General features: G+C 38.9%; 47 protein-coding genes and 2 riboswitches. Of the genes, 28 read left to right on the top strand and 19 right to left on the bottom strand.

From position 1 onward, the window contains the following. Positions 1 to 38 precede the first annotated feature (38 nt). The 3 genes from ACN0TV_RS14245 to hemN all read left to right on the top strand — a co-directional run bounded on the left by ACN0TV_RS14245 (position 39) and on the right by hemN (position 6,367). Positions 39 to 3,173 (top strand): SusC/RagA family TonB-linked outer membrane protein, encoded by a 3,135-nt coding sequence (locus tag ACN0TV_RS14245; RefSeq protein WP_417363585.1) that lies wholly within the window; start codon positions 39 to 41, stop codon positions 3,171 to 3,173. 10 nt (positions 3,174 to 3,183) lie between these two features. Continuing rightward, a complete protein-coding gene (locus ACN0TV_RS14240) occupies positions 3,184 to 4,875 on the top strand; it encodes a SusD/RagB family nutrient-binding outer membrane lipoprotein (protein ID WP_417363583.1) in 1,692 nt (563 codons plus the stop codon). Between the two features lie 133 nt (positions 4,876 to 5,008). Beyond that, positions 5,009 to 6,367, top strand: a complete 1,359-nt coding sequence (hemN, locus tag ACN0TV_RS14235; protein WP_417363581.1) for an oxygen-independent coproporphyrinogen III oxidase — start codon at positions 5,009 to 5,011, stop codon at positions 6,365 to 6,367. 40 nt (positions 6,368 to 6,407) lie between these two features. Here hemN and ACN0TV_RS14230 read toward each other — a convergent pair whose 3' ends face one another. The 8 genes from ACN0TV_RS14230 to ACN0TV_RS14195 all read right to left on the bottom strand — a co-directional run bounded on the left by ACN0TV_RS14230 (position 6,408) and on the right by ACN0TV_RS14195 (position 14,896). Further along, the gene (locus ACN0TV_RS14230) at positions 6,408 to 7,115 is read right to left on the bottom strand and encodes a sulfite exporter TauE/SafE family protein (RefSeq protein WP_417363580.1); all 708 of its coding nucleotides are present in this window, start codon (positions 7,113 to 7,115) and stop codon (positions 6,408 to 6,410) included. Continuing rightward, positions 7,112 to 7,561 (bottom strand): FixH family protein, encoded by a 450-nt coding sequence (locus ACN0TV_RS14225; protein ID WP_417363579.1) that lies wholly within the window; start codon positions 7,559 to 7,561, stop codon positions 7,112 to 7,114. The genes ACN0TV_RS14230 and ACN0TV_RS14225 overlap by 4 nt, the downstream gene beginning before the upstream one ends. 11 nt (positions 7,562 to 7,572) lie before the next feature. Then, entirely contained in the window at positions 7,573 to 8,994 is a 1,422-nt protein-coding gene (gene ccoG / locus ACN0TV_RS14220; protein WP_417363578.1) for a cytochrome c oxidase accessory protein CcoG, read from the bottom strand. A 7-nt stretch (positions 8,995 to 9,001) separates the two neighbouring features. Further along, complete coding sequence (locus ACN0TV_RS14215) at positions 9,002 to 9,874, bottom strand: cbb3-type cytochrome c oxidase N-terminal domain-containing protein (RefSeq protein WP_417363577.1); 873 nt, start codon at positions 9,872 to 9,874, stop codon at positions 9,002 to 9,004. Beyond that, the gene (locus ACN0TV_RS14210; protein WP_417363576.1) at positions 9,871 to 10,059 is read right to left on the bottom strand and encodes a CcoQ/FixQ family Cbb3-type cytochrome c oxidase assembly chaperone; all 189 of its coding nucleotides are present in this window, start codon (positions 10,057 to 10,059) and stop codon (positions 9,871 to 9,873) included. Before ACN0TV_RS14210 ends, ACN0TV_RS14215 begins: the two co-directional genes overlap by 4 nt. 20 nt (positions 10,060 to 10,079) lie before the next feature. After that, complete coding sequence (gene ccoN / locus ACN0TV_RS14205; RefSeq protein ID WP_417363575.1) at positions 10,080 to 12,266, bottom strand: cytochrome-c oxidase, cbb3-type subunit I; 2,187 nt, start codon at positions 12,264 to 12,266, stop codon at positions 10,080 to 10,082. 12 nt (positions 12,267 to 12,278) lie between these two features. Then, a complete protein-coding gene (gene ccoS / locus ACN0TV_RS14200) occupies positions 12,279 to 12,464 on the bottom strand; it encodes a cbb3-type cytochrome oxidase assembly protein CcoS (protein ID WP_417363574.1) in 186 nt (61 codons plus the stop codon). 62 nt (positions 12,465 to 12,526) lie between these two features. Further along, positions 12,527 to 14,896, bottom strand: coding sequence for a heavy metal translocating P-type ATPase (locus tag ACN0TV_RS14195; RefSeq protein ID WP_417363645.1), 2,370 nt, complete (start codon positions 14,894 to 14,896; stop codon positions 12,527 to 12,529). Positions 14,897 to 14,989: 93 nt separating this feature from the next. On the opposite strand from ACN0TV_RS14195, the gene ACN0TV_RS14190 reads away from it, so the two are divergent. Beyond that, the gene (locus ACN0TV_RS14190) at positions 14,990 to 15,673 is read left to right on the top strand and encodes a Crp/Fnr family transcriptional regulator (protein WP_417363573.1); all 684 of its coding nucleotides are present in this window, start codon (positions 14,990 to 14,992) and stop codon (positions 15,671 to 15,673) included. 37 nt (positions 15,674 to 15,710) lie between these two features. On the opposite strand, the gene ACN0TV_RS14185 is transcribed toward ACN0TV_RS14190, so the two are convergent. Continuing rightward, positions 15,711 to 16,190 (bottom strand): ankyrin repeat domain-containing protein, encoded by a 480-nt coding sequence (locus tag ACN0TV_RS14185; RefSeq protein ID WP_417363572.1) that lies wholly within the window; start codon positions 16,188 to 16,190, stop codon positions 15,711 to 15,713. A 374-nt stretch (positions 16,191 to 16,564) separates the two neighbouring features. Between ACN0TV_RS14185 and ACN0TV_RS14180 the strand changes: the two genes are divergently transcribed. Together ACN0TV_RS14180 and rpsU are read left to right on the top strand one after the other, a co-directional pair. Next, positions 16,565 to 16,759 (top strand): cold-shock protein, encoded by a 195-nt coding sequence (locus tag ACN0TV_RS14180; RefSeq protein ID WP_417363571.1) that lies wholly within the window; start codon positions 16,565 to 16,567, stop codon positions 16,757 to 16,759. Between the two features lie 60 nt (positions 16,760 to 16,819). After that, complete coding sequence (gene rpsU, locus ACN0TV_RS14175; RefSeq protein WP_417363570.1) at positions 16,820 to 17,014, top strand: 30S ribosomal protein S21; 195 nt, start codon at positions 16,820 to 16,822, stop codon at positions 17,012 to 17,014. Positions 17,015 to 17,053: 39 nt separating this feature from the next. Here the strand turns inward: rpsU and ACN0TV_RS14170 are convergent, their stop codons facing one another. Further along, entirely contained in the window at positions 17,054 to 17,854 is an 801-nt protein-coding gene (locus ACN0TV_RS14170) for a DUF2797 domain-containing protein (protein ID WP_417363643.1), read from the bottom strand. Positions 17,855 to 17,892: 38 nt separating this feature from the next. Between ACN0TV_RS14170 and ACN0TV_RS14165 the strand changes: the two genes are divergently transcribed. Beyond that, complete coding sequence (locus ACN0TV_RS14165) at positions 17,893 to 19,410, top strand: GH3 auxin-responsive promoter family protein (protein WP_417363569.1); 1,518 nt, start codon at positions 17,893 to 17,895, stop codon at positions 19,408 to 19,410. Position 19,411: 1 nt separating this feature from the next. On the opposite strand, the gene ACN0TV_RS14160 is transcribed toward ACN0TV_RS14165, so the two are convergent. Then, positions 19,412 to 20,128 carry a M15 family metallopeptidase gene (locus tag ACN0TV_RS14160; RefSeq protein WP_417363568.1) on the bottom strand — a complete coding sequence of 239 codons (717 nt, stop codon included), beginning with the start codon at positions 20,126 to 20,128 and terminating at the stop codon, positions 19,412 to 19,414. 227 nt (positions 20,129 to 20,355) lie between these two features. Between ACN0TV_RS14160 and kynU the strand changes: the two genes are divergently transcribed. Next, complete coding sequence (kynU, locus tag ACN0TV_RS14155) at positions 20,356 to 21,621, top strand: kynureninase (RefSeq protein ID WP_417363567.1); 1,266 nt, start codon at positions 20,356 to 20,358, stop codon at positions 21,619 to 21,621. Positions 21,622 to 21,719: 98 nt separating this feature from the next. On the opposite strand, the gene ACN0TV_RS14150 is transcribed toward kynU, so the two are convergent. From ACN0TV_RS14150 to ACN0TV_RS14140, 3 genes are all read right to left on the bottom strand, one after another. Continuing rightward, on the bottom strand, positions 21,720 to 22,433 hold the full coding sequence (locus ACN0TV_RS14150; protein WP_417363566.1) for a pirin family protein: 714 nt from the start codon (positions 22,431 to 22,433) through the stop codon (positions 21,720 to 21,722). Positions 22,434 to 22,523: 90 nt separating this feature from the next. After that, the gene (locus tag ACN0TV_RS14145) at positions 22,524 to 23,183 is read right to left on the bottom strand and encodes a hypothetical protein (protein WP_417363565.1); all 660 of its coding nucleotides are present in this window, start codon (positions 23,181 to 23,183) and stop codon (positions 22,524 to 22,526) included. A gap of 468 nt (positions 23,184 to 23,651) precedes the next feature. Beyond that, positions 23,652 to 24,266 carry a deoxynucleoside kinase gene (locus ACN0TV_RS14140; RefSeq protein WP_417363564.1) on the bottom strand — a complete coding sequence of 205 codons (615 nt, stop codon included), beginning with the start codon at positions 24,264 to 24,266 and terminating at the stop codon, positions 23,652 to 23,654. A 446-nt stretch (positions 24,267 to 24,712) separates the two neighbouring features. Here ACN0TV_RS14140 and metK point away from each other — a divergent pair, with 446 nt between their 5' ends. The 12 genes from metK to ACN0TV_RS14080 all read left to right on the top strand — a co-directional run bounded on the left by metK (position 24,713) and on the right by ACN0TV_RS14080 (position 43,103). Then, positions 24,713 to 25,987 (top strand): methionine adenosyltransferase, encoded by a 1,275-nt coding sequence (gene metK / locus ACN0TV_RS14135; protein WP_417363563.1) that lies wholly within the window; start codon positions 24,713 to 24,715, stop codon positions 25,985 to 25,987. Positions 25,988 to 26,104: 117 nt separating this feature from the next. After that, positions 26,105 to 26,230, top strand: a riboswitch (SAM riboswitch). Between the two features lie 139 nt (positions 26,231 to 26,369). Next, positions 26,370 to 29,765, top strand: coding sequence for a bifunctional aspartate kinase/homoserine dehydrogenase I (thrA, locus tag ACN0TV_RS14130; protein WP_417363562.1), 3,396 nt, complete (start codon positions 26,370 to 26,372; stop codon positions 29,763 to 29,765). Between the two features lie 98 nt (positions 29,766 to 29,863). Beyond that, the gene (locus tag ACN0TV_RS14125; RefSeq protein WP_417363561.1) at positions 29,864 to 31,033 is read left to right on the top strand and encodes a trans-sulfuration enzyme family protein; all 1,170 of its coding nucleotides are present in this window, start codon (positions 29,864 to 29,866) and stop codon (positions 31,031 to 31,033) included. A 421-nt stretch (positions 31,034 to 31,454) separates the two neighbouring features. Next, entirely contained in the window at positions 31,455 to 33,563 is a 2,109-nt protein-coding gene (locus ACN0TV_RS14120; RefSeq protein WP_417363560.1) for a nitrite reductase, read from the top strand. After that, positions 33,550 to 34,311 carry a uroporphyrinogen-III C-methyltransferase gene (cobA, locus tag ACN0TV_RS14115; RefSeq protein WP_417363559.1) on the top strand — a complete coding sequence of 254 codons (762 nt, stop codon included), beginning with the start codon at positions 33,550 to 33,552 and terminating at the stop codon, positions 34,309 to 34,311. Before ACN0TV_RS14120 ends, cobA begins: the two co-directional genes overlap by 14 nt. An 18-nt stretch (positions 34,312 to 34,329) precedes the next feature. Beyond that, entirely contained in the window at positions 34,330 to 34,938 is a 609-nt protein-coding gene (locus tag ACN0TV_RS14110; RefSeq protein ID WP_417363558.1) for a precorrin-2 dehydrogenase/sirohydrochlorin ferrochelatase family protein, read from the top strand. A 29-nt stretch (positions 34,939 to 34,967) separates the two neighbouring features. Beyond that, on the top strand, positions 34,968 to 36,023 hold the full coding sequence (locus ACN0TV_RS14105; RefSeq protein ID WP_417363557.1) for an NAD(P)/FAD-dependent oxidoreductase: 1,056 nt from the start codon (positions 34,968 to 34,970) through the stop codon (positions 36,021 to 36,023). 166 nt (positions 36,024 to 36,189) lie between these two features. Continuing rightward, positions 36,190 to 36,306, top strand: a riboswitch (SAM riboswitch). A 101-nt stretch (positions 36,307 to 36,407) separates the two neighbouring features. Then, entirely contained in the window at positions 36,408 to 37,418 is a 1,011-nt protein-coding gene (locus ACN0TV_RS14100) for a homocysteine S-methyltransferase family protein (protein ID WP_417363556.1), read from the top strand. A gap of 52 nt (positions 37,419 to 37,470) precedes the next feature. Continuing rightward, entirely contained in the window at positions 37,471 to 40,173 is a 2,703-nt protein-coding gene (gene metH / locus ACN0TV_RS14095; RefSeq protein ID WP_417363555.1) for a methionine synthase, read from the top strand. 41 nt (positions 40,174 to 40,214) lie between these two features. Then, positions 40,215 to 41,168 (top strand): methylenetetrahydrofolate reductase [NAD(P)H], encoded by a 954-nt coding sequence (metF, locus tag ACN0TV_RS14090; protein WP_417363554.1) that lies wholly within the window; start codon positions 40,215 to 40,217, stop codon positions 41,166 to 41,168. A gap of 35 nt (positions 41,169 to 41,203) precedes the next feature. After that, entirely contained in the window at positions 41,204 to 42,310 is a 1,107-nt protein-coding gene (locus tag ACN0TV_RS14085) for an acyloxyacyl hydrolase (RefSeq protein ID WP_417363553.1), read from the top strand. A gap of 1 nt (position 42,311) precedes the next feature. Further along, complete coding sequence (locus ACN0TV_RS14080) at positions 42,312 to 43,103, top strand: head GIN domain-containing protein (protein WP_417363552.1); 792 nt, start codon at positions 42,312 to 42,314, stop codon at positions 43,101 to 43,103. 44 nt (positions 43,104 to 43,147) lie between these two features. On the opposite strand, the gene ACN0TV_RS14075 is transcribed toward ACN0TV_RS14080, so the two are convergent. The 5 genes from ACN0TV_RS14075 to ACN0TV_RS14055 form a co-directional block, all read right to left on the bottom strand. Further along, positions 43,148 to 45,217, bottom strand: a complete 2,070-nt coding sequence (locus tag ACN0TV_RS14075) for an amino acid carrier protein (protein ID WP_417363551.1) — start codon at positions 45,215 to 45,217, stop codon at positions 43,148 to 43,150. A gap of 349 nt (positions 45,218 to 45,566) precedes the next feature. Further along, a complete protein-coding gene (locus ACN0TV_RS14070) occupies positions 45,567 to 46,007 on the bottom strand; it encodes a universal stress protein (RefSeq protein ID WP_417363550.1) in 441 nt (146 codons plus the stop codon). A 182-nt stretch (positions 46,008 to 46,189) separates the two neighbouring features. After that, positions 46,190 to 47,086 carry a gliding motility-associated ABC transporter ATP-binding subunit GldA gene (gene gldA / locus ACN0TV_RS14065; RefSeq protein WP_417363549.1) on the bottom strand — a complete coding sequence of 299 codons (897 nt, stop codon included), beginning with the start codon at positions 47,084 to 47,086 and terminating at the stop codon, positions 46,190 to 46,192. A 219-nt stretch (positions 47,087 to 47,305) separates the two neighbouring features. Continuing rightward, positions 47,306 to 48,493: a nicotinate phosphoribosyltransferase gene (pncB, locus tag ACN0TV_RS14060; RefSeq protein ID WP_417363548.1), complete on the bottom strand. Its 1,188-nt coding sequence runs from the start codon at positions 48,491 to 48,493 to the stop codon at positions 47,306 to 47,308. Positions 48,494 to 48,766: 273 nt separating this feature from the next. Further along, on the bottom strand, positions 48,767 to 49,636 hold the full coding sequence (locus ACN0TV_RS14055; RefSeq protein ID WP_417363547.1) for a DUF4412 domain-containing protein: 870 nt from the start codon (positions 49,634 to 49,636) through the stop codon (positions 48,767 to 48,769). A gap of 592 nt (positions 49,637 to 50,228) precedes the next feature. Between ACN0TV_RS14055 and ACN0TV_RS14050 the strand changes: the two genes are divergently transcribed. From ACN0TV_RS14050 to ACN0TV_RS14015, 8 genes are all read left to right on the top strand, one after another. Continuing rightward, the gene (locus ACN0TV_RS14050) at positions 50,229 to 51,056 is read left to right on the top strand and encodes a prephenate dehydratase (protein WP_417363546.1); all 828 of its coding nucleotides are present in this window, start codon (positions 50,229 to 50,231) and stop codon (positions 51,054 to 51,056) included. Continuing rightward, positions 51,053 to 52,204, top strand: coding sequence for a pyridoxal phosphate-dependent aminotransferase (locus ACN0TV_RS14045; protein WP_417363545.1), 1,152 nt, complete (start codon positions 51,053 to 51,055; stop codon positions 52,202 to 52,204). The genes ACN0TV_RS14050 and ACN0TV_RS14045 overlap by 4 nt, the downstream gene beginning before the upstream one ends. A gap of 34 nt (positions 52,205 to 52,238) precedes the next feature. Beyond that, positions 52,239 to 53,099: a prephenate dehydrogenase gene (locus ACN0TV_RS14040; protein ID WP_417363544.1), complete on the top strand. Its 861-nt coding sequence runs from the start codon at positions 52,239 to 52,241 to the stop codon at positions 53,097 to 53,099. Between the two features lie 10 nt (positions 53,100 to 53,109). Continuing rightward, positions 53,110 to 54,192 carry a chorismate mutase gene (locus ACN0TV_RS14035; RefSeq protein WP_417363543.1) on the top strand — a complete coding sequence of 361 codons (1,083 nt, stop codon included), beginning with the start codon at positions 53,110 to 53,112 and terminating at the stop codon, positions 54,190 to 54,192. A 78-nt stretch (positions 54,193 to 54,270) separates the two neighbouring features. After that, a complete protein-coding gene (rsgA, locus tag ACN0TV_RS14030) occupies positions 54,271 to 55,218 on the top strand; it encodes a ribosome small subunit-dependent GTPase A (RefSeq protein WP_417363542.1) in 948 nt (315 codons plus the stop codon). 31 nt (positions 55,219 to 55,249) lie between these two features. Next, positions 55,250 to 55,702, top strand: coding sequence for a D-aminoacyl-tRNA deacylase (gene dtd, locus ACN0TV_RS14025; protein ID WP_417363541.1), 453 nt, complete (start codon positions 55,250 to 55,252; stop codon positions 55,700 to 55,702). Positions 55,703 to 55,788: 86 nt separating this feature from the next. Continuing rightward, complete coding sequence (locus tag ACN0TV_RS14020; RefSeq protein WP_417363540.1) at positions 55,789 to 56,118, top strand: nucleotide pyrophosphohydrolase; 330 nt, start codon at positions 55,789 to 55,791, stop codon at positions 56,116 to 56,118. A gap of 25 nt (positions 56,119 to 56,143) precedes the next feature. Continuing rightward, positions 56,144 to 57,373: a 3-phosphoshikimate 1-carboxyvinyltransferase gene (locus ACN0TV_RS14015; RefSeq protein WP_417363539.1), complete on the top strand. Its 1,230-nt coding sequence runs from the start codon at positions 56,144 to 56,146 to the stop codon at positions 57,371 to 57,373. Positions 57,374 to 57,671 lie beyond the last annotated feature (298 nt).

Below are 57,671 nucleotides of genomic sequence, written 5' to 3'. Positions count from 1 at the left end.
GCTACAGCATATTATAAACTAACTTAAACTTCAATTTTATGCGTAAGAGACTTTTATTTTTTACGATGCTTTCTTGGCTTTTGTGTAGTGTACAGCTAAATGCACAGGATAAAGCCATTACAGGGACTGTTAGCAGTCTTTCGGATGGATTGCCATTACCAGGAGCCACTATTGCAATCAAAGGCACTAATTTAGGTACTTCCTCAGATTTTGATGGAAACTTCGCCTTAGATGCCGTTTCAGAACAAGCTGTTTTGGTCATCTCCATGATTGGATTTACAACACAGGAAGTAGCTGTGGAAGGAAGAAATTCATTTAGCATTGAGCTAAGTGCAGACACACAGCAACTTGATGAGGTTGTGGTTACATCACTAGGACTCACCAGAAAGCGTAAATCCTTGGGTTATTCAGTAACAGAACTTGATGGTGAAAGTGTTTCCTTGGTTAAGGAATCCAATGTTGCGAGTTCACTAGCCGGTAAAGTTGCCGGGGTAGTTGTTTCTAAATCTACCTCTGGTGTGGGTGGTGGAACCAGGGTAGTTATTCGGGGGAACAACTCCATTACAGGGAACAACCAACCACTTTATGTAATTGATGGTGTTCCTATTGACAATACCGCCCTACAATCCTCAAATGGTTCGGAGTATTCTGTACCTGATATGGGGAACGGGATTTCTGATATTAACCCTGATGATATTGCAAGCATGTCCATATTAAAAGGACCAAATGCTGCGGCACTTTATGGGTCCAGAGCCAGTAATGGTGTAATTATTATTACGACCAAACGCGGTCGAAATACCAAAGGTTTAGGGATTTCTTATACCTCAAGTGTGACCTTTGATTCTCCTTTGGTATTACCGAAATATCAAAATCAATACGGTAGAGGAACTGATGGTAATTTTCCTTTAATTGATACTTCGGCGGATTTAAACACTCAGGTCAGTACCGTGAAAGGCAGGAGTTCATGGGGGCCTCGTTTTGATGGATCCATGCGCCTAGGATACAATGGAGAGATGAGACCTTACGTTGCTCAGCCGAATAATGTGAAAGATTTTTTTGAGACTGGTTCCAGTTATGTCAATAACATATCGTTGACGGCCGGTTCAGATAAGGCTACGGTGTTTTTCTCCTACACAAATTCAGATTTGGAATCCATTCTACCGAACTCGTCGGTTAAAAGAAACAACTTCAATTTAAGAGGAACTGCTAATCTTTCCGATAAATTATCTTTAGACGCCAAGGTTACGTATTTCAAACAAGAGGCTAACAATAGACCTGCTCAGGGAACTGAAGGTGTCGTGGCCTATGTATGGCCATTGGTAAGAAATGTGTCAATTAACGATTTGAAGACCTATCAAAATCTGGATAATCCTTTGGATCCAACCAGCCCTTATGCGGTTATTGCACCTACATCCAATGGGGGTAATCCATACTGGATGTTGCACAATGATCATAATGCGGATTTTAGAACCAGAATTACCGGATTTGCCAAATTAAATTACCAATTTACCGATTGGCTTTCTGCTTTTGCCAGAGTAGGAACAGACGCAGTAATGGTGGAAACAGAAGGTTATGAAGCGACAGGGCATCACTTTTTTTACGATGGTAGAATTCGCTTTGGTCAAAATGATATCACGGAGACCAATTATGATTTCTTGTTGATGTTTAATAAGGATATTGGATCTAAATTTAATATTTCAGCCAACGCAGGTGGTAATATGAGACATTCTACCTATAAAGAATCGGGTACGAACGGTTTTGATTTTAAAATACCCGGAAGGTATTTTCTAGATAATACTGACGGCTCCCAACTTACCGCTTCCCAAAGTGCTAAAACAGAGAAGCGCGTAAATTCGCTATATGGATCTGCTTCGTTTTCGTATAACGATATGGTGTATTTGGATGTGACAGCAAGAAATGATTGGTCATCAACATTACCTGTTGAAAATCAATCTTATTTTTATTCCTCTGCAAGTCTAAGTGTGCTATTAAATGAGATATTTAATCTGGATGAAGCCAACATCGATCTTTTGAAATTAAAAGCAAGTACTGCAAGTGTAGGTAATGACACAAAGCCTCAGCAGATTATCAATGTATTTAAAGTTGCAGCAAACGGTTATTTGGAAAATACTCAAATTACCCGTCAAAACATTAAATTCAGTGAAAGTCTTCGTCCGGAAGACGTCACTTCACATGAAGTTGGTTTGGAGTTGCAAGCGTTTCGGAATCGTTTGTATGCTGATTTCGCGTATTACGAAATTAGCAGTAAGGATTTAATCTTTGATGTTCCGGTGGATCCGGGAACGGGTTATGGCTACTTTAGAGAAAATGTAGGTGAAATCACCAACAAGGGTTTTGAACTTTTAGTTGGAGGAACTCCGGTGGATTCTGAAAATTTCTCATGGGATGTTTCGATTAATATAGCAAAAAATGAGAACAAATTGGTCAGTCTGATTGATGGACAAGATAATTATTTCTTTAGCTCCAGTAATTCTGGAATTGTAGATGTTAGAGCAGAAGTCGGTGGTGGTTATGGAGATATATATGTTAGGGATTGGCTTCGAAATGAGGCTGGTCAGCTTATTCTGACTTCAGAAGGCCGTCCTCAAGCAACTGCTGAGCGTGTTAAAGTCGGTAATTATCAGCCCGATATGACCGGAGGATTCACCAATACTTTTAGGTATAAGGATTTTACGCTGAATGCTTTAGTGGATTTTAGGATAGGAGGAGAGGTGTTCTCGGCAACTGATGCTGGTCTTGATGCAAGCGGGGTGTCTGAAAATTCACTTCGTTATAGAGAAGATGGTGTCCTAGTTGAGGGAGTTATAGATGATGGGGAGGGTAATTTCACACCTAATACCACACAAATTTCAGCTCAAGATTATTGGGGGGCTGTAAGTGGAATAGGTTCAGAGTATGTTTTTTCTCAAACCAATTTTCGCTTGAGAGAGTTGAGTTTGACCTATAACCTACCCAAAAGGTTCTTGGATAGGAGTTTCTTTACAGATCTGTCTCTTAGTGCAGTGGGTCGTAATCTTTTCTTTTTTTATAAGAAGGCGGATAATTTTGACCCGGAATCTACCTATTCTACCTCGACCAGAGGACAGGGAGTTTTGTACTATGCACTTCCAACTACCAAAAGTATTGGACTTAGTTTAAACGTTAAATTCTAAAATGTACACCATGAAAAAAATAGTATATATAACAAGTCTTCTATGCCTCATTATCGCAGTGGGTTGTACGAAAGACTTTGAAGAAATTAATAGGGATAATCAAGGGTTTGATTCTGATGATGTCAGTGCCAAATACTTTTTAACCAGTTCCCAAGTCGGTATGTATGCGCCCGGGCGATTTGAGTATTGGAGGGCACATCTGATTAATGCAGATCGATTTGCAGGTCATTTTACCTTTGGTTTTAACCAATGCTGGTGGGCGGATGAATTATCTTATAGTTACAATCCGGGGTATACGGATGCGGCTTATGGCTGGCTAGCGGGTTATTTTGGAAATATCAAATCCTTCTCTGACTTTACCAAAGAGGGTGGAGAATTTGAAAATCAATACATGTATGCCATGTCGCTTATCATGAAGAGTTTGTATTTTCAAATGTATTCGGATACATTCGGGATGGTTCCCTTCTCTGAGGCTGGTGTCGACGGTATTCTAACTCCAAAATACGATGCTCAAATCGATATCTATAAAGGCATTATTGCAGATTTGGACCAGGCTATGACCATAATTGGAAATGAAGAAAGAACTGGACTTGGAGTCGATGATGTGGGGCAAAATGATGTGTATTGCGCTGGTGATCTACAACTTTGGAAAAAGATGGCCAATAGCTTAAAACTCCGTTTAGGGATGAGAGCCTTAGGAGCAGCTGGAGCTGATTTCGCCGAGGGCACTATTACTGAAGCCTTAGCGCAACCTCTTTTGGATGAAACTACCGGAAGCGTTACCATGGCAAAAGATTTTGTAATCAGCGAATGGACCTCTTCTTCTTATGGGGATGTTTGGCATGATTTCGCGGGGCTAGGGTCAAAATGGACCGTTTCTCAACCACTTATAAATTTGTTGGACGATAACAACGATCCACGACTTGCCATATATGCTAGTCCTGCAGCTGGGGGTAGCTTTGTGTTTACCAACCAGAAAGAAGGTGGAGAATATACAGATCCTAACTTTCAAGAACGCGTAGATTTTATTGAATCCTCACTAATTTCTGCCGAGGCAGATTATACCTTAAGTGTCTCAGGAGATGTAACTACTATTGATGTTCCAGCTGGTCAATATATTGGCCAACCTGTGCGCTTTAATGGGGATATTATGCCTTATGTTCGTTACGAGATGTTTAGTGCTCCTGGAGATGCCATCATTCAACCTCGAGGTGAGAAGGCAACGGGTTATCCCGAAATTATCTTGAGTAGTGCAGAATCTTACTTTTTGCGTGCAGAAGCTGCCATACGCGGAATAGGAGCTGGAGATGCACAAGAGTTGTTGGAAAAGGGTATAATAGAGGCTATGAAATTATGGGATATATCTGAAGGCGACGCCAGTAACTATATTACCAGTAGTGCTATTGCAGATATTACCACCGGTACTATGGAAGAAAAATTAGAAAAAATTGCCTTACAACGATGGCTTGCAAGCTATACCGATGGCTTTGAGGCCTGGGCTGTTGTGCGTGATACTGGATACCCATCAAGCTTAGCTGCTGGAGTTTCCAATCCTGTGATTTTCGGATTAGGAACTTTAAATGGTAAATATCCACAGCGTCTCCGTTATGGATCCGGTGCACAGGCAAATCCAAATTATGCCCAGGCGGTCAGTCAACAAGGTGCAGACAACCAAGGAACCAAATTGTGGTGGGCTAAATAATAGATTGTTTGAATTTTTAAATTGCTTGAAGGGACTACTCAAATCGGTAGTCCTTTTTTGTGCGATTTGCTGATATTTATCATCTTTTTATACGGTGTAAATCAATACGTTTACAGTATTAAATGTTAGCATTATGAGTCGTAGTTTAATTCAAAAATATAATGTTCCGGGGCCACGCTACACAAGCTATCCGACAGTTCCATATTGGAATTCATCAACTTTCAGTAGCGATAAATGGAAAAAATCGGTAGTTAATTCTTTTACTGAAAATCAAAAAGAGTTAAGCCTGTATATTCACCTGCCATTTTGTGAAAGCCTCTGCACCTTTTGCGGATGTCATAAACGAATTACCAAAAGGCATGAGGTGGAAACACCCTATATAGAATCTCTGCTTAAAGAATGGCAGTTGTATGTTAACCTTTTCGCAGACACACCCATTGTTAAGGAGATACACCTGGGTGGTGGAACACCTACATTTTTCTCTCCGGAAAACCTAAAAGAGCTCATCGATGGGATATTTAGTATTGCCGAGCGCAGTGAGGATGTAGAGTTCAGTTTTGAAGGCCATCCAAACAACACTAATAGAGCCCATCTGGAGGTGCTGTATGCTCTTGGATTTAGAAGAGTGAGTTACGGAGTCCAAGATTATAATCCACGTGTTCAAAAGGCTATTCATAGAATACAACCTTTTGAAAATGTTGAAAGAGTTACCAAAGCGTCAAGAGAAATAGGATACACCTCGGTGAGTCATGATCTTATTTTCGGTCTTCCTTTTCAGACTAAAGGGCACATCTTAGATAACATTATTAAGACCGCTATATTACTCCCGGATAGAATTGCTTTTTATAGCTACGCTCATGTACCTTGGATAAAAGGAAACGGACAAAGAGGTTTTGATGAGAAAGATATTCCAAATGGCGATGAGAAACGTGAACTCTACGAATTAGGAAAAAAACTATTGTCCGATGCCGGGTATATAGAAATCGGTATGGATCACTTTGCACTTAAAACAGATCAGATGTACCGCGCTATGAAGGAAGGAAGTTTACACCGAAACTTTATGGGCTATACCCTACAAAAAACCAGTCTTATGATTGGCCTTGGAGTTTCAAGTATTAGCGATAGTTGGACTTCCTTTGCACAAAATGAAAAAGACATCAATACCTATAAAGAATTGGTCAATCAAGGAATAATCCCGGTGTTTAAAGGCCATGTCTTATCGGAGCATGATCTGAAAATCCGCAAGCATATTCTAAATTTAATGTGTCAGTTTCAAACCAGCTGGGAGGATGAGGCTATGCAATTTGATGAGTTGGATGCGGTAATAGCTTCATTACAAGAACTAAAAGATGATGGATTACTAATCTTTACCGATCACGGTATAAAAGTTACCGATTTAGGGAAGGCATTTGTTCGCAATATCTGTATGGCCTTTGATGTATACCTGCGTAGAAATCAACCAAAGGGGCAATTGTTCTCCTTGACGGTATAATAACCCCACAAACCCGCACGGCAATTCCAATAGCATCAGATTAAGGCACAATGCAGTTAGGGTCAGCTTTGATAAAGAGTTGTAAATTGGAGGGCGAAAGATAGGGTATTCCTAGCCCCATTCCTCGCAGTATAAAGAGTACACCTATAATAATTACAGCTATTGGAATGGCTTTGGTTATTTTTTGTCTCACAGAAACAGATAGGAAATTACCCAAATAAACTGCTGTTGTCATCAGTGGAACTGTACCCATTCCGAAAAGGATCATATACAAGGCGCTTTCCAACGGATTCGCAAAAGCCAAAGCTCCAAAGAGTCCCATATATACCATTCCGCAGGGGAGTAAGCCATTTAAGAGCCCAATAGAGAAAAGTGCAGAGGATCTATTTTTCTTCAGTTGTTTTCCAAGAGCTGTTTTGGCTTTAGACATCCAATTGAAACTCAAATGTGAGAATTTAGATTTGCGCAGAAGCTTCATAGGAACCAGCACCGCGAGGATCATAAAAACTCCGATGGCCACAGAAAGACGTTGCTGGATGGCGCCTACAAAAAGGCCTTTTCCAATCCAGCCAAACATAAAACCGAGTAACCCGTAAGTAAGTAATCTTCCAGAGTGATACAAGAAAATCTGCCCCACCTTTTTGGCTGGTTTATGATGATCCAAAGGAAGTAAAAATGCAATTGGACCGCACATCCCTACACAGTGTAAACTGCCTAATAATCCCAATATAAAGCCTGTAAAAATCACTGCAACATCAATTTAGTTTTATAATAATACGGTAGGTTTTTAGAATTCCAGTTGATCTCTACATCCCAGCGTCCTTGCACTAAAAACTTCGAAGGAATAAGCATTTGAGACTGATTCAGTCGAATCGGAGTCGTAAAATCCAGTTTTTTATTCGCAGGGTTGTACATGTAAACAGAGCCTTTGACTTGACTGTCTTTCAGGGACTCAGGGAAACTGATCAATAGACCTTCTGCTTGCTGTTTCACTACAATGCTATAATCCATCGCAACTGCTGCAGCGGCATTGTCGATTTTCTGTTGAAACTCTAATTCTTTTTTATAATAATCTTCGGTTACCAAATCGTGTTGATAGATTTGGTTGGTGTTCATCTTAATCACCAAGAAACCAATAAAGCTTATAAATAAAACAAAGGCTATAACGATTCCTGTTCCCCAATTAAATTTCATATCTTTTTGATTTAATTACTAAAACTTCTAGGGCCTAAAAATGTCGTGGTGGTTGTTTCTATTAAGGTGTCACCACTATAGACTCCTAATTTCACTTTGTTTTTATCCTTGTCCAGAAGCGCCTTGTCGATATTAATAAAAAGGGTTCCCTCTGCAAGACCTTCTTTATCGATTCTAAAACTGCTATTTCCTACGGTGGATATCTTTCCTTTCGGTTCAATGAGTTCGAAGCGAACACTGTCGATGGCATTCACAGTTTTATTAATGACTTTGTAGGTGTAGACATTACTGATCATAAACTCTCCTTTTTCTTGGTACAATTGACCTGGAAGTCTAAGCACTGAAGCCTCAACATCATTTCTTAAGAACAACATGCCGATAAGTAAACCGGTTAAAATGATAAGAACAGCAGAGTACCCTTTAAGCCTTGGTGTGAATTTAAATGGTAGTTTTTTCTCAATATTCTCCTCACTGGCATAGCGAATTAGTCCTTTGGGATAGTTCACTTTATCCATGATATCATCGCAGGCATCAATACATGCCGTACAGTTCACACATTCTAGTTGCGTACCGTTTCTAATATCGATTCCCGTAGGACATACATTTACGCATTGTCTACAATCAATACAATCTCCATAGCCTTGAGTAGAGCGATCCTCATCTTTTTTGTATTTCTTTCTTCCTTTGGTGCTTTCTCCTCTTTTGTGGTCATATGCCACAACGATGGACTTGTTGTCAAGTAAAACCCCCTGTAGTCGCCCATAAGGACAAGCGATAATACATACCTGTTCACGGAACCAGGCGAAAATAAAATAGAATACTGCGGTAAAGATCAATAGTGATACAAAGGTGGATAATTGATCCAATGGATTGCTTTGTATATACAAAAGCAGCTTATCACTTGAGATTAAATATGCCAAAAAGACATTGGCAATCAAAAATGAAATAATAAAGAATACGATCCATTTCAAGACTCGCTTTCTGATTTTTTCAGCATCCCATTTTTGTCTGGCTAATCTAATTTGAGCGCCGCGGTCACCTTCAATCCAATATTCCACTCTTCGAAAGACCATTTCCATAAAGATGGTTTGTGGACAAATCCAACCGCAAAAAATCCTTCCAAAGGCTGCGGTGAAAAATCCGACAAAGACGACCCCAATAATCATAGATAATACAAAGAGGTAGAAATCTTGAGGCCAGAATGGAAAACCAAACACATTAAATCGACGCTCTACGATATTAAAAAGTAAGAATTGATTCCCGTTGATTTTTATAAACGGAGCGCTGATTAAAAATATAAGAAGTGCATAACTGACGTACTTCCTGTAGGTATAGAATTTTCCAGAAGGTTTTTTCGGGAATACCCAAGCTCTTTTCCCTTCTTCATTGATGGTTCCGATGGTGTCCCTAAAACTTTCTTTCTCTGTGCTCATAATGGTATTATTCTAAAGCTGTGTTATCGTCTGACCAGATATCTCCTTCTGGAGCTTTACCATCCGCTGGATTGGTTCCGGATAGGCTCATCACATAGCTGGCTACCTGCTGAATCTCCGAGGGTTTTAACGATTGTTTCCAGGCGACCATCCCTTTTCCGCTTCGTCCTCCTTCAGAGATGGTATTAAATATGTTTTTAATGCCACCGCCTAGAATCCAATGATCATCCGCTAAGTTGGGGCCTATGCCGCCGCCGCCGTCTATACGGTGACATGCGACACAGGTAGTATTGTATATATTTTCTCCTGCCTCTAAATCTGCGACTTCGGTTAATTGAACAACAGAATTTGCATCGATAAGATCCTTTGCAGTTTTCTTGTATTCTTCAATCGCTATTGTAGCCGCAGCAACCTCTTTTTCGAGTTCTACGATTTGGTTGTCTGCGCCTAGTATTTCAAAACGAACCATATAAATAATAGCAAAAAGGATGGAGGCATAAAAACCGTATTTCCACCACGGTGGAAGGGTGTTGTCTAACTCCTGAATACCATCGTAATTGTGGTCCATAATGATTTCGGCCTCTTTCTCCATTGGAGCTGTATCCCATAGCTTGGCCATGATATTTTTAAACCAAGCAAAATCATTTTCTTTTTTCTGCTCCATTGCTCTCTCGGCTGACAAAGCATTGGTGAGGGAATTCATCGCCCCAATCATGACTTCCAAACCGATGAGTAAAACAGCAAATAAAGCTAAGAAAAGTGAAACCTGTGGATATTTGATAAATGCTGGAACATCACCAGAATCAATAAAGAATTCTGCCATGACAAAAACGATTGTTAGTATAAATAATACTCTGAGATATGATGTGAATGTTCTCATTCTATGTCGTTTTTATCGTTGGACTCTAAAGGTAAATGACTCATTTTTTCTAAATACTCTGTTTTTGAAGTGGCAACCCACCAAAAAAGGAGGACAAAAAATATAAAGAATACTAACAGAGATATGATCGGAAATATGGCGACTCCATCTATGGAATCCATATAATTTTTGACAAACTTCATCATAATACTACGTTTTTACTGCTTTAATTACCTTGTTCGAAATCGATTTTAATATCCGTACCTAGACGTTGTAAGTACGCGATAAGCGCCACGATTTCTCGATTTTTCATTTCAACAAAATCCTCTCCTCTTACCGAAGCAGCTCTTTTATCTTCTTCATAGGATTCTTTAAAGCTAGGATCTTGGTATAGATTCTGTTCAATTTTCGAAGCCTGAGCATCCATATGCTGTTGTGCATTAGCAATCTCTTCTTCGGTATAAGGCACTCCCAATGTGACCATGGCTTTCATTTTGGTCTCTGTGAGAGAACGATCCAACTGGTCTGTAATCATCCATTGGTAAGCCGGCATGATACTTCCAGGAGAGGTACTCTGCGGATCATACATATGGTTGAAGTGCCAAGAATCACTGTATTTTCCACCGATACGGTGTAGATCAGGTCCGGTTCTTTTACTTCCCCATAGAAACGGGTGATCATAGACATATTCTCCAGCTTTTGAATATTCCCCATAACGCTCAACCTCACTTCTAAATGGACGTATCATTTGAGAGTGACAGGATACACAACCTTCACGGATGTAAAGATCTCGTCCTTCCAATTCTAATGGGGTATAAGGTTTGACACTTGCAATGGTTGGGATGTTTGATTTTACCATAAGTGTTGGTACAATTTGAACAATTCCTCCAATTAAAATAGCGATAGTAGCTAGTATGGTCAATTGAACAGGTTTTCTTTCTAACCAACCGTGGAAGGTCTCTCCGGAAAGCTTTCTTTTTGATACCCGTACTAATGGTGGGGCTTCAACAAGTTCATCTTCCAATTTAACCCCTTTACGGATGGTCATAATTGCGTTATAGATTCCAATAATAGCTCCTAGGATGTAAAGAGATCCACCTGCGGCTCTCATGGCATACATAGGTATGATCTGAGTTACAGTCTCAAGGAAGTTTCCGTAAACTAGTGTTCCGTCAGGGTTGAATTGGTTCCACATGGAAGCCTGAGTAAACCCGGCCACATAAAGAGGAAGTGCATATAGGATAATACCAAGGGTTCCTAACCAGAAATGAGTGTTAGCAAGCTTGATAGAGAATAGCTTCGTTTTAAATAATTTTGGAACTAGGTAATAGATCATACCAAAGGTTAAAAAGCCATTCCATGCTAAGGCACCTACGTGAACGTGAGCGATTATCCAGTCGGTATAGTGACCGATGGCATTAACGGTTTTTAAGGATAATAAGGGGCCTTCAAAAGTCGCCATTCCATAGCCTGTGATAGCTACCACAAAGAATTTCAAAACAGGGTCAACTCTAACTTTATCCCATGCACCACGAAGTGTTAATAATCCGTTGATCATCCCTCCCCACGATGGTGCAAGAAGCATCACTGAAAATGCTACCCCGAGGTTTTGAGCCCATTCAGGTAAAGCGGTATAGAGTAAATGGTGTGGTCCAGCCCAGATATATATAAAGATCAGTGACCAGAAGTGAACAATAGATAGGCGATAAGAGTATACTGGTCTATTGGCTGCCTTAGGGACATAATAATACATCAAACCTAAGAAAGGCGTGGTTAGGAAGAATGCTACCGCATTATGCCCATACCACCATTGCACCAGTGCATCTTGAACTCCAGCGTATACAGAGTAACTCTTCATGAAACTTACCGGAAGTTCTAAATTATTAAAAATATGTAATACAGTAACAGTTACAAAAGTTCCTAGGTAGAACCAAATTGCTACATAGAGGTGTCTTACTCTTCGTTTTAGAATAGTGGCAATCATGTTTGCGCCAAAAGCAAGCCATACTAAGGCTAAAAGAATGTCAATAGGCCATTCGAGCTCTGCATATTCTTTGGTAGAGGTATACCCAAGAGGTAATGTAATGGCAGCAGACAAAATTACAAGTTGCCATCCCCAGAAGTTGAAGTTACTTAAAAAGTCATTTGCCATACGGGCTTTTAATAAACGTTGTAAAGAATGATAAACTCCCGCAAAAATGGCATTTCCAACAAATGCAAAAACCACTACATTGGTATGCAATGGACGAAGTCTTCCGAAACTCAACCAGGAGATCCCATCAGTGAGTTGTGGAAAAACGAATAGAAAGGCTAGGAGCAATCCGACACCCATTCCGACAAGACCCCAAAACATGGTAGCGTAAAGGAATTTTTTGACAATTTTATTGTCGTAGTAAAACTGTTCTATTTCCATAGTTCAAGACTGTTATTTATTCAGTGAGTTATTGTGTTTATTTGTTTCTTTTTTCTTGGATTCACCATCAAATAAAATTCTGATAGCGGGGGTATGACTATCGTCAAATTGCCCATTCTTGACCGCCAAAATAAATGCCGCGAAAAAAACTATTGCAATCAGGATACTCAGAGAAATTAGGATGTAAATGACACTCATTTTAAAAGCTTTATCAACGTTGCAAAATTATGATGACATAAATATTTAAATTATGATAAATGTCATGTTAGATTTCTACTGACAAAATAGGTGCTCAGGGTGGTAAATGCTACAATGCTAATGGAGCTTAACGGCATTAAAATAGCGGCCACCACGGGGGATAAATTTCCAGTGACTGCGAATGAAAGTCCTATGACGTTGTACAAAAAGGAAATCACGAAGCTCAAATGAATAATTTGCACCCCTTTTTTGCTCAAGCGAAGGTATTGATCAATGTCTTTAAGCCTAGAGGCATCTAAAATGGAATCACAAGCAGGAGAAAACACATTCACGTTTTCTGAAACTGCAATACCGACGTGACTTTCCTTTAGTGCTCCTGCATCATTAAGTCCATCTCCAATCATGAGAATTTTAGAACCCCCTTGTTGGTGTTGTTTGATATAATGGTGTTTGTCCTCCGGTTTTTGGTTGAAAAACATTTTGGTTTCGGAAGGTGTACGCTTGCTCAAGTTATTCGCTTCTTGAGCATTATCTCCAGAGAGTATGGCTATTTCATAGTGTTTGCTGAGGTTTTTAAACAACTCAAAAACACCTTCTCTATATTTATTAAACACTACAAACTTACCTTTGTAGTTGTTATTTGTACTGATGTGAACACTAGTGTTTTCAACTCCTGAAGAACTTTGCTGATTTAAAAATGATGCCGATCCAATCTTAACGGTATCGTTTGCAAATGTGGCTTCGATTCCCTTACCTGCAGTTTCTTTAAAATCATCCATAGTGAGGATGTTTTGAGAGCGCAGCATGTGGTATAGCTGTCTACTAAGGGGGTGATTGGAACCGCGAAGGGTGCTTTTCAGCAAGGCCTTTTCATGAGTATTGAGTTCCATTCCGTGGTAGTGAATCTTACTTTGATCATTGGCGGTAATGGTCCCTGTTTTATCAAAAATGATGCTGTTGATCTCAGCCATGCGATTGATGACCTGTCCGTCCTTTAAATAAAACCCTCGTTTGCCATAGATACGAAGTAAGTTGCCAAGAGTGAAAGGTTCGGCAAGGGCTAGAGCACAAGGACAAGCAATGATTAGTACCGCGGAGAATACATAAGCGGCATAACCAGGGTCCCACCATAACCAGAAGCCTAAAGTGGAGAGGGCCACCAAAAGTATTACCATAGTAAAATACTTACTGATTTTATTGGTCAGTGCAAAATTTTGAGACTTTTCTTGGTGTTTCATGGAGTCTTTGCTCCAAAGCTGGGTCAAATAACTCTGAGAAACGCTCCGAAGTGCTTCAATCTCTATAGGCTGATCTTTTTGTTTACCGCCTGCATATATTTTATCTCCTGATGTTTTGTGAATAGGATTGGATTCACCCGTGACAAAACTATAGTCAATTTCAGCATTACCCTTGATTAAGATGCTGTCCACCGGAATGATTTCTTCGTTTCTAATAAGAATGCGATCCCCTTGTTTTACGTCTTTAACTTGGATGTTTTCTTCAATACCGCCCTTAATTACCGTAACACCTATAGGGAAATAACTTTTATAACTGCGTTCAAAGGATAAAAAGGCATAGGTTTTCTGTTGGAAATACCTCCCGACAAGCAGGAAGAAGAGCAATCCGGTAAGGCTGTCAAAGAAACCTTGGCCGGTATTTGCTACAATTTCATAGGTACTCCTGGTGAACAACACAAAAACGCCCAATGCGATAGGGAGGTCAATATTAAGGATACCTTTTCTTAAGCTCTTATAGGCGGAGACAAAATAATCTGATGCCGCGTAAAAAACCACAGGAAGGGAAAAGGCAAACATCAACCAACGAAACACGGGTTTGTATTGATCTAGCCAAAACTCATTCACTTCAAAATATTCAGGGAAGGAGAGTAGCATGACATTTCCAAAGGAAAACCCGGCTACTCCGATTTTGTATAGTAAGCTTCGGTTAGTAATCTGCTTTTCAGTGTTTTTGTTCTCAAGGTTAATTTTAGGAGGATAACCGATAGAGGCCAAGAGGACAACCAGCTCTTTTAGTGTTAGGGAGTTTGAGTGGAAAATAACACGTAGTGTCTTCTTTGGGAAGTTAACTTGAGCGTCTTTTATATGAGGGTTGAGTTTGTTTAATTGTTCGAGTACCCATATGCACGAACTACAGTGAATGTTTGGGATAAAAAGGTTTACGATTTGAATGCCTTCATCATCAAATTCCAACAACTCCTCCACAATGGCTTTGTTGTCCAGATAATCGAATTTACCTACAAATTGCGAAGGAGAAATTCCAGGATTTTTCTCAATATCGTAATAGGAGTGGAGGTCGTGTTCACCTAAGATTTCAAAGACGGTTTTACAGCCGTTACAACAAAAATCCTTACCCTCAATAACAAAAGAATCATTCTCGAATTCAATACCACAATGAAAACAAAATTTGCCCATATTTCCCCTAAAAAGAACTGCAAATTTCAACATAATTGTAAGGAAAATTTATGATATTTGTCATAAAATAGGGATCCCATAAAGGAGTTGGATATGAGTAGTTGCAGTCAGTGTATCGTTCGGAAATTTAGCGCTTTAAAGAGCCTTGATAAGTCAGAGTTAATTTATATATCTGAATGTAAAACTGGACAAATAATTAAGAAAGGATCGTATATTTTCAATGAAGGTGAGCACCTCAAAGGGGTATACTGTGTCAAGTCAGGTGTTTGTAAATTAGTCAAGCTATCTTCAAACGGTAAAACCCAAATTGTAAAGTTTATAAAAAAAGGGGATCTTCTTGGTCAGCGTAGTATTGTCAGTGATGATGCCGTTAGTCTTAGTGCTATTGCTGTAGAAGATATGCAGGTCTGTTTTATCCCAAAAAGTGATGTTCTTTCTGTTTTTAAACAGAATGCGAATTTCTCTAGTGAAATCATTAATGATATTTGCTTTGATCTTAAACTGGCCAACAATCAAATTGTAAGAATGGCTCATAAAACCGTACGTTCTAGATTCGCAACCATTTTATTGGAATTGGAAAATGAATTTGGGCTGGATGTTGAACAAAATATACGTCTTAAACTCTCTAGAGAAGAGTACGCCAATATTGTAGGTACTGCGACAGAATCTATGATTAGAATGTTTGCCAATTTTTCAAAGGAAAATCTTATTGCACTAAAAGGTAAAGTAGTCAAAATATTAGACGCAAATAGACTCCGACAAATTGCTGAAGAGTAATATGTCCTTCGAAATTAACAAGTTCTTGGAAGTTGTTTTATGAGTTGTGCTTTTCTAAGATCTCAACAACATCTTTGATTTTTTGCATTCTTGCATGATCTAGAGCGGTAAGACCATTGGCATCCTTAAGGTTTGGATCCGCATTGTTGGATAGTAGTAACTCTACAATATCTGCCTTTCCGAAAGTAGCCGCATAGATAAGAGCAGTGCCTTTATTTCCGTTGGAGAGATTAACCTCGGCACCATTTTCAATTAATAATCTTGCGATATCGGTATAGCCCTTAAAACATACTCCCATTAAGGCAGTGTTTCCAGAAGCATCCTTGATGTTGACATCGGGATTAAAACCTAGGATAACCTCAGTTACATCCTTATGGCCATAATAGCTAGCTAGGAGTAAAGGGGTCGACCCTTTGGAGTCTTTAAGGTTGGTCAGTGTTGGTATATCCTGCAAGAAATCAGAAACTCTAGCGGAGTTTCCAGCTCGAATGGCTTCAAAAAATTCTTCTGTTTTCATAGATGTGGACAATAGTGTTTATCTAATTTTTTCTTTCCTCTCAAAAATACAACTTTTAGGTAAATCTTTGGCAGTTTGTTATCGCAGTTGGTTTAAACTTAACATAATATGCTAGGATTTGACCTTGTTCGAACCTCTAATCTATTGTGTATACGGTCAATGCTAAAAATAAAATGAAAATAAATAGTTAGATTTAAAATAAAGCCGTTTCTTTGCACCAGTGTTATGAAGCCTTATAAAATTTGGTGTTATTTATCCTTCCGATATTTTTATATTCATCTTTTTTGACTTTATTCCATAGGTACCATGGGCAACTCCGTTTTGGCTGTTGTTTGTTGCTATCGAATTATATACATTTTTTTAAATATTTTAATATGAAAGAAGGAACAGTTAAGTTCTTCAACAGAACAAAAGGATTTGGATTTATCACAGCAGAAGATACTAAAGAGGATATCTTCGTACACGAAAGTGGTTTGATAGACAACATTAACGAAAACGACCGCGTTAAATTTGATACCGAAAGAGGTAGAAAAGGAATGAATGCAGTTAACGTTGAAGTAATAGACTAAGACTAAAACAAATGAAAACCATCTATTTTAATAGGTGGTTTTTTAATTCAAATAAATAATATGCTGATAATACCAATTAAAGAAGGCGAAAATATAGATCGTGCCTTAAAACGTTACAAACAAAAATATCGTAAAACGCAACAACTTAGAAATTTACGTGATAATCAACACTTCACTAAGAGGTCGCAAGAGCGTAGAGTTCAAGTTGCTAAAGCAATTTACAAACAAGAATACCAAAGAAAGTTAGAGGAATAATCACTCTAGCTTTTTTTTTTGAAGGTTTATTAATCTCACTCAGATAGGCATCACCTCGATTGCAACTACCAAACCTTCATTAGATCTGACATTAAATACAGTTTGATCCTCGAAGATTAAATATTGTCCCTTTATTCCCTTTAAGACCCCTTGATATTCCGGAGTTTTTAGAAGATTTAAACTCTTTGGTTTAAGTGGGTATGTCTCAACAGGGAATTCGATGTTGGTTTCAGAATTATCCTCAATAAAATAAGGTTTCACCTCCTCTGGTAAGTAGTTCTTCAATTCAACACTATAGGCTTTTAGATCTTCATCTATAATATCGTTTTGAAGCATTTTTCGCCAGTTCGTTTTATCTGCTACGTGGTCTTTAAGTGCGACCTCTGCAATACCAGCAAGATACCTGTTTGGTGTTTCTAAGATCTCTAATGCCTCATGGGCGCCTTGATCAATCCATCTGGTAGGTACTTGATTCTTTCTTGTTACTCCAACCTTGATGCTGCTAGAATTTGCTAGATACACAATGTGAGGTTGTAATTGCATTTCCTTTTCGTAGGCCAAATCACGGTCCTCTATATCCAAATGTGCCTGGCTTAATTCTGGACGTATGATCCAATCAGCGGCCTTAGGAGTTTCGAAAAAACAACTTTTACAAAATCCTTGTCGGTATATTGGTTTGTCCAAATGACAGTTTAAACATTCGAATTTCAAAAATTTTAAACCAATGGATTTATTGATCAGTTGATTGAAATTAATGTAGTTGGCGCCCAATACCAAGTAGTAATTGACGGGTTTGGAATTTTCTGTTTGCATTTTGGTTAGTACACCTTCGAACATCATAAAAGTTTTTCCTATTTTTAGCAAATATAATTCAAAATATGTCATTTCCACTAATTAACTCTATAGCTTCCTGGTTTCTTAAGAAGCGGTTCCATCAGATGGAATTGTTCCTAAAATACCCTGCTGAGGTTCAGACTGAGGTGTTGAACCATTTATTGAGTCGTTCCAGTGCAACTGAGCTTGGAAAGCGCTATGGTTTCTCGGAAATTAACTCCTATGAGAAGTTTGCGGATCGTGTTCCTATCGTGCGTTACGAGGATATTGAACCCATGATTGAGCGATCTAGGCAGGGAGAGTCTAATATCTTTTGGCCGACACCCATTAAATGGTTTGCTAAAAGTAGTGGAACTACCAATGCTAAGAGTAAATTTATTCCCGTGAGTACAGAATCTCTTGAGGATTGTCACTTCAAGGCGGGTAAGGATATGTTGTCTCTATATTTTAATAATAATGAGGAGTCTAAACTCTTTGATGGGAAGAGCTTACGCCTGGGTGGAAGTAAAGAATTGTATCAAAGCAACCAAACTTTTTTTGGTGACCTTTCCGCAATTATCATTGATAATATGCCGTTCTGGGCTGAGATGAGCAGTACTCCAAGTAACAAGGTTTCCCTGATGAGTGAATGGGAGCGTAAACTCTCGGCTATAGTCCAAGAAACAGTGAATGAAAATGTGACCAGTTTAGCTGGGGTTCCTTCGTGGATGTTAGTGCTTCTGAACAGGGTGCTAGAGGATACGGGTAAAACTAATTTATTCGAAATCTGGGACAACCTTGAGGTATATTTTCACGGAGGGGTCAGTTTCAATCCTTATAAAGAACAATACCAGCGTTTACTACCACGACAAAGTTTTCGGTACTACGAAATATACAATGCCTCCGAAGGATTCTTTGCTATTCAGGATCGTAATGATTCCGATGAGCTCTTATTGATGCTGGACTACGGTATCTTCTATGAGTTTATTCCCATGGATACCTATGGCAGTCCAAATGAAAAAGTATTGCCGGTTTGGGAGGTAGAGTTGGATAAGAACTATGCCATGGTCATTACAACAAATGCCGGTTTGTGGCGCTATTTAATTGGAGATACGGTTCGATTTACCTCTAAGGCCCCCTACCGAATTAAGGTCACAGGTAGGACAAAACACCATATCAATGTTTTCGGAGAAGAATTAATTATTGAAAATGCTGAAGAGGCACTTAAGAGAGCTTGTCAGGCCACAGGAGCTGAAATAGTTGATTACACAGCTGGTCCAGTTTTTATGGAAGGTAAAAACAAAGGAGGACATGAGTGGATCATAGAGTTTAGAAAGATGCCTGAGTCCTTGGATACATTTTGCCATGAAATGGACTTGGCCTTGCAGTCGGTGAATTCTGACTATGAAGCAAAACGCTATAATAATATGACGCTGAATCGCCCTATACTACACCTTGGAAGAAAGAATTTGTTTTACGATTGGCTTAAGAAATACGACAAGTTAGGCGGGCAACATAAAATTCCCAGACTCTCCAGTAACAGGCATTATCTGGAAGAGTTATTAAAGATGAACGACCAATAATTTATTTTAAGTCAGGGTTGATACCTAAAACATTTTCCTCGACATAACGGTTGATGAAATCTTCGGTCATATGATCATGACCCAGTAGATTCTCAGATTTAATAATTTTTGCAATATCGAGCATTTTGTAGGCGTCCAACATAGGTTTGGAAATTGGTCTATAGCTGTAATGCCATGGCTCATAGTTAAAACCTTTTCTATTTGGGTTGTTGGTGTAGACAAGATAAAACCCATAGGTGTTTGCATTGTTATCCATCCATATTTTAAGTTTGCGAAATGGACCATCTCCTTCAAATTTATCAGGATCCAATACACTTCCGCTATAGGTTGCTGCGGCATCAATGATGTCGATGTCTGTTCCCCAATGATGTCTTGAAGTTCCGGGATAGGTGGAGTAAGCGATGATTTTTTCCATGGCATCCAACGGGCTCATACCTTGGTCTGTATAACTTTTATATTTGCGATTCCAAATCGATTTTTGTCTAGAAAAGTTGCGATAGCCAGAGGCAACTTGAATTTCAATCCCCTGTTTTTTCGCATCTGCCTTCATTTTTAAAAATGAGTCATAGGCTTCTTTTTGTAGGCCAATGCCATCTCCAAGGAGTTCTGGTGATGATTTTCCGGTGAGTGTTTCAATGGTGTAATTGTCTTGGGCAGTACAAGTTTGAGTGCTTAGGATAATGGCTGATAGCGCACAAAAAAGATAGGATATTTTCAAAATAATATGGATGTTGATTTGGATAAAGATACGATTTCTGAGTAGAAATTGAATTGTATTCTATCATTAGAAACACCTCTAGCCAAAAAAGAATAACTAAATTTGTTAGCATTATCAAAATTTCAATATCGCCGCTTAATGGATAGTAGTGGAATGGTTGTCCTGCAACTCAAGTCGCTATAAAATGAATTAGTTCACAGCCATAGGTGTTAAATCAATTAAAGAATATGGAATTTAAAAATACTAGGGAGTTTGCCCAAATGCTCGATGCCAAGGACATCTTAAAGCCATATAAGGATGAGTTTATATTCCCGCAGCACAACAATAAGAATGTACTGTATTTTACTGGAAACTCCCTAGGGCTTCAGCCAAAACGCACACGTAGTTTTCTTGATGAGATATTGAATGACTGGGGTGCATTAGGAGTAGAAGGACATTTTTATGCAGACAAACCATGGTGGGATTATCACGAGCAGTTAGCAGCGCCTGTGGCTAAAGTAGTGGGTGCAAAAACTAGTGAGGTCACCGTGATGAATACCTTGACGGTTAACTTACATTTGTTGATGGTCAGTTTTTATAGGCCAACCAAAAAACGTTTTAAAATTCTATGTGAGGAAAAAGCGTTCCCATCAGACCAGTATGCTATTTTAAGTCAACTTAGAACTCACGGTCTTGATCCTAATGATGCCCTTGTCGAAGTAAAAAAGAGACCTGGGGAGCATCATTGGAGAACTGCGGATGTTTTGGAAATGATTGCATTGTATAAGGATGAATTAGCGCTAGTACTTATAGGTGGTGTTAATTATTACAATGGTCAAGTGTTCGATATCAAAACGATCACCAAGGCTGCAAAAGAAGCTGGGGCCAAAGTAGGATGGGATCTTGCCCATGCTGCAGGGAACATACATCTTGAGTTACATGACTGGGATGTGGATTTCGCTGCTTGGTGTAGTTATAAATATATGAATAGCGGCCCGGGAAATGCTTCAGGGGTGTTTATCCACGAGCAGTATCACAAGCGCAAAAATATACCGCGTTTTGAAGGCTGGTGGGGTACAAAAAAAGAAACAAGATTTCAGATGAAGCCAGAGTTTGATCCTATGGACAACGCGGATGCTTGGCAGATCAGCAACACACCGGTAATGACTATGGCACCATATTTAGCTTCCTTAGGAATGTTCGAAGAAGTCGGGATGGAAGCCTTGCTTTCTAAAAGTAAAACCTTAACCGATTATTTGGAGTTCATCTTAGATGAAATCAATGCCAAAGTTAAACATCAAAAAACTTTGGAAGTTATCACTCCAAAAGATCGTGGGTGTCAACTCTCCTTATTGGTACATGGTAAAGGTAGAGAGTTGTTTGATTATTTTATGGAAAACGGGGTAGTTGTAGATTGGAGGGAGCCTAATGTCATCCGATTGGCGCCGGTTCCATTTTACAATTCCTTTGAAGACTTGTATGAGTTTGGTCAAATATTAGAGGCTGGAATCTAGAATCAGAACATTATAAATGCAAAAGGCCGTATTACCTGGCAGCTCATTTTAGAACCTGGCTTACAAGGTGATACAACCTTCGCACTATTAACGAAAAATTAAAAACTCATTGGCACTTCCATGATTAACACCTTTGCTTTTGTATCTGCTGTGATGTCTATGGTTTCTACTTCCTGAATTCCCAGACCATCACGTTTATTTAATTTTTGATCGTTCACCCTAGCATCGCCTTCAATGACAAAAGCATAAACTCCGTTTGTCGAATCGTTCAATTGGTATTGAATACTGTTTCCGGCATCGAGTTCTGTAATATTAAACCAAGCATCTTGATTGATCGTCACCCCTGCATCATCACTATTAGGAGAAACGATTTGTTGAAGTTTGTTCTTTCGATCCTCAAGTTTCATGCTGATCTGACTATAGGTAGGTTCAATATTTCTTTTCTTAGGAAGTATCCAGATTTGGAGTAGGTGTACTTCCTTATCCTCATTTTTGTTGTACTCACTATGAAATACTCCCGTCCCTGCGGACATGGCCTGCACATCACCTTCTTTTATAACCTCTTTATTCCCCATACTGTCTTCGTGTTCAAGATCTCCGTATAATGGAATTGAGATGATTTCCATATTCTCATGAGGGTGTTTTCCAAAACCTCTCCCGCCTGCAATGACATCGTCATTAAGAACCCTTAATACTCCGAAGTTCATACGATGTGGATCGTAGTAATTTGCAAAGCTAAACGTATGATGAGAATCTAGCCATCCGTGATTAGCATGACCCCTTGAGTTTGCCTTATGTAAAATGTTTTCCATAGTTACTAATTTAACTTGATTGGACGTAGTAACCTTAATTTTCTTACACTAATGTGAAGGCAGCTAAGTCGATTAAAAATCGGCTGAAAATTACTTTAAGATACTCACTTTAATGCCTGTAAAATACAATTTGAAGACACCATTGTCATTCTGGTGCATGGTCGCTATTTTCAAGCCATCGAAGTCTTTATAGCTTTCCCAGGTGGTGATCATACAATTGGAAGTCGAATTGTTTTCCCTGTAGACCCATTCTTGTACCATATTGTTTTTATCGATATAAAAGTCATAGGCATCTCCCGGAGTATAGCCACCCTGGCTTTCATAGACAATGGTTAACTTTTGTAAACTGTCTTTACTTATAGGGGCGATGTCCATTAAAGGTTCGCTATAAGTTTTATGGTCGTCCCATACTAGTTTGTAGGGCGCAAGTAACCAATAGATATCGTTGATAAAATTTTTGTCAGCAGCTAATTCCTCATCGCTTAAAATTCGATCGCGATTGAAGTCTAATCTTTTGCCGTCTTTAATTAGTGTCACCTCATTTTTCTTTGGACGCCATTCCCAGCTACGCTCGAAATGTGTGGTGTCGCGATCTACATTAAAGGTGAATTTTATTTCATCCACCTGCTTCCAATGCTCATAGCCATGAGCATAAGCAACTTTTTCTAGCGCATTGAGTGGTTTTTCAACTTCTTTTTCTTTACAGCTAATGATAAGCAGAACACATAATAGTAGGCTAAAGACTTTCATTTTTGTGGATTATTGAATGATTTGATCAGGGCATTTTTTTGTTTTCTCCAACTTGGGTAATTCATATTTCTACTGGTATGTTCCATTATCGTATGCATTTTACCGAGTGGTTTACCCAACAGCATCACGGCTGAAGGGAGGTGTTTACTATACAATAATACGAAAAAATCAATTAGAATGCGAAGCGAGGACTGATATTAACGTGCGTTAAAGATCTTGTAAAACAGTATGTAAAATGGGGAAGAAACTAGTGAGATTAAGTGCTATTTGGCGTATTGTATTTTAGCTAAATAGAATGAGCTGTGTTTTAAATAATAGCTTTAAGTTGTTGTAAGCCAAAAAATTATGATTAAATTTACGTAGAAACTGTTGGTTGTTGCTCACTTTAGTGATAGCCGACTTGGGGTAGTTTTGGGAAGCTAAAAGCAGGTCTGAAAATAACGTGCTCTTAGCTTCTTTTACGCCTGATTAAAATAGTCCGTTAATCTCAGCGTCTATTTTATTGATGATCTCTCCGAGATCTTCAGGATTATCTACAAAATTGTAATTATCTACATCTACAATAAGCATTTTTCCACGATCATATGTATGTATGAAGGCCTCGTAGCGCTCATTTAGTCGACTGAGATAGTCTATTGAAATGGAGTTTTCATATTCACGGCCTCTTTTGTGGATCTGATTTACAAGGTTGGGGATCGAACTTCTTAAATAGATCATAAGATCCGGTGATTGAACCAAGCTTTCCATCAATTCAAAAAGAGATTTGTAATTTTCATAATCTCTATTGGTCATTAGCCCCATTGAGTGCAAGTTGGGCGCAAAGATATAAGCGTCTTCGTATATGGTACGATCTTGGATTATTTTTTTTCCACTTTGACGAATCTCTAGTATTTGTCGAAAACGACTGTTTAAGAAATAGATTTGAAGGTTGAAACTCCAGCGTTCCATTTGATTGTAAAAGTCATCCAAATATGGGTTGTCTACTACATCTTCAAAATGAGGCTCCCATTTGTAGTGTTTAGCAAGTAGTCTAGTGAGTGTCGTCTTTCCGGCACCGATATTCCCGGCGATTGCAACGTGCATATCAAAATCGTTTAAGTGAAACTTTTTTCCAAGGGTAAATATACAAGTTATAGCCTATGTAATAAAAATAAATTTAGTTTAAGCCCTATTGATCAAATGTAACCTTATCGTAAAATCACTTTTTTTATAATCACAATTATGATCCTATTTGTCTTGTTTTCCGATATTTGAGATTTTCCATCATCTTATTCGTATACACCGAACGCGATATGCTACTGTAAAATCAACGTCTTTGGAAGCCTAAACTTCTTTTTTCTGGAACGAATCGTGAAAAAAGTATCTAAAGGTTTTTCAGTTTAAATCTAATGTGTACCTTTGCCATCAGAATTTGAGGAAAGATTTGACTGATTGCCACCTCGTAAAAAAAGCGCTAAAGCAGTAATTTACTTCTTTAGCCTTTTCTGGCAGTATACTTTCCAAAGGATAATAGTTTAGAATTGAGAATTATGGGATATTTATTTACATCGGAGTCCGTAAGTGAGGGGCATCCAGATAAAATTGCTGACCAAATTAGCGACGCTTTATTAGATCATTTTTTAGCTTTCGATCCACAGAGCAAGGTTGCATGTGAAACCCTAGTTACTACTGGGCAAGTTGTCTTGGCAGGTGAGGTGAAAAGCGGAACCTATCTTGACGTTCAATCCATTGCTAGAGATGTCATCAACAAAATAGGGTATACCAAAGGAGCTTATCAATTCAGTGGTGATTCCTGTGGTGTGATATCTTTGATTCACGAACAATCTCAGGATATTAACCAAGGAGTTGATAGAGCTACCAAAGAACAACAGGGAGCGGGTGATCAAGGAATGATGTTTGGGTATGCAACCAATGAGACTGAAAATTATATGCCTTTGGCGCTGGATATCTCGCATAAGCTCATGCAAACTTTAGCTGAGCTTCGTAGAGAAGGAGATCAGATTTCGTATTTGAGACCCGACGCTAAAGCTCAAGTCACCATAGAGTATTCAGATGATAATGTTCCTTTGAGAATCGATACTATCGTGATTTCTACCCAACACGATCCTTTTGATCAGGACGATCAAGTGATGCTTGATACCATTAAAAAGGACTTGTTAGAAATCTTGATCCCGAGAGTAATAGCGCAGCTGCCTGAGGTCATACAACCCTTATTTAACGGAGAGATTAAATATCATATTAATCCAACAGGTAAGTTTGTTATTGGTGGTCCACATGGTGATGCTGGTTTAACAGGTAGAAAGATTATCGTAGATACCTACGGTGGTAAAGGAGCTCATGGTGGAGGTGCATTTAGTGGCAAAGATCCAAGTAAGGTAGATAGAAGTGCGGCATATGCTTCACGACATATAGCAAAAAACTTAGTTGCCGCAGGAGTAGCTGATGAGCTTTTAGTCCAGGTTAGCTACGCCATTGGTGTAGTAGAACCAACGTCTGTTTTTGTAAATACTTACGGTACTTCCAAAGTGAATTTAACTGATGGAGAAATCGCCAAGAAGGTTGTTGAATTATTTGATTTACGTCCTTTCGCAATTGAAGAAAGACTTAAGCTTAGAAATCCAATTTACCTAGAGTCTGCAGCATATGGACATATGGGAAAACAACCTGTTACAACCACCAAGGTTTTTGAATCTCCATACAATGGTAGAGTAGAACGCGAAGTTGAGTTATTCACTTGGGAAAAGTTAGATTATGTTGACCAAGTTAAAGAAGCATTCGCGCTAGTGGAATTCGCTGAAAAATAATCGGCATAAAATGTAGTTTACTATAAGGTGTTACAATGCACTATAGGCGAATTGGTTTGAGCCTGGAAAGCCAAATGAGTTTTCTAAATTGAACTGAAGTTCAAATACTTAATGTAATTGTTATCAAGAAAGGCTGAAGGAATGGACCTTGTGATGCCTTAGCAACCCTTATCTATGAATTTTATACTATTTCTGGAACGAGAAGGTGCTACATTCTACCGCGTAAAAACGGATAGATAACGCTAGAAAATCTTTCACTGAAATTTTTTAGACCTTCTTTATAACAATTTTGAATCATCGGCACTTGCAGTGTGGCTTGCCGATACCGGTAGAAATTGCTGGATCATATAAACGAATAACAAAGCATTTAAACTTTAAGAAGTTGAAAGAAGAGCTGTTACATATAAAATTAAAATCCTATACCACTATTAGTGGTGTTACTCAGGATCTGAACCTATCCTACCAGTTATTTGGCAAACCCTTAAATAGTGCGCCAATTGTGATGGTAAATCACGCTCTTACTGGAAATTCAGATGTCAGTGGGGAAAATGGTTGGTGGAAGGACCTTATCGGAGAAGGTAAGGCCATAGATACGGCGATCTATACCGTTTTGTCATTTAACATTCCTGGAAATGGTTATGATGGAACCGTTATTGAAAATTATAAAGATTTTGTGGCAAGAGATATAGCACAGATCTTTTTGAAGGGACTAGAGCATCTTCGAATTGAGAAACTATTTGCGCTTATCGGAGGATCGCTTGGAGGGGGAATCGCCTGGGAAATGGCGGCTTTACATCCAACAATTACTCAAAACCTTATACCGGTGGCAACGGATTGGAAATCTACAGATTGGCTTATTGCTAACTGTCAGATCCAGGAGCAATTTTTGTTAAATTCCAAACAACCTGTCCACGATGCGCGTATGCACGCTATGTTGTGCTATCGTACCCCAGCTTCATTTAAGGAGCGTTTCAAAAGGACCACCAATGAGGAACTACAGGTGTTCAATGTAGAAAGTTGGCTTTTGCATCACGGTGAAAAACTTCAAGAAAGGTTTCAACTCTCTGCCTATAAGCTCATGAATCAATTGCTTAAAACAATTGATGTGACACGTAATAGACCAGAACACTTTAATGTTTTGGAAACCATCGACGCCTACGTCCATATTATAGGAGTGAGCTCAGATTTGTTTTTTACTGCTGAGGAAAATAGAGAAACCTATAAACAACTTGCACGTTCAAGTGATAGAGTTCGCTATGGAGAAGTAGTGTCAGTGCATGGACACGATGCTTTTTTAATAGAATTCGAACAATTAGAAAAACTCATAGGAGGGGTCTTTGAATCTTCTCTAAATAAAAATAAAATGAAAATATTAAAATTTGGTGGTAAGTCGCTAGCCAATGGTGAGGGAATTAAAAATGTCGTTGAGATTATAAATCGAAGTGTTCAAAACCAGGAGCGAATTGCTGTGGTGGTGTCCGCTAGAAACAATGCAACCAATGAACTTGAGAATATTTTGGAGACTGCGGCTGCCAAACAAGATTATTTACACTTACTTGATGCTTTTAAGAAGTATCAATTACAAGACTACCAGTTTGTAGACTTATCATATGAATTTGACAATCTAGAAAAATTGTTCTCTGGAGTCCATTTATTGGGTGATTATAGTCGTAAAATTAAGGATGAGGTTCTGGCTCAAGGTGAACTGATCTCTGCCAAATTGCTAACTCAGGTGCTTAACAAAATGGGAGTTCAAGCGAATTTCACCGATTCAAGAGCCCTGATCGTTACCGATGAAAAATTTGGAGATGCTCAACCAATAGAAAAAGCCTCTAAAGAAAAGGTGCTTAAACATTTTGCGACCCATAACGGCAAGACCGTTAATATAGTTACTGGGTTTATAGGTTCTAATGAAAAAAATGAGACCACAACCCTTGGACGAAACGGTAGTAATTATACCGCTGCTTTACTCGCAAATTTCTTAGATGCAGGTGAGCTTCAAAACTTCACACATGTAGATGGTATTTTTACCGCTAATCCAGATTTGGTTCCCACAGCCCAACGTATAGAAGAACTTTCGTTTAATGAGGCTAATGAGCTTGCTAATTTTGGGGCTACCATATTACATGCCAAAACAATTATACCACTTATTGAGAAAAACATTCCGCTTCGAATCCTCAATACCTTTAACCCGGAAAGCACGGGTACCTTAATCACCGCTACTCCAAAAAAAGAAGGAATGAAATCCCTCTCTATTTTAGAAAGTATGGCACTCGTGAATTTGGAAGGGCGAGGACTTCTAGGGAAAGCTGGTGTGGATGCTCGTATTTTTAATGCCCTAGGAAAACGTGATATTAGTGTAAGTATCATTTCTCAGGGTTCATCTGAAAGAGGGATCGGACTGGTCGTTAACGCTAAGGATGCTACCGAAGCAGTGGTCGCTTTAGAACGAGAATTTGAATATGATTTCTACTCTAAGGATGTCAATAAAATAGCCGTTGTAGATGACGTTTCGGTAATTTCAATTATAGGACTGGATCTTAGTAGTTTCCACAAACCTTATAATGCCTTGATTAAAAACCAGGTTGTGCCGATTCTGTTTAACAACACTGTAACTGGTAAGAACGTGAGTTTGGTGGTAAAAAGATCTGAACTTCATAAAGCATTGAATGTCATCCACGGAGAAGTATTTGAAATCTCCAAAAAAATAAACATTGCGGTATTTGGACATGGCTTAGTCGGAGGAACATTAATAAATCAGATCCTAGATTCGGCGGTCAACATTGAAGAGCGCAAAAAAATAAAACTCAATATTTTTGCAGTAGCCAACTCCAAAAAACTGCTTTTAAACAGTGATGGTATTGATGCCAATTGGAAGTCAGCTATTCAAGAGAGTGAAACAGAGTCAGCCATAGCGACCTTAATTAATTATGCCAAGGCTCATCATTTAGAAAACCTTATTGCCGTAGACAATACCGCAAGCGAAGAGTTTGTAGGCAACTACAAACTGCTTATTGAAAATGGTTTCGATTTGGTGTCTTCAAATAAGATTGCCAATACTTTGGATTTTGACTTCTACAAAGATCTTAGAGCGCATTTGGATAAAAACCAAAAGCAATACTTGTACGAAACTAATGTAGGAGCCGGGTTGCCATTAATTGATACGATTCGTATACTGCATTTATCAGGTGAAAACATCACTAAAATTAGAGGGGTGTTCTCCGGAACTTTAAGTTACTTGTTTAACCGCTTTTCAGTGGAAGAGGTAGCCTTTAGTGACGTACTGAAGCAAACGATAGCCAATGGATTTACGGAGCCAGATCCTAGAGAAGATCTTTATGGTAATGACGTTGGACGTAAACTATTAATTCTGGCTAGGGAATTGGATCTTCACAATGAATTTGAGGATGTCAATATTGAAAATCTGGTACCAGAACATCTTAGAGATAAGAGTGTGGAAGCCTTCTTGGAGCAACTGGAGGAGTTTGACTCTGTATATCAACAAGTCAAAGAAGAGCAACAGGAAGGTCATGTACTGCGTTATGTAGGGGATCTTCATGGAGACCTGCAAAAGGATAAAGGACAGCTTGATGTCAAACTCGTTTCTGTGCCAGCCAATAGTGTATTAGGACAGGTTAAAGGTGCAGATTCTATTTTTGAAATTTACACGGAGTCCTATGGGGATCGACCCATTGTGATACAAGGAGCTGGTGCTGGAGCAGCCGTGACCGCTAGGGGAGTTTTTGGTGATATTCTTAAGCTAACAGAAAAAGGATAAAGCACAAAGGAACCAAGTATATAGAATCAACAAAAGGAATACCATTCACTGAACATAGAACCCGGGGCTTAAACCCCCCTATTGCTTAACATCAAAATATGAGTAAAAAGCATTTTGAAACCGATGCGATTAGAACGCAAATTAACCGAACTGAATTTTTAGAGCACAGTGCTCCAATGTACATTACTTCTAGTTTTGTTTTTGATGATGCTGAAGAAATGCGTACTGCTTTTACGGGAGAAAATCCACGTAATATATACAGCAGGTTTACCAATCCAAACACTACAGAGTTTGTAGATAAGGTTTGTCATATGGAGGGTGCCCAGGCTGGCTATGCATTTGCCACCGGGATGGCTGCAGTTTTTTCATCCCTGGCGGCTTTACTTGATAGTGGAGACCACGTTGTTTCTGCGAGATCAGTTTTTGGATCTACACATACGTTATTTACAAAGTATCTTCCTAAATGGAATATTGAAACCAGTTATTTTAATATAGACCAACCGGAGGTCATAGAAAGTCTGATTCGACCTACCACCAAGATACTTTTTGCAGAAACACCGACCAATCCTGGTGTTGATATACTGGATTTGGCTTATTTGGGTGAGGTGGCAAAAAAGCACAATTTAATATTGGTGATCGATAACTGTTTTGCAACACCTTATTTGCAACGACCAATTGAGTACGGTGCTGATCTTGTAATTCACTCCGCAACCAAATTAATGGATGGCCAGGGAAGAGTTTTAGGTGGAGTCACCGTAGGCTCTGAAGATCTTGTAAACCAGATTTACTTGTTCTCACGAAATACAGGTCCAGCAATGTCTCCATTCAACGCTTGGATATTATCTAAAAGTTTGGAAACGCTTGCTGTGCGTATGGATCGCCATTGTGATAATGCACTAAAAGTTGCGACCTTTTTGGAAGGACATCCAAAGGTGAATTTCGTCAAGTATCCTTTTTTAAAATCGCACCCACAATATGAGATCGCCAAAAAGCAAATGAGCCAAGGAGGTACTATAATAGCCTTTGAAATTAAAGGAGGAGTGGAAGCAGGACGAAACTTTTTGAATGCGGTTAAATTGTGTTCTTTAACTTCCAATTTAGGAGATACCAGGACTATAGTTACCCACCCGGCCTCTACCACGCATAGCAAACTATCTGAAGAGGATCGTTTGGAAGTGGGAATTTCTGATGGGTTGGTAAGGGTGTCCGTTGGACTAGAGCATCAAGAGGACATAATTGCAGATCTTAAGCAAGCATTGGAGGCTTAATGTGGTTATGAATTCTAAGAGGCAAAAGTTTCTAGCTATCAAACAATACTGTCTAAAGCCGAAAAAGATATTGGACTACCTTCAATTTGAAAGGAGCACATTAGCAAAGAATTGGGGTGATTTCAGATCAACTACACTGCCATTGGTACTGATTTTGATTTGTGATATAATTCTCCTTGATGTATTTTTTTAGTTAAAAATCTTCAATTTCATTTGTGTTTTTATAATTTAATGGTACTTTCGCTTCAAAATTCTATTAGTCTATAGATTTAGTAGAGTGTTTAAATTACACCAACAGTAGTACTATAAGGTTTGCGGTTGAGTGTTGAGAGCCAAAGACTGAATATTATCATGAATTCACGTCTTATTGTTTTGCCTTATTGCAATGGAAAAAGGCCATAGAACAAAAAATTAAAAGAGTATGCAAAGCTTTAGATCAGAGATTGAAAATCCATTTGTATCAAAAGAGATCATTGAATTAGATCGTAAAATACGATTGTTTCGCAATGAGAAAATGGATGAGGACAAGTTTAAGAGTTTACGCTTGGCCAGAGGGATATATGGGCAACGTCAACCAGGGGTTCAAATGGTCCGTATTAAATTGCCTTTTGGAAAGGTAACAGGCGATCAGTTATTGCGTATCTGTGATGTCTCTGATGAATACTCAAGAGGAAGACTACATATTACCACACGTCAGGATATTCAGATTCATTATGTGAGTTTGGATAGAACTCCGGAGTTGTGGAATGAGTTGGATAAAGATGATGTTACTATTCGTGAGGCCTGTGGGAATACTGTTCGTAACGTAACAGGAAGTCCTGAGGCAGGTATTGACCCTAATGAGCCTTTTGATATTACACCTTATGCTCATGCAATTTTTAAATACCTGTTAAGAAATCCGATGAATCAGGAAATGGGAAGAAAGTTTAAAATTTCTTTCTCTTCATCTGATGAAGATACAGCTTTGTCGTATATACATGATGTGGGATTAATTGCTAAGATAAGAGATGGCCAAAAAGGGTTTAAGGTTGTTGTCGGTGGTGGACTTGGGTCTCAACCTAGATCAGCAGAACCTGTTCACGATTTTTTACCAACAGATCAAATTATCCCCTTTATAGAGGGAGTTATTCGAGTTTTCGATCGTTATGGAGAACGTTCTAAACGAATGAAAGCAAGAATGAAATTTTTAATAAAAGATATAGGGCTGGAAGCGTTTTTAGATTTAGTTGAAAAAGAAAAATTAGCACTAGCGTACCAGTCCTATCCTATCAGTGAAGAAGGATTTGAATTCGATCGCTCTATAGTAGATGATATTAAGGTACCTAAGATAGAGGTTAAGGATGTTGAAGGTTATGAAAAATGGAGAAAATCCAGTGTTTTCGATCAAAAACAACCAGGATTGCATTCTATAGGAATTAAGGTAAGACTAGGCGACTTTTATACGCCTCAGGCTAGAAAACTTGCAAACCTAATTAAGGAATATGCAGCCAATGAACTTCGATTCACCTTACGTCAGGATATTCTATTGCGTCACGTAAAAACTGAATTACTTCCTTTGTTCTATTTGGAACTCAAGGAACTTGGATTTACGGAAATAGGCTTTAATGCAACTTCAGATATCACGGCTTGTCCGGGTACAGATACTTGTAACCTTGGAATTGCAAGTAGTACAGGGATTGCTGATGTCCTTGAAGATGTGATATCTCAAGAGTATCCACAATACAAAAACAATCGTGACATCTATATCAAGATTAGCGGATGTATGAATGCCTGTGGTCAACACAATATGGCACATATCGGTTTTCAAGGAATGACCATGCGTACTCCAGACAAACGTGTAGCACCTGCATTACAGGTATTACTCGGAGGGGGAGCCTTGGGTAATGGAGAAGGAAGATTCGCTGATAAAGTAGTGAAGATCCCTTCAAAAAGGGGGCCTCAAGCGCTTCGCTTAATCCTTGATGATTACGATAAAAACAAACAAGACGGAGAGAGCTTTATGAGTTATTACGACCGTAAAGAGCAAATCTACTTCTACGATTATCTAAAACACTTATCCAGTGCTGACGATCTTTCTGCAGAGGATTTCGTAGACTGGGGCAATGTTGAAAAATACGAACAAAAAATTGGGGTGGGAGAATGTGCAGGTGTAGTGATTGACCTGATCGCCACTTTGCTATTAGAGAGTGAAGAGAAAGCAGAAACGGCAGCAGAAGCAATAGAAGAAGGAAAATGGGCACACAGTATTTATCACTCGTATTCGTCAATGATTAATACCGCTAAGGCACTATTACTAAGTGAAAATCAAAAAACCAACACACAAATAGGAATTATAAATCAGTTTGAAGAATTATTTGTCGCAACTGGGAGAATTTCATTAAACACCACAACCTTCCCTGATTTCGTTTATCAGATTAATAGGAATAAACCCTCTGAGGCTTTTGCAAGATCATATATGGAAGATGCCAAGGCATTTTCTGAGAAAGCAACTGCCTTTAGAACATTAGAATTAGCAAATGCTGACAAATAACCAACCAAAACTGAGTTTGATAGGGGCAGGTCCGGGGGATCCGGATTTGCTTACTATTAAGGGTATGAAAACTTTACAGTCCGCCGATGTTGTCTTATATGACGCATTGGTCAATGCAGAGCTCTTGAAATATGCGCCACAGGCGGAGTGTATTTTTGTTGGTAAACGAAAAGGTTGTTATGCCTACCAACAAGATCAAATCAATGAGCTCATCGTAAGCCGTGCCAAGTCCCATGGACATGTGGTACGACTTAAAGGTGGAGACCCTTTCGTATTCGGTAGGGGGTCTGAAGAGTTAGAGTTCGCAATATCACATGGGATTTCAACGGAATTTATTCCAGGGATTTCCTCGGCATTAGCCGTGCCTGCATCTCAGAATATTCCGCTTACACAAAGAGGAATGTCAGAGAGTTTCTGGGTCATTACGGGCACCACCAAAGAACACAAACTCTCGAAAGATGTTGCCTTGGCAGCAAAGTCTAGAGCTACAGTGATCATACTTATGGGTATGAGTAAACTGGGAGAAATCGTAAGCTTGTTTAAAGGCGAACACAAGGATCAATTGCCAGTGGCTATCATTCAAAATGGTACAACGGAGCAAGAGCAAATAGGCATAGGAACCGTAGAGACCATTGAGCAGATTGTAAATGAAAATGGACTGAGTAATCCCGCTATAATCGTTATCGGTGAAGTGGTGAAACAACGTGGTATATTAACAAAAATAAAACAAACGGTTGAGGCGGTTTAAATAACCGGTGAAGTAGAAATGGAGGAGCGAAACGAATTATATCCGGTATTTTTAAAGGTGCACAATCTAGAGACCCTAATAGTAGGGGGTGGAAAGGTTGCATTGGAGAAACTAGGCTTCCTCTTAAAATCCAGTCCAAATGCCAAGGTAAGTGTGGTAGCTCCTTCATTTGATTCACAGATCATCGAGAAGGCATCAGCTTGGAAATTGAATTTAATTCACGACACCTACGACCAAAAATATCTCAGTGGAAAGCATATTGTTATTGCAACCACAGACGATCCAAAGGTCAATGTACAAGTCTATAAAGATTGTAGAACAAAACATATTTTGGTCAATGTCGCAGATAATCCACCGTATTGCGATTTTTATATGGGGGGTATCGTGACCAAAGGAAATGTGAAAATCGGAATTTCTACCAACGGAAAATCTCCGACAACCGCAAAGCGACTTCGACAATTCTTCGAAGAGGTCATCCCTGATGACATCGATGAATTGGTCAAGAATTTAAATAGCTATAGAAAAACCATCAAAGGAGATTTTGAGGAAAAAGTTGAGAAACTAAATGAATTTACCAAGGGTTTAGTTTCTAATACAAAAGTGAAAAAGAAAAAAGAAAACAACTAGGCTTAGAAAAGTTGTAAAATGTAGTTGCCATGATTAAAACAGATATACTAATTATCGGAGCCGGACCAACGGGTCTATTCACAGTCTTCGAGGCTGGATTATTGAAACTAAAGTGTCATTTAATTGATGCCTTACCACAGCCAGGTGGTCAGTGCTCGGAGATTTATCCGAAAAAACCCATCTACGATATTCCTGCCTATCCGGAAATTCTTGCCGGTGATCTGGTAAAGAATTTACTAGAGCAGATTAAATCTTTTGAGGCGGGCTATACCCTAGGGGAGCGTGCTGAAACCCTTGATAAGTTGGAAGACGGTACCTTTATCGTTACAACCAATAAAGGAACGAAACATCATGCCCCTGTAGTTGTTATCGCTGGCGGTTTGGGAAGTTTTGAGCCTCGAAAACCACAATTAGAAAACATCGACAAATTCGAAGATAAAGGGATTTCTTATATAATTAAGGACCCTGAAGTTTTCCGTGATAAAAAAGTACTGATCGCCGGTGGAGGAGATTCCGCACTGGACTGGTCAATTTATCTAGCCGATGTTGCTTCAGAGGTTTACCTGGTACACCGAAGAAATGAATTTAGAGGAGCTCTAGATTCTGTTGAAAAAGTGGCAGAGCTTTCTAAAAAAGGGAAGATCGAGCTTATAACTGAGGCTGAAGTTACCAAATTACACGGAGAGCAGCACCTTGAAGCACTTACAGTGAAGCACCTGAAAAATGGTGAGTCTCACATTGAAGTGGATCACTTTATTCCATTGTTTGGATTGTCACCAAAACTAGGACCGATAGGTGATTGGGGCTTGGAAATTGAAAGGAATGCTATTAAGGTGGATAATTCTTATGATTATCAGACCAATATACCTGGTGTTTACGCTATTGGCGATGTGAATACCTATCCAGGGAAACTGAAATTAATCCTCTCTGGATTCCATGAAGCCGCAGTGATGTGTCAAAGTGCGTATCAACGTATATTCCCGAATAAGAAATACATCATGAAATACACTACCGTTGGCGGTGTAGAAGGCTTTGACGGAACCAAAAAAGAAGCGAAGAAAGAAGTGGTTAAAAGTATCGTTTAACGCGCTTAAGAATCATCATAACAATAGGGTATATTGAAGTTATTTGCTTGATATACCCTATGTTTTTTACCGTGGTAATTCCAAGTGGTCTTTAAGATAGACTTCACTTGCTTACCACTAAAATCTGCGTTATATTTGCAACTCATAAGTTCCTTAATTGTACTGTGTGTTATCAAGAAAGGTGAAGGGATAGACCCGTAGAAGCCTTAGCAACCCTTTGTTTTTCGATCGAAAATTGGAGAAGGTGCTACATTCTACCACATGATTAGTGGAAAGATAACTAAAAAGACTTCTGTTTTTTTTCCCTTGATACTTAGCGCATAATAGACATTACCTTTTAAAAGGGACTCTTAATTTTATAGGACAATCTTTAACAGAAATGATATGGAAAAGGATATTAAAAAGGCGTTAGAAACACGAATCTTGGTATTGGACGGTGCCATGGGAACCATGCTGCAGCGTTATAAGTTTACCGAGGAAGATTTTCGTGGTGAGCGTTTTAAAACCTTTGAGTATCCACTACAAGGAAATAACGACCTTCTTTCTATTACTCAGCCTCATGCAATTGGGGAAATACATGCCAAATATTTTGAGGCAGGTGCAGACATTGTAGAAACCAACACCTTCTCCAGTACGCGTATTGGAATGGCAGATTATCACCTTGAGGATTTGGTATATGAACTGAATTTTGAATCTGCAAAAATTGCCCGAAAGGTGGCCGATGAGTTTACGGCAAAACAACCAGGCAAACCTCGTTTTGTTGCAGGTGCGATGGGTCCGACAAATCGTACTGCCAGTATGTCCCCTGATGTAAATGATCCAGGATTCAGAGCTGTTACTTTCGATGATTTACGTCTGGCCTATACAGAACAAATAGAAGGATTAATTGATGGTGGTGTAGATCTATTACTCGTTGAAACCATATTTGATACGCTAAATGCTAAGGCTGCATTATTTGCAATTGAAGAAGTCAAGGCTGCCCGTAATTTAGACATCCCTATTATGGTGAGTGGTACCATTACGGACGCCTCTGGAAGAACGCTTTCTGGACAGACTGCGGAAGCATTTTTAATCAGTATCTCACATATACCCCTACTTAGTGTAGGGTTTAACTGTGCCCTTGGCGCAGATCAGTTATTGCCCTATGTGAAACGCTTATCGAATCAATCACCGTTTTACATCTCAGCTTATCCAAATGCAGGTTTGCCGAATCACTTTGGAGAATACGATCAAACGGCCGAAGAAATGCAAGCTTTGGTACGTAAATACTTAGAAGAACATGTGGTGAATATCATAGGAGGTTGTTGTGGTACTACACCGGAGCATATTGCTTTGATTGCAGAAATTGCCCAGACGTTTCCACCTAGACAGGTGTTGGCCTCAAGCCTTAGCTAACTAAAAAATAACATGCCGAGCATCAATGATGTTTGAAGTTGAAAAAAAGAGAATGATTGACCAGCAGAATATAGAACACAATAAAAAACGATTACCCTTGGCCTTATCCGGATTAGAGCCATTGATAATCGATGAAAATACAAACTTTGTAAATATTGGAGAACGAACCAATGTTACCGGGTCTCGAAAATTCCTTCGACTCATTAAGGATGAGAATTACGACCAAGCATTGGAAGTAGCTAGAGCACAAGTAGAAGGAGGCGCCCAGATCATCGATATTAATATGGATGAGGGAATGCTGGATGGGAAGTTCGCTATGGTTAAGTTTTTAAATTTGATTGCAGCGGAACCAGATATCGCTAGAGTGCCCGTAATGATTGACAGCTCCAAATGGGAGATCATTGAAGCGGGATTAAAAGTTGTACAAGGCAAGGGAATTGTAAATTCCATCAGTTTAAAGGAAGGTGAGGATGAATTTATTCACCATGCTAAACTTATCAAACGATACGGAGCGGCGGTCATTATTATGGCCTTTGATGAAACTGGTCAAGCAGACAATTACGAAAGACGAATAGAGATATGTAAACGCTCCTATGACATTCTTGTCAATGAGGTGAAGTTTGCGCCCCAGGATATCATTTTTGATCCTAACATTTTCCCAGTGGGAACAGGGTTGGATGAACACCGTCAAAATGCGGTTGATTTCTTCCGTGCCACCAAGTGGATACGCGAGAACTTACCACATGCGCAAGTCAGTGGTGGTGTGAGTAATGTTTCCTTCTCCTTCCGTGGTAACAATACAGTTCGTGAAGCCATGAATGCTGCGTTTTTATACCACGGGATTCAGAATGGGATGACCATGGGAATTGTCAACCCGGAAATGCTAGAGGTCTACGATCAGATCGATAAGAAGCTACTAGTTTATATTGAGGATGTACTATTGGATCGAAGAGAGGATGCCACAGAACGATTGTTGGATTATGCAGAAACAGTACAAGGCAACTCAAAGGAGAACGAAAAACAACAACAGGAGTGGAGAAACGGAAGTATTCAAGAACGAATCACACACGCCCTGGTTAAAGGTATCCTAGAATTTATCGAAGAAGATGTCGAGGAAGCCCGTCAACAGGCGGTTAAGCCTATCGAAGTTATAGAGGTGAATTTGATGAAAGGAATGAATGTGGTGGGAGACCTTTTTGGTAGTGGTAAGATGTTTTTGCCTCAGGTAGTAAAATCTGCTAGGGTGATGAAAAAAGCCGTTGCCTATCTGTTACCCTATATTGAAGCCACCAAAGATGAGGATTCAAGATCAGCTGGTAAAATTGTTATGGCTACCGTAAAAGGTGATGTGCACGATATTGGTAAAAATATTGTTGGTGTTGTATTGGCCTGTAATAATTATGAAATTATTGATCTTGGGGTTATGGTTCCGCCAGAAAAAATTATACAAACCGCACTTGATCAAAAAGCAGATATTATTGGATTGAGTGGATTGATCACCCCATCTCTAGATGAGATGGTGTACCTGACAAAAGAATTGGAAAAACTCAATTTAAGCATCCCGGTGATGATTGGAGGTGCGACCACTTCAAGAGCACACACGGCCGTTAAAATCGCGCCGGTATACTCTAATACTGTAGTGTATGTTAGTGATGCTTCAAGATCGGTTAACGTCGCAGGGAACTTATTGAATCCAAAAGTGAATGTGAACTATAAGGCGGAAGTAAGAGAAGAATATGACACCGTTAGAGCTGGATTCTTAAAAAGAACTCGAATTAAAAATTACCTACCAATAGCACAAGCGAGAGCGAATAAAATGCAACTCGATTGGGAAGCATATAAAGCGCCTAAACCTAATTTCATTGGGGTAAAACAGATTGAAATCGATCTAGCGGAATTATTACCTTTTATGGACTGGACTCCTTTTTTCAGATCATGGGAGCTACACGGAAAATACCCTAACATTCTAACCGATGAGGTTGTTGGAGAGGCAGCGACAAAACTCTTTGAAGAGGCTACCCAAATGCTCAAGAAGGTCATAGATGAGAAGTGGCTTACGGCCAAAGGAATTTTAGGAATATTCCCGGCAAATCAGGTCAATGACGACGATATTCAACTTTATTCAGAAAAAGGAGAGGAGTTAGAGAAGTTCTTAACCCTTCGTCAACAATCACAAAAAACCAAGGGTGCTCCAAATATTGCATTGGCAGATTTTATTGCACCTAAAGAAACCGGAAAACAGGATTATATGGGGGCATTTTGCGTCTCCACTGGATTTGGGGTTGATGAAATATCTGATAAATTCGTTAAAAATTTAGATGATTATAACTCGATAATGATCAAAGCCTTGGCAGACCGTTTGGCAGAAGCCTTTGCGGAATACTTACATAAAAAAGTACGTACAGAAATATGGGGATACGACGCAAGCGAAGAACTATCTAATGAAGAATTGATCAAAGAATCATATAAAGGAATTCGACCTGCTCCAGGGTACCCTGCTTGTCCGGATCACCTAGAGAAACAAACGATCTGGAGTTTGTTAAATGTCGAAGAAAACATAGGTGTAAAACTTACGGAGAGCCTGGCGATGTGGCCGGCTTCCTCTGTGTCGGGCTATTATTTTGCCAACCCTAAAAGCCGATATTTTGGCTTAGGTAAAATAAAAGAAGACCAGGTCGCTGATTATGCTAAGCGTAGAGGAATCAGTGAAGAGGAGGCTAGCAAATGGTTGAGTCCAAATATCGCAGAGTCATAAATCGGTCCCTTATCCAATAAACAAATCCAACAAAAAGTCGCATGAAAGTAACAGAACATATCGCAGCTGCTCAAAATAAAACCTTATTTTCCTTTGAATTAGTTCCACCACAAAAGGGTAAAAATATTCAAGAACTCTATGATAACATTGATCCTCTTATGGAGTTTAATCCGCCTTTTATTGATGTAACCACCTCTAGAGAGGAGTTTATTTATCTTGAAAAGGATGGGCTGTATGATCGAAAAGTGACTCGAACCAGACCAGGAACGGTTGGGATCTGTGCGGCGATCAAGCATAAGTATAAGGTAGATACCGTACCTCATGTCTTGTGTGGTGGATTTACCAAAGAAGAAACCGAGTATATGTTGGTGGACTGTCAATACCTCGGTATTCAAAATGTGATGGCACTTCGTGGCGATGCCATGAAACATCAACGCTATTTTGAAGCGACCAATGGAGGACATACCTATGCTTATGAATTGGTTGGACAAATCAGGGACATGTGTCAGGGAAAATACCTGCATGAAACGCTAAAGGTTAGTAATAATGATGATTTCTGTATTGGCGTAGCGGGATATCCTGAAAAACATTTAGAAGCACCTTCATTGGAGTTTGATCTTAAAAAGCTCAAGCAAAAAGTGGATGCAGGCGCTGATTATATTGTGACTCAGATGTTTTTTAACAACAGCAAGTATTTTGAATTTATCGAAAAGGCACGTGAGGCTGGCATTACGGTACCGATCATACCGGGGATCAAGCCTATTGCCGTTAAAAAGCATTTGCAACTATTACCACAGGTGTTCAAAATTGATCTTCCGGAAGATTTAATAACTGCTGTAGATGCGTGTAAGGATAATAAGGAAGTACGTCAGGTTGGTATTGAGTGGTGTATTGCTCAATCTAAAGAACTCAAGGATGCTGGGGTGCCTGTACTACATTATTATTCTATGGGTAAATCCGATAATATAAAGAAGATCGCTGAGGCGCTATTTTAATTATTAAGTTTATTTTTGCAATTGAAAAATGAACAATGCGAAAAGTAATTATAGTATTGGCGTTGATGTTTTGTTTCGGGTTAAATGCTCAACAAGACGATAAATCATATGCTTCTTATATTGATCTGAGCTACTTTTATGGCAACATAAGTAAGCACAATGATGACATTCTACACTTAATTACCGGACACCCGGAAGGCTATTTACTGAGCTGGAATAGAAAGACCTATGGGCACAAAGAATGGGAGCAATTGTATAATTATCCCGAATATGGTGCCTCTATGCTTTATCATAATTTCAAGAACCCCTATATGGGAAGTAATACTGCTTTCTACGGGCATTATAACTTTTACTTTTTTAACAGACAACTTATGTTCCGTGTAGGGCAGGGGGTTGCCATTGCGGATAAGCCTTATGATAAGGTAGAGAACTATAGAAATGTGGCCTTTGGTTCTACACTCCTCAGTAGCACCTATTTGATGTTAAACTATAAGAAGGAACGAATTTTTAAAAGGTTTGGTCTACAAGCGGGACTAACTCTTGTCCATTATTCTAATGGAAACACCAAAGCACCTAACACCAGTATTAATACTGTCAACTTTAATATTGGCTTAAATTATAACCTGGAAGAAGTAGATCCCGATTACATTGAGACAGAAGGTCTAACTAATGCCTTTACAGAACCGGTACGTTTTAACTTTGTATTCAGAACTGGTGTAAATGAAAGTGACGTAATCGACAGTGGTCAATTCCCATTCTATATCTTCTCCGTTTATGCAGATAAACGACTTTCTAAAAAGAGTGCTATTCAATTGGGAACTGATGTTTTTTATTCTAATTTCTTAAAGGAATACATAAAATACAGTAGTATTTCTTATCCGGAAAGAGGTATTGATGGCACAGAAGATTACAAGAGAGCAGGGGTGTTTATAGGACACGAACTTTTCCTCAACCGACTATCTGTGGTTGCACAGGCAGGTTATTATCTGTACTACCCGGTGGATTACGAAGGGGAAGTTTATTTAAGAGGAGGATTAAAAGGCTATCTTACTAAAAACAGAAAACTCTTCGGAGTAATTACGGTTAAGGCGCACGCTGCACAGGCAGAAGCTGTTGAAATAGGAATTGGTTACAGATTGTAATATGATGAATTTGAATACATTATCGCTACTAAAATATATAGGATCTATCAGCAGGTGGACTGCATTACTTACCCTTTTTTTACTAATGGGATGTGATAGTGAAGATGCTAACGATTGTATACAATCCGCAGGAACTACAATAGAACAACAAGTGAGTGTTGAGGCATTTGACCGGATACTGGTGGAGCGAAACGTAAATATGGTACTACGTCAAGATTCAATAGCTAAGGTTGTGATTCGAACCGGGGAAAATCTTCTGCCCGATATCAAGGTTCAAGTTGTTGACGGACAGCTACAGCTAATAAATGAAAATGATTGCAATTTCTTTAGGGATTACAACCTGACTACCATTTACGTGACCAGCCCTGATATTACAGAAATCCGATGCTCCACTCAAGGAGAAATTCGATCAGAAGGAATCATCACTTTGGATAAACTAAGGGTGTACTCAGAGAACTTTAGAAACAATGAGTATTTGACCAGTGGGGAAATTTATTTAAATGTAGATACTCAGGATTTTCAGTTGGTATTCAACGGAGTTTCAAATATGCACATTCAGGGAAAATCAAAACAGTTGAACATCACTATGGCAGCTGGAAATGGACGATTTGAAGGACGGGATTTTGCCGTTGAAAATGCTACCATCTACCATCGAAGTTCCAATGATGTCATTGTAAATGTGGCAGGAAACCTAAAGGCAGATCTTTATGGAACTGGTAACCTTATTGCTGTAAAACGCCCTGCCACCGAAGAGGTCACTAAACACTATAAAGGGGAATATATTGTTGAGTAATTGATTTAGTGGTTCACTCCAAATCATGATAATGGAATCAAAGTTTACTTCTTAGATGACTTTGTGTATAGCTCACCATTTTTCAATTTTCTATTATACTCGTTAAGATCTTTTTTCACCTCACCGATTAGGATATACATCCCGATCATGTTTGGAAACGCCATGGTTATAATCATCATATCAGCAAAATCTAAAACTGCGCCAAGTCCAACTGATGCACCAATAACAACGAAGACTAAAAACATGACCTTGTAGATCAGCTCAGAACTATTGCTTTTTCCGAAGAGAAAGGTCCAAGCTCTCATTCCGTAATAGGACCAGGAAATCATGGTTGAAAAAGCGAATAGTAATACTACCATGGTCAATACGTATGGGAACCACGAAATAACTGTAGCAAATGCACTGGAAGTCAGTTGAACTCCTCCCATTCCTTGCACCTCGTGCATGCCTGTGAAAATCAGTACAAGTGCAGTTAATGTACAAACAACTACAGTATCTATAAATGGTTCGATTAAAGCGGCATAACCTTCCGATATGGGGTGATTGGTCTTTCCTGCACTATGTGCAATGGCTGCAGAACCAACTCCGGATTCACTTGAGAATGCGGCCCTTTGGAAACCGACAATCATCACACCTATAATTCCTCCTTTAAGAGCGGTAGCATTAAAAGCTCCGTTATAAATCGCAGATAGAGCAGCCCCTAAATTTTCAATATTTATTCCGATAATAATAAAAGCCGCGATCGCGTATATTCCAGCCATCACCGGTACAATACGACCTGTTACCTTTCCGATGCTCTCGATACCTCCAATAATCACTGCACCCACTAACAAGGCTAAAAATATTCCAAAATACATACCTTTACCTTGCATGAATTCAAATTGACTGGCTAGAATTTCATAAGATTGATTAGCCTGGAACATGTTACCACCACCTAAAGTAGCACCAACACAAAGTATAGCAAAAAGGACAGCTAGAAATTTACCTAATTTCTTGGCGTTTCTACGTTCAAGCCCATGTTTGAGATAATACATTGGTCCCCCAAAAATTCTACCTTCTGAATTGATAGTTCTGTATTTAATTCCCAAAGTACATTCCGTGAACTTTGATGCCATTCCAAGAAGTCCGGCAACAATCATCCAAAAGGTGGCTCCAGCACCCCCAACTGAAATAGCAATGGCCACTCCGGCAATGTTTCCCAGGCCAACGGTCGCCGAAACTGCAGTGGTCATAGTTTGGAAATGCGTAATCTTACCTGGTGCATCTGGTTCGTCATATTTTCCTTTTGCAAGCTCAAGAGAGTGACGTACGCCTTTAAAGTTTATAAATCCTAAACGAATGGTAAAGAAGAATGCTCCAAAAATTAGCCAAATAACAATTAAGGGTATGTTACTAGTTTTAGGGTCTCCATTTGGATGTCGAACCAAAACGGGCTCATCTAAAGAGATTTCCGCTAGATTATGAGCGCCAACTTCGATGACGTGTTCTTTATTCTCAGAATTGTAAATAACCTCATCTTTGTCCGAAAGTTGCTTAAGTATTCCAACAGCATTGGCGTATACATTTAGATCTCCCCTTTGAGTGGAACTAACTACGGCAATCAGGTCTCCTTCTTCGACATGATCTCCCTCATTCACCTTCCATTGTTTTAAAACAAAGCGGTCTTCTATTCCTGCGCTCCATCCAGGTACGGGTACGGTTTTGATATCCGCATATACCTTAGGATCATAGATGCCGAAGGTGCTAAAAGGATCCCAAAAAAGTACTTTGTAGAGTTGATTAACTAAAGGAACCGCCGTTCCGTTGAAAAGTTCCGGAATATTATCCGTCTTAATTTTATAAGTATGCTCAACACTTTTCCCCTGGCTATCTGTAATTGTAACGGTGTAGGGTATCCCTTCGGTAAGGCCGGTAGCGGTGTTCGAATGAAGTGCTGTATTTTGATTTGACCACTTATAGGTGTATGGTGGAACTCCGCCTTGAACCTCTAAAATGATATAGCCATCATTAATAACCTTTGATTTGTTACCTAACTTTTCTTGTACTGCCAAATCCTGGCTTTGGAGTGAAAGAAATGAAATTGTGAATAGTAGGGTAATAAGGTATTTGATCATAATATTTTACTATCGTTTCTTATTGAATAATAATGCTTCTAAACCGCTGCTTTTATCTATAATTTCCAATGCCGTGCACAATGGTAAACTCATTTTCACAATCTCTCAACAACAAGTGAATAAATAGCCTATAGTATAATTTGGCTGTTGTGTCAACCCTTTTTAATCTGGAGTGAATTCTATCGAAATACGTGAAGATAAAGCATATAAAGCTCCCGTAACCGCCGAGAAGAAAAATAAATCAGTTTATAAAACCATCCTATTTTTAAAATACATTAAAAAATTAATGTTGCAAATATAATAGATATATCGTTTGTCAATAGAATTATACTAATTAATTTACTTATTACTAGCGCAATGGAACGGCAAGTAATGGAACTTTTAATTCATCAACAAGGTCCTTTTTGTTGTTGGCCGTGAAAAGATTGTATATGAAGTCCTTTTTTCTGTGCCCGGCAATAACTAAATCAATATTCAATTTGTCAACCTTTTCCCTAAGCACTGTAGAGACAGCTCCCTGTACTAGAATAGCCTCAGCTTCAATACCGTATTCGTCTCTTATTATTTGAGCACACTCTTGTATGAAGGCCGCTTCTTTTTTGCGGTTCTCAGCTCTTTGATCATAGATGAATTGTGGCCCGGCTTCTCTTCCAATTAAGGAATCTGGATCTGGTATGGCCACATGTATAATCCATATTTTACCGTTTGAATACTTGGCAAATTTAACGGCTTGAGGAATAAGTTTTTCTGCATCTTTAGTTTGACCGATGGCCACAAGAATGTTTTCCATAATTAATTTTCGATTTAAAATAAGATTAAGATACAAATATTAGTCGAACTGAGAAATTTACAAACCATGAAACTTTATTTTAAGGTAATTCCATGTATTGCACTTTGTGATTACGAAATGCTAGCTTGTTAATCCCCGTAAAGATACAGGTCTGAAACAATTCACAAGCATGAAGTATAATTTTAGGCTTTGGTCAATTCGATAAATAGGCTTTCTAAATTTTTATTCTTTTGATTTAATTGAAGGGTTTTAAGACCGTTGTCATGCGCAAAATCAAATAGCGATCCTCTCATGTCTTTGTCGGTATTAAAGGTAATTTCGTAAACGAAACCAACAGTGTTTTTTACTGCGACCACCTTAGGTAAATTCTCAAGTAATATGTTTTCCACACGATAGTCAAACTCCACCTCGATAATTTGTTCTTTTGAAGCGCGAAGATCCTTTAGTATTTTATCCGCCACGATCTGACCTTGTTTTATAATAATCACTCGATCACAAATGGCTTCAACTTCTTGCATGATGTGCGTAGATAACAAAATAGTTTTTTCCTTTCCAGCTTCTCGTATTAAATTTCGAATTTCAATAAGTTGGTTAGGGTCCAATCCGGTGGTAGGCTCATCAAGTATGAGAACCTCTGGATTACTGATCAGTGCGGCAGCTAATCCGAGACGTTGTCGGTACCCCTTGGATAGGGCATCTATTTTTTTATTTGCGTGATCACTCAGTCCACAATCCTGAATCACAGGCTCAATTTGTTTTTTGTCTACCTTATATATGCAAGCGATGTATTTTAAATATTCTCGAACATACATATCCAAATGCAGAGGATTGTGTTCCGGTAAGTAGCCGATACTTCTTTTAATATCCATCGGCTGTGTGACGGCAGAATAATCATTGATCAGGACACTGCCTTTGTCAGGAGAAAGATAGGTCGTTAGAATTTTCATAAGCGTAGATTTACCAGCTCCATTTGGGCCAAGTAAGCCTACAATTTCTCCTTTTTTAATAGAAAATGATATGTTGTCAAGAGCTAGTTTATCATCGTAACTCTTGCTGATATTTTTAATTTCTATAGACATTCTTTGTCAATTAAATATATTTGCCAACCAAAGTAAGGAATTCTGTTGTTTAATTCCAAGTATCCGTAAATATAGACGAATTTTAAGGATACTCGAATATTGCAAATTTCTTCATCCCCCTGTTCTAAAATTCGTTAGAAGGCTAATCATATGTATGCAAGTATTATCTTTTTATAAGGTTCAGAAAAGCATAGGGTTTTACTTCAATAAACAAAATTCTTACTCAATACGCAGTAACCTTTGAGCCAATTCTATCATCTCAGGATCACCGGTGTGTTTGTTTGGTTCATCAGAAATTTTAACCGTTGACACCCAGTTTTTACTACTGGTTAGAACCTCCGTGAGTTTGATCACGATATTCATTGGTCTAAGACCGACATCATTGGTAAGGTTGGTTCCGATACCAAAAGAAAGTCCGATTTTTCCTTTACAAGCTTTGGTGATGGCCTCTACTTTTTCTGGATTTAATCCATCGGAAAATATGATGTATTTGAAAAGTGGATTAATGCCATGTTTGTTGTAATGCTCAATGGTTTTTTCTGTGAACTCATACGGGTCCCCGCTGTCATGGCGGACACCATCAAATAACTTGGCAAATTTGGTGTCGAAATGTCTAAAGAAAACATCGGTGGTATAGGTGTCTGATAAGGCCACCCCTAAATCCCCTCGAAATACATCGACCCAGTGTTCTAAGGACATGGAGTTCGCCATTTTAAATCCATATTCAGCGGCATGAAACATAAACCATTCATGAGCGTGGGTTCCTATGGGTTTTACGTGATGAAGCATGGCCATGTGGACATTACTGGAACCCGTAAAGATATCCCCTTTATAGGTAGAAAGTGTATTCATAACCACTCTGTGGGTGCGGTAAGAATGTCTTCTTCGCGTACCAAACTCTGCAAACTTTACTTGAAGCTCATCATAAAGTTTAATTTTTTCCAGGGTATTGGCTACAATCTTTTCATTGCTCCAAGCTTCTTGCCCGGTAAGCTTATAGTAGAGTTCGCTGATAAGCGATAATAAAGGCACCTCCCAAAGAATGGTGCGATACCAGTAGCCTTGGACGCTGACCTTTAATTCCTCTCCATCTTGTTGGATACTCACTTCAGAAGGATCATAACGATACCCTTCTAAAAAATCGATATAAGCTGGATTGAGGTAAGGACAATTCTCAATTAAAAATTGCTTTTCATCTTTAGTGAGTTGCAACTGTGTCATTTGATTGACAGCAATTCTCAAGGCCTGATCAAAGCCTTCAGGGAATTTGTGTTCCCCTCGATTGATGAATTGATACCTAGACTGTACGCTCGGAAATAGTTTCACCACAGCACATTGCATGGTGAATTTATAAAAGTCGTTATCTAAAATTGAATTAAATACTGAGAATTGAGTGTCCATAAGCATTACGAGCTTTGTAAATTTTCTGAAAGTTACTATTTATTTTTGAAAATTGAGTTTCAGATTACAATGTCATATGGATAAAAGGCGAAGGATTATTTGAACTATTCAGTGCTGAAATCAGTGACTATAGCAGGCGATTTCGGCATAATTGAACTGAGTCCAGGACAAGAACAAAAGCGCATTGACTTGGACTCAGATTACATTAACATGTACACTGATAAAATTCCAACAATTGATTTTTGAACTACCATAAAGCCATTTAGTCTATACAGTATCTTAATGTTGTAGCATTGATGTGTAGTCACCTTTTTTTATGCTCATATTTTCTTTGGAGAATTCAGTGCATTTCATGCTGTATGAATCTCCGTTCTTTTTATTAGGGGTAAAATGCATCTCCATCATCATTGAATTCTCATCCATAGGAATTGCGGAAGCCGGATTGTCGTGCTCCATATCGAAAAGTCCACTGTTAAACCCTACAGGAGTTTGGTTGGTGACCCATACTTTAGAAATACCATCATCAGTAGTAATTTGGTAGCCTTTACAACGGTAGCCTAAAATGGTCTTACCTTCGATTTCCACGAATTTGTAATCTTCAGGTTTGGATTCTTCTTCAGCCTTAGCGAGTATCTTTTTAAACAATTTGTTGTCCGTGCGCATAGGCATAATCATCTTATCACCCTTGTTCTCCATAAACATCGTCATGCTTTCATTTTCCAAATCCAATACGGTAAAATTCTTAGTGTCGCTTTGAACGATTTTTGTTCCAAAATACTTTACATCAGGTTCTAGCCAATACTCCATTACATTGGTATCTTTACCGGAGCTAATTTCCATTACAGCCTTATAAGAAAAGCTGTATTGATCTGGTACGTTTTCTAGATTTCCGCCGCCTAGCATTGATTGAATGCTTTCTTGCATATCCCTGGCGTTCTGATCTGCCTGTTTGTTATCGTTAGTATCAGATTCTATCATTCCATCGATGGCCTCATCAGTGGCTTCAGAGACCTCTTTGTCTGTTCTGTTTAAAACAGTTCGCTCTACAGCGTTTCCGGCTTTCTTTTTTAGTTTTTTCAAAAATTGCGCCTGGGCGGGAACGGCAAAACAAAGGATCAGTAGTACTGTTATGATATTTCTGAATTTCATGACTGATAATATTTAAGATGATAAGCTAAAGTTAGCGAACTGACACTTTGTAATGCCTTGGAATCTTTGAGTTACCCACAATATTCGGTAAATGGCATTAAATTAAGGTTGAACTAGTTGCAATTCAGGGGCGATCTACCCTGTACTATGGATTCTCGAATGCGCTATAAAAATAAGCCACTACCAATCTATCGAGCAACTTAAAACTATAATTGCTTTAAGAATTGTGTCCTTTTATTTAAATCGCTAAATCTGAGTTGGTTTTTTTGAAATACCAACTTCTTTAAAGCAAGAATCTTGTGTAAATTTCGCAGCTTAAGGTTGCTTTTGAAATTAAATCGTTAAAAAAAGTTATATTTTATAACAAATTGAAAAAAATTAATGTCCCGGGGTTTTATATTTCAAATTAATAGTTACTTTAGCACCTCAAACATCAAGAGATAATGTTTACAAACGCTTATAACTGGAACTTTTATTTTTTCTTCTTTTACTTTTTTAAAAGAGGAACGGGACTGTTGTAGGTATTTGTAATAAAAATATATGTTAGTCCCGGAAGAAATTTCGGGACTTTTTTTTATGAAATAATTTCAAAATGAGTAAGAAAATTGCAATACAAGGAATACTAGGATCTTTTCACCACCAGGTGGCGCAAGAATACTTCGGAGAGGATGTTGAGGTAGATGAGTGCTTGTCGTTTGACGCCTTGGTAGATAGCCTCTTAAGTAAAGAAAGTTCCGTAGCAGTGATGGCTATTGAAAATTCCATCGCTGGCTCTATTATTCCAAATTATGCTCGTATTGATGACAATGACCTGCATATCATAGGTGAGCATTACATCAGTGTACATCACAATTTATTAGCCCTAAAAGGACAATCCATTGCGGATATTAAAGAGGTTTATTCTCATCCTATGGCTTTACTTCAGTGTAAGGCTTTTTTTAGACAGTATCCGCACATTAAATTAATCGAAGATGTGGATACGGCAGAGGTAGCAAGGAGGATTCAGCAAGGCAATTTAAAGGGCGTAGGAGCTATTGCAAGTAAGATTGCTGCTGATATTTTTGAGTTAGATATTCTTGCCGAGCGCATTCAAACGATGACCAATAATTCGACGCGATTTGTAATCATTCAGACGCAAAATTCTGTAATTCCAATAGCCGAAATCAACAAAGCGTCAGTGAAGTTTGAATTGGGTTCCAAGCGCGGAAGCCTAGCAACGGTGCTCAATGTAATGAGCGATTGCAGACTAAATCTAACCAAGATTCAGTCCTTGCCGAAAATTGAAACCCCATGGCGTTATTCCTTTTTCGTGGATGTGACCTTTGAGGAATATGCAGATTTTCAAAAAGCCAAATCATTATTGGCCCTTATGGCATCAGAATTTAAAATTCACGGAGAGTACAAAAATACAATGCGATGATAAAAGTAGCAGATCGCTTAGCTAGCGTAGAAGAATATTACTTCTCTAAAAAATTAAGAGAAGTGGGCGGACTAATCGCTCAGGGAAAACCTATTATTAATATGGGTATTGGTAGTCCGGACTTGGCTCCAGCACAGCAGGTGTTGGATGCGCTTGTCAATTCTCTAGAAGATGAGAAGGCACACCAATATCAATCCTATCAAGGATTGCCGGAATTACGAATGGGGGTTTGCTCGTTCTATCAGAAGTATTTTGATGTGAGTTTAAACAGTAACACTGAGGTGTTGCCTCTTATGGGTTCTAAGGAAGGTATCATGCATATCAGTATGGCGTTTTTAAATCCAGGTGATGAGGTGCTTATACCGAACCCGGGGTACCCAACTTATACTTCGGTAACCAATTTGGTAGGCGCTGTAGCTAGGTATTACGATCTGAGTGAAGATGGAAATTGGTTACCAGATATTAAAGCCTTGGAGCAGACTGATCTTTCCAAAGTAAAAATAATGTGGTTGAGTTATCCGCACATGCCTACAGGGGCTAATGCTAATGTGGCAGTATTTGAAGAGTTGGTCAAATTTGCAAAAAGGAACCAGATTCTTCTGGTGAATGACAACCCATATAGTTTTGTGCTGAATGATCATCGTTTGAGTATACTATCAGTAGCAGGAGCCAAAGAGGTAGCACTGGAGCTTAATTCTCTAAGTAAAACTTTTAATATGGCAGGCTGGAGAGTTGGATTTGTATTCGGGAGTGCCGAGCATATTGGAGCTATATTAAAAGTGAAGAGCAATATGGATAGTGGGATGTTTTACGGTCTACAAAAAGGAGCCATAAAAGCCCTTGAATTATCAGCGGATTGGTACGCTAAGCTCAATGAGGTATACACACGACGCAGAAGTTTAATGTTTCAATTGGCCGATAAATTAGGTTGTACATATGATACAAGTGCCACTGGTATGTTTGTTTGGGCTAAATTGCCAAAAGGAGCAACATCTGCAGAGGAATTTATAGATACCGTACTCTACGATAAAAGCATATTTATTACCCCTGGAACCATATTCGGAAGCCAAGGAGAAGGTTATATTCGTTTTTCTTTATGTGTTAAAGAAGCACAGATTGAACAAGCGATTAAAAGATTTGAAGCATAAACCAATTTTCACGAATGGAAAATCAAAATTCAAAATGAAAGTACTGGTAATAGGATTAGGGCTCATAGGAGGATCAATGGCCATCGATATTAAGGCCAGCAATAAAGGTGCAGTGATCTTAGGTTATGACGCAGATGAAGAACATCTGGATACCGCGATATCACTAGGTTTAATCGACGAGAAGGCCACTTTGGAGGATGCTGCATCAGTTGATGTAATTATTGTAGCTATTCCGGTAAATGTGTCTTTAAAGGTGATTCCTAGGGTTTTGGACATCGTAAAAGATGACACATTGGTCTTTGATGTTGGCTCAACAAAAGCGAATATTTGTAAAGTGGTAGGTGAACACCCGAATCGCAGAAATTTTTTAGCGGCGCACCCTATTGCAGGTACTGAGTATTCAGGCCCGCAAGCAGCCATAAAAAATTTGTACAAAGGCAAGACAAACATTGTCTGCGAGGTAGAAAAAACAGCATTCAAAGTACAAGAGCGCGCTATGGAAATCTTTAATGATCTCGGGATGCGAATTCGGTATATGGATCCATTGGCACATGATCGCCATATTGCTTATGTATCACATTTGTCGCACATCAGTTCATTTATGTTGGGTAAAACGGTCATAGATAAAGAAAAAAATGAACGCGATATATTTGATATGGCAGGCAGTGGATTCGAGAGTACTGTTCGTTTAGCGAAGAGTTCTCCCGCCATGTGGAGCCCAATATTTGAGCAGAACAAACAAAATGTAATAGAGACTCTCGAGGAATACATTGTAAACCTCCAAAATTTTAAGGAGCTCATGGAATCCAATGATTTCGAGGCGATTTATAAAGAAATGGAGGATACCAATAGAATCAAGGAAATATTAAAAGGAATAACAATCAAATCATCATAAGTATTTTAAAATGGAAAATTCAGCAGCGTTAAGAACATGGTTAGATGATATGAACCTGTCGCACCCTTTGGTGATTGCGGGGCCATGTAGTGCAGAAACAGAAGAGCAAGTGCTTAAAATTGCACATGAACTAAAAGGAACGGATGTCAGTTACTACCGTGCAGGAATTTGGAAACCAAGAACCAGACCAGGGAACTTCGAAGGCGTTGGTGCTTTAGGTTTAAAATGGTTACAAAAGGTTAAAGAGGAAACAGGTCTTAAGACCGCTACTGAGGTGGCTAACAAAGCTCACGTAGAGTTAGCATTGGAGCACGATGTCGATATGTTATGGATCGGAGCACGTTCTACTGTAAGCCCTTTTATTGTTCAAGAGATTGCAGACGCTTTGGAAGGAACTGATAAAGTTGTTTTGGTGAAAAACCCGGTAAATCCTGATTTGTCATTATGGTTAGGAGGTATTGAGCGTCTGTATAGCAGCAACATTAAAAAATTAGGTGTTATCCATAGAGGGTTTTCTACTTATGAAAAATCAAAATATAGAAACAATCCAGAGTGGCAATTAGCCATTGAGCTTCAGAATAGATTCCCGGATCTTCCACTTATTCTGGATCCTTCGCATATCACTGGTAAAAGAGATATGATATTTGATGTTTCTCAAACAGCACTAGATTTGAATTATGACGGTTTGATGATTGAGACACATTTCGACCCTGATAATGCATGGAGTGATGCTGCGCAACAAGTAACACCTGCTGTTCTAAAACAAATCATGAGAGATTTGAGAATTAGAAAAGAGACTGACCAGGAAGCAGATTACAACAAACAACTTAGCAACTGTCGTGCTCAAATTGATGTAATTGATAATACGTTAATTGAAATCCTTGGTAAAAGGATGAAGATTTCTGATCAAATTGGTGGATTGAAAAAACAACGTAACGTGGCTGTTTTACAATCCAAACGTTGGAATGAAATCTTAGGTAAAATGGTTCTAGAAGGTGATCAAGTAGGTTTGAGTGAAGAATTCATCCTTCGCATCTTCAAAGCGATTCACCAAGAATCCATCAATCATCAAGAGAAGGTTGTAAACCAATAAGGGAATATTGGAAGTCAAAAGTACACTTAGGGTCTAAGCAACTTCTAAATTCGTACTTTTGACTTCTAATTTTTCGATATGAATGGAACTGTATATAAATCTACGGGTAGCTGGTATAATGTAAAAGGAGAAGACGGAAGCTTTATCGATTGTAGAATAAAGGGGAAGTTTCGTATACTTGGTATTAAAAGTACCAATCCTGTTGCTGTTGGTGATGTGGTTGAATTTGATATTCAAGACAAGGCAGGGGAGCAAGTAGGAGTGATAACGGCTATACACGAGCGTAAGAATTACATTGTAAGAAAGTCTGTAAATCTTTCTAAGCGCACGCATATCATTGCGGCCAATGTTGATCTGGCCTTTATGTTGGTGACTTTAAAAGAACCGGTGACCTTTACGGACTTTATAGATCGTTTTCTAGTGACCTGTGAGGCGTATCATGTAACCCCGATTTTGGTTTTTAATAAAATTGACCAGTATACAGAAGAAGAATTAATACAGGTAAGGGATCTTATCGATCTCTATACTGATATAGGATATCAAACCCTTGAGGTTTCTGCTGCTACAGGAAGGAATGTGGCTGAATTTAAGGAGATGATCAAAGGAAAAACCAGTATTTTTTCTGGCCATTCAGGAGTTGGAAAATCCACCTTGGTCAATGCTATAGAACCAGGGCTTGACCTCAAAACAGCAGAGATTTCACAGCAGCACAAACAAGGCCAACATACCACCACTTTTGCAGAAATGTTTGATTTGAGCTTTTCAGGTCAGATCATTGATACCCCAGGAATCAAAGGCTTCGGGATTGTGGATATGGAAAATAGTGAGATTGGGAACTACTTCCCAGAATTTTTTGCCATTAAGGGAGAATGTAAGTTTCACAATTGCCTGCATTTGGATGAACCAAAATGTGCTGTGAAACAAGGAGTAGAATCGGGGACAGTGGCATGGAGTAGGTATAAGAGTTACCTACAGATTATTCAAGGTGAAGAAGAAAATTACAGAACAGACGCTTACGCAGAATAAGGTGAGTTAACCTAAAAGAATCAGGGGATACATGAAAGTTGTTATTCAAAGGGTAAAACAATCAGCGGTTCATATCGATGGAGCCGAAAAAGCAAAAATAGGTCAAGGACTTCTAGTCCTTGTAGGAATAGAGGAGATTGACAATCAAAATGATATTGAGTGGTTGTGTCGAAAGATTGTAGGTTTACGCATTTTTGAAGATCAAGACCAAGTGATGAATCGATCCGTCCAAGATATTGATGGAGAGATCATAATAGTGAGTCAATTCACCCTTCAGGCTTCAACCAAAAAAGGAAATCGCCCTTCTTATATTAAGGCGGCAAAACCAGAGACAGCAATTCCGTTATATGAGGCCTTTGTGAGGTGCTTGGAACACAACTTAGGCAAGAGTGTCGGGACGGGAACCTTTGGAGCTGACATGCAAGTTTCACTTGTCAATGACGGTCCGGTAACCATTCTAATTGATTCTCAAAACAGAATATAGCTGATTGCGTTTTACAATACAGATTGTTAATTCCTCGTTTTAAGAGGAGATATAGTTGAATCACAGTAAAAACTTAAGTCATTCGTATGGATTTAAAAAATGCACAACTCGAAGTTGATAAGTGGATAAAGGAGCATGGAGTTCGCTATTTTAACGAACTTACCAATATGGCTCAATTGACTGAGGAGGTCGGAGAGGTCGCACGTATTATCGCAAGAAGATACGGGGAGCAAAGTGAAAAAGAAAGTGATAAGGATAAGGATTTAGGAGAAGAACTAGCAGATGTTGTTTTTGTAGTACTCTGTCTTGCTAATCAAACGGGTATTGACTTGCAAAAGGCCTTTGATGCCAAGATGGATCTCAAATCAAAGAGAGATCACAATCGCCACCATTCCAATGAGAAGTTAAAATCCTAAAAGTTAAGCTTAAGCATACAGCGACATGAATATTCGAATACAATCCAATCAAACCAAATTTAAACAACAAATTACCATAACAGGTTCAAAGAGTGAAAGTAATAGATCTTTATTACTTAGGGCGCTATATCCTGATTTGACCATAGCCAATCTTTCCAATTCAGATGATTCTGTAGTTATGGAAAAAGGACTTGAGATTCAAAATGGAACTGTTGATGTTCATCATGCAGGAACTGCCATGAGATTTTTAACGGCTTACTTCTCGGTTAAACCTGGTTCAGAGATCATTCTTACAGGTTCAAAACGGATGACTGAACGTCCGATAGAAATTCTTGTGGATGCACTCAAACAATTAGGAGCTGATATTTCTTATGAAAAAAATCAAGGATACCCTCCTATAAGAATAAAAGGGAAACAAATCACCGAAAACAAGGTGACTTTGGCTGCTAATATCAGTAGCCAATATATCTCAGCTTTATTGCTTGTTGCACCATCACTGCCTAATGGGTTAATTCTGAAATTAGACGGTAAGATCACTTCTGTTCCCTACATTCGTATGACCCTTGCATTACTCGAAGAATTAGGGGTGCAAACTAACTTTGAGGGCAATACAATTACGGTAGAGTCCTTAGGTACTTCGCCTAAACAACAACTGGTTGTAGAGTCCGATTGGAGCTCAGCCTCCTATTACTACAGTATAGTGGCATTATGTGAACAAGGCACTGCTTTAAGGCTCTCAAGCTATAAGCAAAACAGCCTTCAGGGGGATAGTGTGCTTCAAGAAATCTATAAAGAATTTGGAGTAGAATCTTCATTTGAAGGGCATGACCTTGTACTGACAAAGCTTAAGAAGGTTTCAAAGGATACGGTAATCAATCTTGATTTGACCAATGCTCCGGATATTGCACAAACCATTGCCGTAAGTTGCTTTGGCTTAGGAATTGCCTGTGAGCTCAGCGGTTTACATACCTTGAAAATTAAAGAAACAGACCGTCTAGAAGCATTAAAGGCTGAGCTTGGTAAATTAGGAGCTCAGATAAGCGTTACTGATAAAACCCTGTCTTTACAGGCGGGTTCAGCAATAAAAAAGGAAGTTGCCATAGATACTTATGATGATCATCGTATGGCAATGGCTTTTGCTCCATTAGCACTTAGGATGCCTATTTTAATTAACGATGCTGAGGTAGTTAGTAAATCCTATCCAGATTTTTGGAAGGATCTTGTCTCATTAGGATTTCAGAAGGAGGAACTTTAATACCACTGGTTACTATAGACTAAGATCTAGGGAGGTCCATGCAGAACTCAGAGCGTGAAACCCATTGAGCAAGAGGTGTGGATAGTATGTAGATTCACCTGTTGTTCTTATTCAGTTGGTACTCAAGACATATCACTTTAAGTGGATGTCAGATATGGAGCAAGAATTACTGCCTGTTCATCATTCTGGATGTGTAGGTTATGTATATATTCATTTCTTACATAAACTACCCAACCACGCATAGCGATGGATTGGGTTTTAAACCTGAAGCTAGATGAGCAATAGCGCAACACATAGC

This window comes from Galbibacter sp. (assembly GCF_048266365.1).
Taxonomy (GTDB): Bacteria; Bacteroidota; Bacteroidia; order Flavobacteriales; family Flavobacteriaceae; genus Galbibacter.
This window is presented reverse-complemented; position numbering and strand designations above follow the sequence as displayed.

Coding starts and splice junctions, on each gene's coding strand:
- ACN0TV_RS14245 (WP_417363585.1), top strand. CDS start 39: ATGCGTAAGAGACTTTTATTTTTTACGATGCTTTCTTGGCTTTTGTGT.
- ACN0TV_RS14240 (WP_417363583.1), top strand. CDS start 3,184: ATGAAAAAAATAGTATATATAACAAGTCTTCTATGCCTCATTATCGCA.
- hemN (WP_417363581.1), top strand. CDS start 5,009: ATGAGTCGTAGTTTAATTCAAAAATATAATGTTCCGGGGCCACGCTAC.
- ACN0TV_RS14225 (WP_417363579.1), bottom strand. CDS start 7,561: ATGAAATTTAATTGGGGAACAGGAATCGTTATAGCCTTTGTTTTATTT.
- ccoG (WP_417363578.1), bottom strand. CDS start 8,994: ATGAGCACAGAGAAAGAAAGTTTTAGGGACACCATCGGAACCATCAAT.
- ACN0TV_RS14215 (WP_417363577.1), bottom strand. CDS start 9,874: ATGAGAACATTCACATCATATCTCAGAGTATTATTTATACTAACAATC.
- ACN0TV_RS14210 (WP_417363576.1), bottom strand. CDS start 10,059: ATGATGAAGTTTGTCAAAAATTATATGGATTCCATAGATGGAGTCGCC.
- ccoN (WP_417363575.1), bottom strand. CDS start 12,266: ATGGAAATAGAACAGTTTTACTACGACAATAAAATTGTCAAAAAATTC.
- ccoS (WP_417363574.1), bottom strand. CDS start 12,464: ATGAGTGTCATTTACATCCTAATTTCTCTGAGTATCCTGATTGCAATA.
- ACN0TV_RS14195 (WP_417363645.1), bottom strand. CDS start 14,896: ATGGGCAAATTTTGTTTTCATTGTGGTATTGAATTCGAGAATGATTCT.
- ACN0TV_RS14190 (WP_417363573.1), top strand. CDS start 14,990: ATGAGTAGTTGCAGTCAGTGTATCGTTCGGAAATTTAGCGCTTTAAAG.
- ACN0TV_RS14185 (WP_417363572.1), bottom strand. CDS start 16,190: ATGAAAACAGAAGAATTTTTTGAAGCCATTCGAGCTGGAAACTCCGCT.
- ACN0TV_RS14180 (WP_417363571.1), top strand. CDS start 16,565: ATGAAAGAAGGAACAGTTAAGTTCTTCAACAGAACAAAAGGATTTGGA.
- rpsU (WP_417363570.1), top strand. CDS start 16,820: ATGCTGATAATACCAATTAAAGAAGGCGAAAATATAGATCGTGCCTTA.
- ACN0TV_RS14170 (WP_417363643.1), bottom strand. CDS start 17,854: ATGATGTTCGAAGGTGTACTAACCAAAATGCAAACAGAAAATTCCAAA.
- ACN0TV_RS14165 (WP_417363569.1), top strand. CDS start 17,893: ATGTCATTTCCACTAATTAACTCTATAGCTTCCTGGTTTCTTAAGAAG.
- kynU (WP_417363567.1), top strand. CDS start 20,356: ATGGAATTTAAAAATACTAGGGAGTTTGCCCAAATGCTCGATGCCAAG.
- ACN0TV_RS14150 (WP_417363566.1), bottom strand. CDS start 22,433: ATGGAAAACATTTTACATAAGGCAAACTCAAGGGGTCATGCTAATCAC.
- ACN0TV_RS14145 (WP_417363565.1), bottom strand. CDS start 23,183: ATGAAAGTCTTTAGCCTACTATTATGTGTTCTGCTTATCATTAGCTGT.
- ACN0TV_RS14140 (WP_417363564.1), bottom strand. CDS start 24,266: ATGCACGTTGCAATCGCCGGGAATATCGGTGCCGGAAAGACGACACTC.
- metK (WP_417363563.1), top strand. CDS start 24,713: ATGGGATATTTATTTACATCGGAGTCCGTAAGTGAGGGGCATCCAGAT.
- ACN0TV_RS14125 (WP_417363561.1), top strand. CDS start 29,864: ATGAGTAAAAAGCATTTTGAAACCGATGCGATTAGAACGCAAATTAAC.
- ACN0TV_RS14120 (WP_417363560.1), top strand. CDS start 31,455: ATGCAAAGCTTTAGATCAGAGATTGAAAATCCATTTGTATCAAAAGAG.
- cobA (WP_417363559.1), top strand. CDS start 33,550: ATGCTGACAAATAACCAACCAAAACTGAGTTTGATAGGGGCAGGTCCG.
- ACN0TV_RS14110 (WP_417363558.1), top strand. CDS start 34,330: ATGGAGGAGCGAAACGAATTATATCCGGTATTTTTAAAGGTGCACAAT.
- ACN0TV_RS14105 (WP_417363557.1), top strand. CDS start 34,968: ATGATTAAAACAGATATACTAATTATCGGAGCCGGACCAACGGGTCTA.
- ACN0TV_RS14100 (WP_417363556.1), top strand. CDS start 36,408: ATGGAAAAGGATATTAAAAAGGCGTTAGAAACACGAATCTTGGTATTG.
- metH (WP_417363555.1), top strand. CDS start 37,471: ATGATTGACCAGCAGAATATAGAACACAATAAAAAACGATTACCCTTG.
- metF (WP_417363554.1), top strand. CDS start 40,215: ATGAAAGTAACAGAACATATCGCAGCTGCTCAAAATAAAACCTTATTT.
- ACN0TV_RS14085 (WP_417363553.1), top strand. CDS start 41,204: ATGCGAAAAGTAATTATAGTATTGGCGTTGATGTTTTGTTTCGGGTTA.
- ACN0TV_RS14080 (WP_417363552.1), top strand. CDS start 42,312: ATGATGAATTTGAATACATTATCGCTACTAAAATATATAGGATCTATC.
- ACN0TV_RS14075 (WP_417363551.1), bottom strand. CDS start 45,217: ATGATCAAATACCTTATTACCCTACTATTCACAATTTCATTTCTTTCA.
- ACN0TV_RS14070 (WP_417363550.1), bottom strand. CDS start 46,007: ATGGAAAACATTCTTGTGGCCATCGGTCAAACTAAAGATGCAGAAAAA.
- gldA (WP_417363549.1), bottom strand. CDS start 47,086: ATGTCTATAGAAATTAAAAATATCAGCAAGAGTTACGATGATAAACTA.
- pncB (WP_417363548.1), bottom strand. CDS start 48,493: ATGCTTATGGACACTCAATTCTCAGTATTTAATTCAATTTTAGATAAC.
- ACN0TV_RS14055 (WP_417363547.1), bottom strand. CDS start 49,636: ATGAAATTCAGAAATATCATAACAGTACTACTGATCCTTTGTTTTGCC.
- ACN0TV_RS14050 (WP_417363546.1), top strand. CDS start 50,229: ATGAGTAAGAAAATTGCAATACAAGGAATACTAGGATCTTTTCACCAC.
- ACN0TV_RS14045 (WP_417363545.1), top strand. CDS start 51,053: ATGATAAAAGTAGCAGATCGCTTAGCTAGCGTAGAAGAATATTACTTC.
- ACN0TV_RS14040 (WP_417363544.1), top strand. CDS start 52,239: ATGAAAGTACTGGTAATAGGATTAGGGCTCATAGGAGGATCAATGGCC.
- ACN0TV_RS14035 (WP_417363543.1), top strand. CDS start 53,110: ATGGAAAATTCAGCAGCGTTAAGAACATGGTTAGATGATATGAACCTG.
- rsgA (WP_417363542.1), top strand. CDS start 54,271: ATGAATGGAACTGTATATAAATCTACGGGTAGCTGGTATAATGTAAAA.
- dtd (WP_417363541.1), top strand. CDS start 55,250: ATGAAAGTTGTTATTCAAAGGGTAAAACAATCAGCGGTTCATATCGAT.
- ACN0TV_RS14020 (WP_417363540.1), top strand. CDS start 55,789: ATGGATTTAAAAAATGCACAACTCGAAGTTGATAAGTGGATAAAGGAG.
- ACN0TV_RS14015 (WP_417363539.1), top strand. CDS start 56,144: ATGAATATTCGAATACAATCCAATCAAACCAAATTTAAACAACAAATT.